Annotated in this window: 52 protein-coding genes and 1 pseudogene (2 of these 53 cut by a window edge); 21 read left to right on the top strand and 32 right to left on the bottom strand. The window is 66.3% G+C overall.

The window, feature by feature from the left end; all coding sequences use genetic code 11:
• Both ACSFBL_RS22605 and ACSFBL_RS22600 read right to left on the bottom strand, forming a co-directional pair.
• Positions 1 to 751 carry the 5' portion of an ABC transporter permease subunit gene (locus tag ACSFBL_RS22605; protein WP_435518061.1) on the bottom strand. It extends 242 nt beyond the left edge of the window, so the window shows 751 of its 993 coding nt (coding positions 1–751); the start codon lies at positions 749 to 751; the stop codon falls past the left edge of the window.
• Positions 752 to 814: 63 nt separating this feature from the next.
• Positions 815 to 1,846, bottom strand: a complete 1,032-nt coding sequence (locus ACSFBL_RS22600) for an amino acid ABC transporter substrate-binding protein (protein ID WP_435518060.1) — start codon at positions 1,844 to 1,846, stop codon at positions 815 to 817.
• A gap of 235 nt (positions 1,847 to 2,081) precedes the next feature.
• On the opposite strand from ACSFBL_RS22600, the gene ACSFBL_RS22595 reads away from it, so the two are divergent.
• The 3 genes from ACSFBL_RS22595 to ACSFBL_RS22585 are packed head-to-tail and all read left to right on the top strand — an operon-like array spanning position 2,082 to position 4,382.
• Complete coding sequence (locus ACSFBL_RS22595; protein WP_435518059.1) at positions 2,082 to 3,074, top strand: tripartite tricarboxylate transporter substrate-binding protein; 993 nt, start codon at positions 2,082 to 2,084, stop codon at positions 3,072 to 3,074.
• 13 nt (positions 3,075 to 3,087) lie between these two features.
• A complete protein-coding gene (locus ACSFBL_RS22590) occupies positions 3,088 to 3,636 on the top strand; it encodes a 4-hydroxylaminobenzoate lyase (protein ID WP_435518058.1) in 549 nt (182 codons plus the stop codon).
• Positions 3,637 to 3,647: 11 nt separating this feature from the next.
• Positions 3,648 to 4,382 carry a nitroreductase gene (locus ACSFBL_RS22585; RefSeq protein ID WP_435518057.1) on the top strand — a complete coding sequence of 245 codons (735 nt, stop codon included), beginning with the start codon at positions 3,648 to 3,650 and terminating at the stop codon, positions 4,380 to 4,382.
• Here the strand turns inward: ACSFBL_RS22585 and ACSFBL_RS22580 are convergent.
• Positions 4,375 to 5,421 carry an XdhC family protein gene (locus ACSFBL_RS22580; RefSeq protein ID WP_435518056.1) on the bottom strand — a complete coding sequence of 349 codons (1,047 nt, stop codon included), beginning with the start codon at positions 5,419 to 5,421 and terminating at the stop codon, positions 4,375 to 4,377. The two genes, ACSFBL_RS22585 and ACSFBL_RS22580, sit on opposite strands and share 8 nt — an antisense overlap.
• A 96-nt stretch (positions 5,422 to 5,517) precedes the next feature.
• Positions 5,518 to 6,783, bottom strand: a complete 1,266-nt coding sequence (locus ACSFBL_RS22575) for a DUF2325 domain-containing protein (protein ID WP_435518055.1) — start codon at positions 6,781 to 6,783, stop codon at positions 5,518 to 5,520.
• Positions 6,784 to 7,131: 348 nt separating this feature from the next.
• Between ACSFBL_RS22575 and ACSFBL_RS22570 the strand changes: the two genes are divergently transcribed.
• Together ACSFBL_RS22570 and ACSFBL_RS22565 are read left to right on the top strand one after the other, a co-directional pair.
• Positions 7,132 to 7,329, top strand: coding sequence for a hypothetical protein (locus ACSFBL_RS22570; protein WP_435518054.1), 198 nt, complete (start codon positions 7,132 to 7,134; stop codon positions 7,327 to 7,329).
• A 10-nt stretch (positions 7,330 to 7,339) separates the two neighbouring features.
• Complete coding sequence (locus tag ACSFBL_RS22565) at positions 7,340 to 8,317, top strand: molybdopterin-dependent oxidoreductase (RefSeq protein WP_435518053.1); 978 nt, start codon at positions 7,340 to 7,342, stop codon at positions 8,315 to 8,317.
• A gap of 3 nt (positions 8,318 to 8,320) precedes the next feature.
• Here ACSFBL_RS22565 and ACSFBL_RS22560 read toward each other — a convergent pair whose 3' ends face one another.
• Both ACSFBL_RS22560 and ACSFBL_RS22555 read right to left on the bottom strand, forming a co-directional pair.
• Positions 8,321 to 8,992, bottom strand: coding sequence for an RraA family protein (locus ACSFBL_RS22560; protein ID WP_435518052.1), 672 nt, complete (start codon positions 8,990 to 8,992; stop codon positions 8,321 to 8,323).
• A 36-nt stretch (positions 8,993 to 9,028) separates the two neighbouring features.
• Positions 9,029 to 10,237, bottom strand: coding sequence for an aspartate transaminase (locus tag ACSFBL_RS22555; protein ID WP_435518051.1), 1,209 nt, complete (start codon positions 10,235 to 10,237; stop codon positions 9,029 to 9,031).
• A gap of 165 nt (positions 10,238 to 10,402) precedes the next feature.
• Between ACSFBL_RS22555 and nac the strand changes: the two genes are divergently transcribed.
• The 12 genes from nac to ACSFBL_RS22495 all read left to right on the top strand — a co-directional run bounded on the left by nac (position 10,403) and on the right by ACSFBL_RS22495 (position 20,407).
• On the top strand, positions 10,403 to 11,341 hold the full coding sequence (gene nac / locus ACSFBL_RS22550) for a nitrogen assimilation transcriptional regulator NAC (protein ID WP_435518050.1): 939 nt from the start codon (positions 10,403 to 10,405) through the stop codon (positions 11,339 to 11,341).
• A gap of 133 nt (positions 11,342 to 11,474) precedes the next feature.
• Positions 11,475 to 11,933, top strand: a complete 459-nt coding sequence (locus ACSFBL_RS22545) for an acetyl-CoA carboxylase biotin carboxyl carrier protein (protein WP_435518049.1) — start codon at positions 11,475 to 11,477, stop codon at positions 11,931 to 11,933.
• Between the two features lie 5 nt (positions 11,934 to 11,938).
• On the top strand, positions 11,939 to 13,291 hold the full coding sequence (accC, locus tag ACSFBL_RS22540; RefSeq protein WP_435518048.1) for an acetyl-CoA carboxylase biotin carboxylase subunit: 1,353 nt from the start codon (positions 11,939 to 11,941) through the stop codon (positions 13,289 to 13,291).
• A gap of 61 nt (positions 13,292 to 13,352) precedes the next feature.
• A complete protein-coding gene (gene pxpB / locus ACSFBL_RS22535) occupies positions 13,353 to 14,072 on the top strand; it encodes a 5-oxoprolinase subunit PxpB (protein WP_435518047.1) in 720 nt (239 codons plus the stop codon).
• Positions 14,069 to 15,055 carry a 5-oxoprolinase subunit C family protein gene (locus tag ACSFBL_RS22530; RefSeq protein ID WP_435518046.1) on the top strand — a complete coding sequence of 329 codons (987 nt, stop codon included), beginning with the start codon at positions 14,069 to 14,071 and terminating at the stop codon, positions 15,053 to 15,055. The genes pxpB and ACSFBL_RS22530 overlap by 4 nt, the downstream gene beginning before the upstream one ends.
• Position 15,056: 1 nt before the next feature.
• The gene (locus ACSFBL_RS22525; protein ID WP_435518045.1) at positions 15,057 to 15,479 is read left to right on the top strand and encodes an acetyl-CoA carboxylase biotin carboxyl carrier protein; all 423 of its coding nucleotides are present in this window, start codon (positions 15,057 to 15,059) and stop codon (positions 15,477 to 15,479) included.
• 30 nt (positions 15,480 to 15,509) lie between these two features.
• Positions 15,510 to 16,301: a LamB/YcsF family protein gene (locus ACSFBL_RS22520; RefSeq protein ID WP_435518044.1), complete on the top strand. Its 792-nt coding sequence runs from the start codon at positions 15,510 to 15,512 to the stop codon at positions 16,299 to 16,301.
• A gap of 123 nt (positions 16,302 to 16,424) precedes the next feature.
• Complete coding sequence (locus tag ACSFBL_RS22515) at positions 16,425 to 17,177, top strand: SDR family oxidoreductase (RefSeq protein ID WP_435518127.1); 753 nt, start codon at positions 16,425 to 16,427, stop codon at positions 17,175 to 17,177.
• A 45-nt stretch (positions 17,178 to 17,222) separates the two neighbouring features.
• Positions 17,223 to 17,924 carry an amino acid ABC transporter permease gene (locus tag ACSFBL_RS22510; protein WP_435518043.1) on the top strand — a complete coding sequence of 234 codons (702 nt, stop codon included), beginning with the start codon at positions 17,223 to 17,225 and terminating at the stop codon, positions 17,922 to 17,924.
• Between the two features lie 3 nt (positions 17,925 to 17,927).
• The gene (locus tag ACSFBL_RS22505) at positions 17,928 to 18,686 is read left to right on the top strand and encodes an amino acid ABC transporter permease (RefSeq protein ID WP_435518042.1); all 759 of its coding nucleotides are present in this window, start codon (positions 17,928 to 17,930) and stop codon (positions 18,684 to 18,686) included.
• A gap of 95 nt (positions 18,687 to 18,781) precedes the next feature.
• On the top strand, positions 18,782 to 19,516 hold the full coding sequence (locus tag ACSFBL_RS22500) for an amino acid ABC transporter ATP-binding protein (RefSeq protein WP_435518041.1): 735 nt from the start codon (positions 18,782 to 18,784) through the stop codon (positions 19,514 to 19,516).
• Positions 19,517 to 19,564: 48 nt separating this feature from the next.
• Entirely contained in the window at positions 19,565 to 20,407 is an 843-nt protein-coding gene (locus tag ACSFBL_RS22495; RefSeq protein WP_435518040.1) for an ABC transporter substrate-binding protein, read from the top strand.
• A 3-nt stretch (positions 20,408 to 20,410) separates the two neighbouring features.
• On the opposite strand, the gene ACSFBL_RS22490 is transcribed toward ACSFBL_RS22495, so the two are convergent.
• The 9 genes and pseudogenes from ACSFBL_RS22490 to ACSFBL_RS22450 all read right to left on the bottom strand — a co-directional run bounded on the left by ACSFBL_RS22490 (position 20,411) and on the right by ACSFBL_RS22450 (position 30,285).
• Positions 20,411 to 21,184 carry an amino acid ABC transporter ATP-binding protein gene (locus tag ACSFBL_RS22490; protein ID WP_435518039.1) on the bottom strand — a complete coding sequence of 258 codons (774 nt, stop codon included), beginning with the start codon at positions 21,182 to 21,184 and terminating at the stop codon, positions 20,411 to 20,413.
• Positions 21,181 to 21,840 carry an amino acid ABC transporter permease gene (locus ACSFBL_RS22485; RefSeq protein ID WP_435518038.1) on the bottom strand — a complete coding sequence of 220 codons (660 nt, stop codon included), beginning with the start codon at positions 21,838 to 21,840 and terminating at the stop codon, positions 21,181 to 21,183. The genes ACSFBL_RS22490 and ACSFBL_RS22485 overlap by 4 nt, the downstream gene beginning before the upstream one ends.
• Complete coding sequence (locus ACSFBL_RS22480; RefSeq protein WP_435518037.1) at positions 21,837 to 22,502, bottom strand: amino acid ABC transporter permease; 666 nt, start codon at positions 22,500 to 22,502, stop codon at positions 21,837 to 21,839. Before ACSFBL_RS22480 ends, ACSFBL_RS22485 begins: the two co-directional genes overlap by 4 nt.
• Positions 22,503 to 22,518: 16 nt before the next feature.
• Positions 22,519 to 23,340, bottom strand: coding sequence for a substrate-binding periplasmic protein (locus tag ACSFBL_RS22475; protein WP_435518126.1), 822 nt, complete (start codon positions 23,338 to 23,340; stop codon positions 22,519 to 22,521).
• Positions 23,341 to 23,471: 131 nt separating this feature from the next.
• Positions 23,472 to 24,506, bottom strand: coding sequence for a Zn-dependent oxidoreductase (locus tag ACSFBL_RS22470; protein ID WP_435518036.1), 1,035 nt, complete (start codon positions 24,504 to 24,506; stop codon positions 23,472 to 23,474).
• A 51-nt stretch (positions 24,507 to 24,557) separates the two neighbouring features.
• Entirely contained in the window at positions 24,558 to 25,766 is a 1,209-nt protein-coding gene (manD, locus tag ACSFBL_RS22465; protein ID WP_435518035.1) for a D-mannonate dehydratase ManD, read from the bottom strand.
• A gap of 66 nt (positions 25,767 to 25,832) precedes the next feature.
• Positions 25,833 to 27,692 carry a TRAP transporter large permease gene (locus ACSFBL_RS22460; protein ID WP_435518034.1) on the bottom strand — a complete coding sequence of 620 codons (1,860 nt, stop codon included), beginning with the start codon at positions 27,690 to 27,692 and terminating at the stop codon, positions 25,833 to 25,835.
• Positions 27,693 to 27,726: 34 nt separating this feature from the next.
• Positions 27,727 to 28,744: pseudogene (locus ACSFBL_RS22455) on the bottom strand (TRAP transporter substrate-binding protein).
• Between the two features lie 59 nt (positions 28,745 to 28,803).
• The gene (locus ACSFBL_RS22450) at positions 28,804 to 30,285 is read right to left on the bottom strand and encodes a mannitol dehydrogenase family protein (RefSeq protein ID WP_435518033.1); all 1,482 of its coding nucleotides are present in this window, start codon (positions 30,283 to 30,285) and stop codon (positions 28,804 to 28,806) included.
• A 159-nt stretch (positions 30,286 to 30,444) separates the two neighbouring features.
• Here ACSFBL_RS22450 and ACSFBL_RS22445 point away from each other — a divergent pair, with 159 nt between their 5' ends.
• Positions 30,445 to 31,197, top strand: a complete 753-nt coding sequence (locus tag ACSFBL_RS22445) for a GntR family transcriptional regulator (RefSeq protein WP_435518032.1) — start codon at positions 30,445 to 30,447, stop codon at positions 31,195 to 31,197.
• A gap of 6 nt (positions 31,198 to 31,203) precedes the next feature.
• Here ACSFBL_RS22445 and ACSFBL_RS22440 read toward each other — a convergent pair whose 3' ends face one another.
• The 5 genes from ACSFBL_RS22440 to ACSFBL_RS22420 are packed head-to-tail and all read right to left on the bottom strand — an operon-like array spanning position 31,204 to position 37,129.
• A complete protein-coding gene (locus ACSFBL_RS22440) occupies positions 31,204 to 32,019 on the bottom strand; it encodes an amidohydrolase family protein (RefSeq protein ID WP_435518031.1) in 816 nt (271 codons plus the stop codon).
• 13 nt (positions 32,020 to 32,032) lie between these two features.
• Positions 32,033 to 33,058 carry an NAD(P)-dependent oxidoreductase gene (locus tag ACSFBL_RS22435; protein WP_435518030.1) on the bottom strand — a complete coding sequence of 342 codons (1,026 nt, stop codon included), beginning with the start codon at positions 33,056 to 33,058 and terminating at the stop codon, positions 32,033 to 32,035.
• Complete coding sequence (locus ACSFBL_RS22430) at positions 33,055 to 34,155, bottom strand: LacI family DNA-binding transcriptional regulator (protein WP_435518029.1); 1,101 nt, start codon at positions 34,153 to 34,155, stop codon at positions 33,055 to 33,057. The genes ACSFBL_RS22435 and ACSFBL_RS22430 overlap by 4 nt, the downstream gene beginning before the upstream one ends.
• 19 nt (positions 34,156 to 34,174) lie before the next feature.
• Positions 34,175 to 36,073, bottom strand: coding sequence for a TRAP transporter large permease (locus tag ACSFBL_RS22425; RefSeq protein WP_435518028.1), 1,899 nt, complete (start codon positions 36,071 to 36,073; stop codon positions 34,175 to 34,177).
• A 27-nt stretch (positions 36,074 to 36,100) separates the two neighbouring features.
• On the bottom strand, positions 36,101 to 37,129 hold the full coding sequence (locus ACSFBL_RS22420) for a TRAP transporter substrate-binding protein (RefSeq protein ID WP_435518027.1): 1,029 nt from the start codon (positions 37,127 to 37,129) through the stop codon (positions 36,101 to 36,103).
• 378 nt (positions 37,130 to 37,507) lie between these two features.
• Here ACSFBL_RS22420 and ACSFBL_RS22415 point away from each other — a divergent pair, with 378 nt between their 5' ends.
• Complete coding sequence (locus tag ACSFBL_RS22415; RefSeq protein ID WP_435518026.1) at positions 37,508 to 39,097, top strand: Ig-like domain-containing protein; 1,590 nt, start codon at positions 37,508 to 37,510, stop codon at positions 39,095 to 39,097.
• On the opposite strand, the gene ACSFBL_RS22410 is transcribed toward ACSFBL_RS22415, so the two are convergent.
• A complete protein-coding gene (locus tag ACSFBL_RS22410; RefSeq protein WP_435518025.1) occupies positions 39,040 to 39,735 on the bottom strand; it encodes a hypothetical protein in 696 nt (231 codons plus the stop codon). The genes ACSFBL_RS22415 and ACSFBL_RS22410 overlap by 58 nt on opposite strands.
• 49 nt (positions 39,736 to 39,784) lie before the next feature.
• Between ACSFBL_RS22410 and ACSFBL_RS22405 the strand changes: the two genes are divergently transcribed.
• Positions 39,785 to 41,485 carry a polysaccharide biosynthesis protein gene (locus ACSFBL_RS22405; RefSeq protein ID WP_435518024.1) on the top strand — a complete coding sequence of 567 codons (1,701 nt, stop codon included), beginning with the start codon at positions 39,785 to 39,787 and terminating at the stop codon, positions 41,483 to 41,485.
• A gap of 61 nt (positions 41,486 to 41,546) precedes the next feature.
• Here the strand turns inward: ACSFBL_RS22405 and ACSFBL_RS22400 are convergent, their stop codons facing one another.
• The 11 genes from ACSFBL_RS22400 to argA form a co-directional block, all read right to left on the bottom strand.
• Positions 41,547 to 43,328, bottom strand: a complete 1,782-nt coding sequence (locus ACSFBL_RS22400; protein WP_435518023.1) for a tannase/feruloyl esterase family alpha/beta hydrolase — start codon at positions 43,326 to 43,328, stop codon at positions 41,547 to 41,549.
• 163 nt (positions 43,329 to 43,491) lie between these two features.
• Complete coding sequence (locus ACSFBL_RS22395; RefSeq protein WP_435518022.1) at positions 43,492 to 43,737, bottom strand: hypothetical protein; 246 nt, start codon at positions 43,735 to 43,737, stop codon at positions 43,492 to 43,494.
• 178 nt (positions 43,738 to 43,915) lie between these two features.
• On the bottom strand, positions 43,916 to 44,488 hold the full coding sequence (locus ACSFBL_RS22390; RefSeq protein WP_435518021.1) for a hypothetical protein: 573 nt from the start codon (positions 44,486 to 44,488) through the stop codon (positions 43,916 to 43,918).
• Positions 44,489 to 44,500: 12 nt separating this feature from the next.
• Positions 44,501 to 46,522, bottom strand: coding sequence for an ABC-F family ATP-binding cassette domain-containing protein (locus tag ACSFBL_RS22385; RefSeq protein WP_435518020.1), 2,022 nt, complete (start codon positions 46,520 to 46,522; stop codon positions 44,501 to 44,503).
• 73 nt (positions 46,523 to 46,595) lie between these two features.
• Positions 46,596 to 47,528 (bottom strand): 50S ribosomal protein L3 N(5)-glutamine methyltransferase, encoded by a 933-nt coding sequence (gene prmB, locus ACSFBL_RS22380; protein WP_435518019.1) that lies wholly within the window; start codon positions 47,526 to 47,528, stop codon positions 46,596 to 46,598.
• On the bottom strand, positions 47,525 to 48,703 hold the full coding sequence (gene dapE, locus ACSFBL_RS22375) for a succinyl-diaminopimelate desuccinylase (protein WP_435518018.1): 1,179 nt from the start codon (positions 48,701 to 48,703) through the stop codon (positions 47,525 to 47,527). The genes prmB and dapE overlap by 4 nt, the downstream gene beginning before the upstream one ends.
• A 16-nt stretch (positions 48,704 to 48,719) precedes the next feature.
• Complete coding sequence (locus tag ACSFBL_RS22370; protein ID WP_435518017.1) at positions 48,720 to 49,868, bottom strand: PilT/PilU family type 4a pilus ATPase; 1,149 nt, start codon at positions 49,866 to 49,868, stop codon at positions 48,720 to 48,722.
• 73 nt (positions 49,869 to 49,941) lie between these two features.
• Entirely contained in the window at positions 49,942 to 50,766 is an 825-nt protein-coding gene (dapD, locus tag ACSFBL_RS22365; protein ID WP_435518016.1) for a 2,3,4,5-tetrahydropyridine-2,6-dicarboxylate N-succinyltransferase, read from the bottom strand.
• A complete protein-coding gene (gene dapC / locus ACSFBL_RS22360; RefSeq protein ID WP_435518015.1) occupies positions 50,763 to 51,974 on the bottom strand; it encodes a succinyldiaminopimelate transaminase in 1,212 nt (403 codons plus the stop codon). The genes dapD and dapC overlap by 4 nt, the downstream gene beginning before the upstream one ends.
• A gap of 9 nt (positions 51,975 to 51,983) precedes the next feature.
• The gene (locus ACSFBL_RS22355) at positions 51,984 to 52,379 is read right to left on the bottom strand and encodes a hypothetical protein (protein WP_435518014.1); all 396 of its coding nucleotides are present in this window, start codon (positions 52,377 to 52,379) and stop codon (positions 51,984 to 51,986) included.
• Positions 52,380 to 52,412: 33 nt separating this feature from the next.
• Positions 52,413 to 53,759, bottom strand: coding sequence for an amino-acid N-acetyltransferase (gene argA, locus ACSFBL_RS22350; RefSeq protein ID WP_435518013.1), 1,347 nt, complete (start codon positions 53,757 to 53,759; stop codon positions 52,413 to 52,415).
• A gap of 135 nt (positions 53,760 to 53,894) precedes the next feature.
• Here argA and hrpA point away from each other — a divergent pair, with 135 nt between their 5' ends.
• A protein-coding gene (hrpA, locus tag ACSFBL_RS22345; RefSeq protein WP_435518125.1) for an ATP-dependent RNA helicase HrpA crosses the window boundary here: on the top strand, positions 53,895 to 55,692 show its beginning. The gene runs 2,075 nt beyond the window's last position; the window shows 1,798 of its 3,873 coding nt (coding positions 1–1,798); it begins with the start codon at positions 53,895 to 53,897; the stop codon falls past the right edge of the window.

Below are 55,692 nucleotides of genomic sequence, written 5' to 3'. Positions count from 1 at the left end.
GCAGGGCTTGCGGCAGGACGACCAGCAGGGCTGCGCGCACGCCGCTCAGGCCCACGGTCGCCGCGGCCTCCGACTGGCCGCGCGGCACCGACAGGATGCCCGCGCGAAAGATCTCGGCGAGGAAGGTGCTGTTGTAGATCGACAGGCCGAGCGTCAGCGCGATGAGTTCGGGCAGCAGCGCGAAACCGCCGCTGACGTTGAAGCCTTCGACGACCGGCATGTCCCACCCGAGGCCACCCGTTGCGGCCGCCGTCAGGTGCGGCAGGAAGAGCCCGCGGTTGTTCAGCAGTGCAGGGCCGAGGTGCAGGCTGTCGCCCACGTCCGGCAGCAGGGCGATCGCGGAGAAGTACCAGAAGAAGATCTGGAGCAGCATCGGGATGTTGCGGAACACCTCCACGTACACGGTCGATGCGCCGCGGATCAGCGGATGCGTGCTGAGCCGGCCGAACGCAATGAGGAGTGCGATGAGCGTGCTGAAGACGATCGCCAGCGCCACGACCAGCAGCGTGTTGAGCGTGGCGACGACGATGGCGTCGCCATAGGTCGATGCCGGGCCGAACGGGACCAGCGCCTGGGCGATCTCGAAACCCGCTTCGGTCCGCAGGAAGCCGTAGCCGATCGACACACCGAGCGTGTGCGCATTGGCCAGGAAGTTGGAGATGCCGCGCCACGCCAGCCAGCCGATCACGGCCAGGAGCAGGGCCTGGACGACGTAGCCCGGCAGCCGTTCCAGGAAAACGGCGCGGGACATCTTCGAGCGGCGAGGGGGCGACATGCGCGTACCGGGCGCGCGGGGCGCCCACGACCCCTTCGATCAGCGGACCGGAATCGCCATCATCAGGCCGCCATTGGCCACGAGCGCATTGCGGCCGCGGTCCAGGCGCAGGGCGGTCTTCGGGCCGACATTGCGGTCCCAGACATCGCCGTAGTTGCCCACGGCCTTGACGGCCTTGTAGGCCCAGTCGGCGTTGAGGCCCAGCTTGACGCCGAAGTCACCCGTCGTACCCAGCAGTCGCTGCACGTCGGGGCTTTGCGACTTCAGCTGCTCGTCGACGTTGGCCTGCGTGATGCCGAGTTCCTCGGCCGCGACGAGTGCGTTCATCGTGAAGCGCACGACAGCCTCCCAGCGCGGCTGTCCCTGCGCCACGATCGGGCCGATGGGTTCGTTGGAAACCGTCTCGGCCAGCACCTTGAATTCATCGCGGTTCGGCAGCTTGGCCAGGCGCGCGGCCAGCCCCGAGCGGTCGTTGATGGCCGCGTCGCAGCGCTTGCCGACGAAGGCATCCCAGGCCTGCTCCTGCGAGGCGAAGGTCACGATCTTGTACTTGAGATTGTGCGCACGAAAGTAGTCCGCCACGATGAGCTCCGACGTGCTGCCCTGCGCGGTGCAGATGGTGGCGTTATTCAGGTCGGCGATCTTGCCGGCCTTCGACTTGGTCGTGACGGCGAAGCCCTGGCCGTCGAAGAACATCACCTTGGGGAACTTGAGGCCGCTCACGTCGCGGCTCTGCGTCCACGTGAATCGGTGGGTCAGCACGTCGACCGCGCCCGTGGGCAAACCGGCAAAGGCGGTCTTGAGGTCCATCGGCACCAGCTGGATCTTGGTCTCGTCGCCGAGCGTCGCGGCGGCGATGGCCTTGCACAGGTCGACATCGAAGCCTTCGCGCTTGCCAGCGTTGTCCTCGGCCGAGAAGCCGGGTGCGGCCAGCGTGACGCCGCACTTCAGCACCCCATGCGCCTTGACGTCATCGAGCACGTCGGCCCTGGCGGCGCCGGTGAATGCCGCGACGGCGGCGAGTGCGAGCAAGGTTTGGCGTGCGGTCGACAGGGTCCGTGGGGTGCGCATGTTGTCTCTGGCTTCTGGTTGGTTGGAATCGCGGTGCAGCGTATCACCGGCGGTGCGCGACGGAGACCCACAGAAACCCTGTCCGGCCTGCCGCGCCTGTCGGTTCGTCACGTGGCTTCCTGACTTGAATCGCGTGCATTTTGTTCTTGCAAAGATGTCAGTTCCATTCAACTCGATGCATGCCCATCATTCGATGCACCCCCACGCCACTGGCGTCAACGAAGCAAAGGCAAGCATGGACTCCTCACGACTCTCCCGCCGCACGTTCACGCGTCTGGCGATGACGATCCCGTTCGCGAGCGCGCTGCCGCCCGCGCTGGCGCAGGGCGGCGGGGCCACCGGCAAGCTGCTGGTCGGCTACCCGGCCGGCGGCACGCTCGACACGACCGCGCGCCAGCTGACCGAAGCCTGGCGCAAGCAAGGGCGCACCTACATCGTCGACAACCGCGTCGGCGCCGCCGGCCGCGTTGCGAGCAGCCAGCTCAAGCGCGAGCGTCCCGACGCGAGCACGCTGCTGTGCACGCAGACCTCGGCGATGACCATCTATCCGCACGTCTACGCGCGCCTGATGTACGACCCGGTGAACGATTTCGTTCCCGTCTCGCCGGTCGTGACGGCGACCTGCGCGCTTGCAGTGAGCAGCGCGGTGCCCGCTTCGGTCAAGAATCTGGACGACTACGTGGCGTGGGTGCGCCGCTCGCCCGGCGGCGCCACCTATGCATCGCCGGCGGCCGGCTCGCTGGCGCACTTCCTCGGCTATCAGCTGTCGGAAGCGGCGGGCCTAAAGCTGCAGCACATCGGCTATCGCGGTTCCGCGCCGGCGATGCAGGATCTCGTCGGCGCGCAGATCCCGGCCTACCTGGGTTTCGTGGCGGACTTCCTTCCGTACATGCAGCAGGGAAGGATCCGGATCCTCGGCGTCACGAGCGAGAAGCGGTCCCGCTTCATGCCCGGCGTGCCCACCTTCGCCGAGCAGGGCTTCGGCAAGATCCGGGGCGTCGAGACCTACGGCGTCTTCGCGCCGCCCGGAACGCCCGAAGCGACCGTGCAGGCGCTCCACGAATCCATCGTGGCCGCAAGCAAGGACCCGGCGTTGATCGCGGCCTTCGAGCAGGTCGGCCTCGAGACGGGGACCCTGGCGCCACGCGAGTACGCAGCATTGATTCAACGCGAGCGGGAATCGTGGGGGCCGGTGGTTCGGGCCTCCGGCTTCCGCTCGGAAGAATGACGAGGAGACGAACATGATCGAAGACGAATTGAACGCAGACCGCGCAGCGCTGTTCGAGCGGAGCATCTCCTTCCTCGAAGAGGTGCAGGACATGACGGCGGGCACTGAGACCGAACGCTGGCTGAACCAGAAATACGGGCCCGACAGCGAGCTTTACCAGACGCTCGCGCGGCTGGTGCGGCAAGGCGTGCAGGACGGTTGGGCCGCGAACGTCGCGCTCGACGGCCCCATCTATCGCCGCAGCCGCATTGCGGACCCTTCGGAGCGCACGCGATACTTCAGCATCACGGCGGTCTACATGGACAGTACCGGCAACACCCAGGGCAACCCCGGCGACACCTACCGGGGGCAATACCACGCGCATCCCTATGGGGAGCTCAACATGGTCGTGCCGCTGAATCCCGGTGCCGCGCTCAACGGACCCAACGGCTGGTGCGAAGCCGGATGGACCGCGCCGGCGCCCGGAAGCCATCACTATCCGGAGGCGAAGGGAGGCGCGGTCATTGCGCTGTTCTTCCTTCCGGCGGGTCGCATTGCCTATCACCCTGCGCCGCAGGATTGAGGAGAGCCAGCGTGAAGCAGCAGCAGTCCGCACAGCGCCAGTCCGACACAAGTCGTCGCGTGGACGAGGTCCTGCGGTCGCGCAGGTCGGTGCGGGCCTACCGTCCGGACCGGCTGCCGCGCGACGCCGTGCTGGACATCCTGCAAGTGGCAACGACCGCGCCGAGCAACTCCAACACACAGCCCTGGAATGTCCACGTGCTGGCGGGCGCGCCGCTGAGGGCATTGAGCGTCGATCTCGCCGCGGCGTTCCGACGGGGCGACTTTCCCCGGCCCTCGCATTTCCCCGATCCGCTGCCTGCTGCTTGCTGCACCCATCAGGCCGACTTCGCCGCCCGCTACTACGGTGCGCTGGGCATCGACCGGGAAGACGCCTCGGCCCGCGCGGCGCAGACGGAGCGCAACTACAGTTTCTTCGGCGCGCCCGTGGGGCTGATCTTCAGCATCGACGCGCGCCTCAATCGCCATAGCTGGCTGGACCTCGGCCTGTACATCCAGAACGTGATGATCGTGGCGAAGTCGAGAGGCATCGACACTTGCCCGCAGGTCTCCTTTGCCCCGTTCCATGCAGTCATCGCGCAGCATCTGCGCATGGGTCCGGATGAGCTCACCGTCTGCGGCATGGCGATGGGCTACGGCGACGAGGAAGCGAACGTGAACCGGATGGAAATGCCGCGGCAACCGGTCGAGGCATTCGTGCGGCATGCGGGATTCGACACGACGGACGAATCCATCGAGATCAGGTAGAAGGTCTGGCGCCGCGCAGTACTGCGATCATCTCCGCCACGATCGACGCGGCGATCTCGGCCGGGCCGATGGCGCCGATGGCCAGTCCCGCAGGCCCATGGATCCTTTGCGCAAGCAGCGGCGACACGCCAGCGTCAGCGAGGCGCGCCAGGCGCGCGGCGTGCGATTTCCTGCTGCCGAGCGCACCCACGTAGAAGGCGTTGCTCGCCAGGGCCTCGATGAGGGCCGGGTCGTCGATCTCGGGTGCATGCGCCAGCATGACCACGGCGCTTCGCGCGTCGAGGCGCGCTTCACGCAAGGCGACTCCGACGTCACCAATGCGCAAGGCGGCGCCGGTGAAATCGAATGCGTTCGCTGCCTGCTCCCGCGGGTCGACGATCGTCACGTCGAAACCGAGCAACCTCGCTGCGGCGAGCAGCGCGCGTGCGGTTCGCACGGCGCCCACCACATAGAGCCGGAGCGGAGCGTTGAACACCTGGAACAACACGTCGTCGCCGTCGATCTGGCTGACGGCCGTATCGTCCGCCGCCGCACGCCGCTTTGCCTCGGGCGCCCACGCGTCGGCGTCCGGACCGTCAACCGGGACCAGGGCCCGACGGCCGTCCGACAGCCGGGTGCACAGCACCACGCTTCGCCGGCCCTCCAGCGCATCGATCGCCTCGCGCAGGACGTCGACCTGGCCGCCGGCACCGCCTCGCAGGGATTCGAAGCGAATCTGCATGGCGCCGCCGCAGGCCATGCCTGCGGTCGAGGCCGTGGCGTCGTCGATCTCGATGCCGATCGTCTTGTCTGTGCCGGTTGCGAGTGCGTCGACGGCAGCCGAGGCGATCCGCGCGTCGACGCCAGGACCGAACAGCGTGCCGACGGACGTGCCATCCCGGCGGACAGCCATCTGGGCGCCCGCGCGCCGGGGCGCGGTCGACCAGGCCTTCACGAGGGTGGCAAGGACCACCTCGTCGCCGGCGTCTTTCCATTGGAGGGCCTGGGACAGAATCGAAGCCGCCGAGGCGACGGCCTGTTCACTGGACGCGAGCGTCATGTTCACTCCTGTTCGATCGGGGAACGACAAGCGTGTCATTCCTTGCCACATTGTGGCAAGTTCGCGATCAACGCAGGGTGGGCGGCAACGGGCGGTTCAACGATGCCTGCACATCGCGTGCGGCGTGGGCTGGGCCTCTTCGGCCGGGCCACTGAAAGCCGCCACGAAGGTCGCGACGCCGGCGCTGCGAAGCGGCACGAACCGGACGTTCTGCCGCGCGCAGAGACGCTTCAGGTTGCAGACGGAATCGTGATCGACGCAGTCGACGGGGAAGACCACCAGGTCGGCCCAGGAGATGGCCGAGGCCAGCAGGCCCTTGCGATCCTCCATACCGCCATCGTGCCGCTGGAACTCGCCGCCGTGCCGCAGCACGAGTTCCCGGATCGCGGGGGTCGAACTGGGCCGACCGCCGACGTACAGGATGCGCCGGGCACGCAGTTCCCGATCGAGGTTCGTGCCCTGCGCCGTCTCCTCGCCGTCCGTCTCGCGGAGCTGGAGTTCCGCCGCCGAGAGTTCATGGTTCAGCAGGCGGGCCTTTTCCTTCAAGTACGCCAGTTCTTCGCGCAGCGCCGAGGTTTCGGACTCCGCGGCGGCGGCGGCCTGCTCGGCCCGCTCGCGTCGCGCAGTCTGGAGCGCGACCTGTGCCGCCGCTTCCGCTGCGTCCTCCTGACGCGCTTGCCGCGACACGGCGTCGGAACTACAACCGTCGACCGAGGCGGCCCTCGCTTCGGCGGCGAGCAACTGGGCGCGGAGCTGCGCCATGGCGTCCTCGCGCCCCTCGACCAGTTCGCGTGACCGGATTTGCTGCCGTTCCAGGCGTTCGCGCAGATCCGCGTTCTCGCGCTCCAGTGCGACGAGGCGACGGATGTCGGCCCGGTTGGCTGCGCCGACCAGGTGCGACAGCATGTGCACGTCCCCGAAGACCTTCTGGCGCAGCGTGGCAGTGACATCACGGTGGGTGAGGACGGCCCAGTAGGCGCCGGGGACCTCACCCCGTTGCAGCGCTTCTTCCCACAGCGCGGCGAGGACCGCCGCATCATGCGCCCGGCCGAAGGACCGCACCGCGGCCTCATGCCTGTGGTCGAGCGCCTTGTGCAGGGCCTTGGCCACGAGTCCGTTGTGCGACACCAAATGCACGGCATCGTGGTGGATGTCGAGGTCCGAAGCGCCTGCCACTTCGACGAAGCGCGCCATGAGCTTGCGCAGCTCGGCCGTGCTCAGGCAGGTGCCGATGACCGAGCAGTGCAGATGGGAGTCGAGCTGCGCGAGCCGAGTGCGACCGCCCTGCGGCGGCGCTTCCTCGCACAGGTCGGTCGACTCGCCCGACAAGGGCACGGCGAGCTTGAACGGGGGATTGAGCATGGTCCGACGCAATATACGTCACGTCATAACGAGAACACAAGACGGTCCAAATCCGACCTTCGAAGTAAAGCAGGCTTGGTGGCGTTGAGGCCGCTGTTTAGTTGAATTGGCTTGCTGGCGCGGTTTATCCCGTCTGAGAAGATGCTGCATTGAAAGGTGCGCAGAGCAATCTTCATATATTCCAAGATACAGCGATGCGGCAAGATCAAGACTACGAAAAAAAGTCCCGGGTGGAAACGACATGCGAAATCCTGAACACGACACCATGACAGGACCGGAGCGCAAGCTCGGAATGCGGTTGACGCGACTATCCTCGGCGCTGCGCACCAACTGGGGTACGGGGCGATCGTGCTCAGCGGCGACCGCTGCTTCGATCCCATCCTTGCCAGCCAGCTGGGCCTGGCGAGCGGTGAGGTTCTGGCCGGCTTCATCAGCATCGGGACGATCAAGGAGGCGCCGCCGCCTGCGAAGGAAAGGCTTTCGCAAGTCGTCCTGTCATGCTGGTTCGACCCTGCCGATGCTGGCGTTCGGCCCACTGGCGGGTAGAGTCCGGGGCATGCACGCGTTTTCCCGTCGTCTCCTTGTCCTGCTTGCCTTCGCTGCATGGGGCCTCGCGGGGTGCGGCAGCATGGCGCCGACCACGTCGGCTTCACTACAAGTCGGCGGCGCGCTGGATCGGCCGGCAAAGTACGCCGTGTCGGAGCTCTCTTCCCGGCCGGCCACGACACAGGTCGTGCACTTCTCCAGCGGCAGCGGTGCGCAATCGCATACGTACGTGGGCACGAGCCTGTGGCAACTGCTCGATGGCTCCGGCATTCGCACCGATGGCGCGAAGATGAGCGATGCGCTGAACCGCTACGTCCTTGCCACCGGCGCGGACGGGTACAGGGCGGTGTTCTCGCTGGGCGAGATCAACCCGGCGTTCGGCAACCAGCAAAGCCTCGTGGCGTATGCGGAGGTGGTCGATGGCCGCACGGTGCCCTTGGGCGTCTCGGACGGGCCGCTGCGCGTCACGGCGCCCGGAGATACCAAGGGCGGCCGCTACGTCTCGCGTCTCGCGGGCATCGAGCTCCGCGCCTCGGAGTCTCAGGTTCGCGGAACCGGTGGCGGGGTTTCGACCGCCGTCGCCGTGTCCGGCGCTGTCGACAAGCCGATGACCTTCGACCTCGCCGCCTTGAAGGCCATGCCAAGCATCAGTCGGACGGTCAACGGCAGCACCTACACGGGCGTCAGCCTGTGGACGCTGCTGCACGGCACGACGGGTATCAAGGTCGACCCGACCGTCAAGAACGCCTCGATGGCGATGTACGTCGTCGCCACCGGAAGCGATGGCTACAAAGCCGTGATCGCGCTGGGCGAGATCGATCCGGACTTCGGCAACAAGATGGCGCTGGTGGCCTACAGCGTCAACGGCGCACCGCTGGATCGCAACGGGATGGCTCGCCTGATCGTCCCTGGAGACGTCAAGATGGGCAGGTCGGTCTCCAACCTGGCTGCCATCGAAGTCCTCGCTTCGCCGCGCGCCGCGCCCTGAAGCTCAGTTCGGGCAGCGCGCTTCGAGCGCGTCGATGAACGATCGATCCCAGCGTCCTTCCTTCATGGCGCGGATCGTCTCGGCCTCGGTCGCCAGGTGCGCACGGGCCTTCTCGATGAGCAGTTCGGCCTCGTCGGGCGCGAACGCCATCAGGCCGTCCTGATCGCCGACCACGATGTCGCCGGGGTTGACCACCATGCCGCCCACGGAGATCGGCACATTGATCTCGCCCGGACCGTCCTTGTACGGGCCGCGATGGGTGACGCCGCGCGCATAGACCGGGAATTCGCGCGCCCGGATCTCGGCCACGTCGCGGATCGCGCCGTCCACCACCACGCCCAGGACGCCGATGTGCGCGGCATAGAACGACAGGATGCCGCCGACCACCGCGTTGTTGAGGATGCCTCCGGCGTCGATCACCAGGATGTCGCCGGGACGGCAGAACTCCAGGGCGCGAAGGTACGTGAGGTTGTCGCCGCCGCGTGAGCGCGCCGTGACCGCTGTGCCTGCCATGGTCTGCGCGACGGGCCGGTGGTACGGGCCCAGACCCGTGGTGCCGATGTTCCGGTGCATGTTGTCGCTCAGTGCCGCGACGGGGATCTCGCGCAGCGCGGACAGGATCTTCGGATCGACCTGTGTGGCCGAAGGGTTCTTGCGGATGGCTTTGTAGGGCATGGTGCTTTCTCGATGTGTGTCGGTGGATCGGCGCGCTCAGCGCAGCTCGGCGACCGCGCGGGCGATGCGCGAGCCGCCTTCTTCCAGGGTCTCGATAGAAGTCGCGATGGACAGGCGGAAGTAGGGCGAGAGGCCGTAGGCCGTGCCGGCGACCGTGGCCACGCCCGCGCTTTCGAGCAGGTACATGACGACGTCACCGTCTTCTGCCAGCACCTTGCCGGCGGGTGTGGTCTTGCCGATCAGCCCGGCGCAGTTGATATAGAGGTAGAAGGCACCTGGCGGCGTGGCGCAGCTCAGGCCCGGAATCGCGTTGATGAGCGCGAGCGTGCGGTCGCGCCGCTGCTTGTAGACCGCCACGCTCTCGGTGACGAAGCCCTGGTCGCCATTGAGCGCCGCGGCGGCCGCGGCCTGGCTGATCGAGCAGCAGTTGCCGGTGGACTGCGACAGCAGCGTGTCCATCGCGGTGATCAGGTCCTTCGGCCCTGCCGCGTAGCCGATGCGCCAGCCGGTCATCGCGTAGGTCTTCGAGACCCCGTTCACCACCAGCGTGCGATCGCGCAGGCCCGGCTCGACCGCGAGGATGTGGGGCGTCGACTCGCCGTCGAAGCGGATGTGCTCGTAGATGTCGTCGGTCATCACCATGACCTGCGGATGCCGCAGCAGCACATCGGCGAGCGCGCGGTATTCGGCGGCGGTGTAGCTCGCGCCCGTGGGATTGCTCGGCGAATTGATCAGCAGCCAGCGCGTGCGCGGCGTGATGGCCGCCTCCAGCTGGGCCGGCGTGAGCTTGAAGCAGTTGGCTTCCGGGCAGGCGACGGTGACCGGCGCACCCTCGCAGGCCAGCACCATGTCGGGATACGACACCCAGTAGGGCGCGGGGATGATGACCTCGTCGCCCGGCTCCAGCGTGATCGCGAGGGCGTTGTAAATCGCACTCTTCGCGCCGCTGGTGGCGATGATCTCGTTCATCTCGTAGCGCAGGCCGTTCTCGCGCTCGAGTTTCGCGGCGATCGCCTGCCGGAGTTCGACGGTGCCGGCCATCAGGGTGTAGCGGGTCGCACCCTTGTCCATGGCTTCGGCAGCGGCGCGGCGAATGTGCTGCGGGGTGTCGAAGTCGGGTTCGCCCACCACCAGGTTCACGATGGACTTGCCCTGGCGCCGCAGTTCGTTGGCCCGGTCGGCTGCGGAGGTGCTGGGCGATGGCTTGATGCGCCGGACGCGGGCGGCGATGCGGGAGGTGTTCACGGATCTTCCTTGGGATGGGGGATGCACTGGGGCGTAACGGTACGCAGATCGCCCCGACTCGGCCAAGACAAGATCGCTCTGGTTCGATAGGCTCAGCTTATGGTGCGGCCCGATAGGCACTCCGGTGGGCCGGTGCTAGGCTTGGCTTTTGCTTGGGGACAAGGCGTGAACCTCCGACGCCTCAAATACTTCGTGAAGATCGTGGACATCGGCAGCCTGACGCAGGCCGCCGAGGTTCTTTTCATTGCCCAGCCCGCCTTGAGCCAGCAACTCGCGACTCTCGAAGGGGAGGTGCGGCAGCAGTTGCTAGTGCGCACCAAGCGCGGCGTCACGCCGACGGAGGCAGGCAAGGTGCTCTATCGGCATGCGCAGATCATCCTGCGGCAGTGCGAGCAGGCCCGCGTCGACATGGAAGCGGCGGGCGAGGGCCTGTCGGGGCAGGTCTCGGTGGGGCTCGCCCCCGGGACGGCCGCCTCGGCCCTGTCGCTGCCCTTGCTACGGACCGTGCGCGCGCGGCACCCCGGCATCCTGCTCTACCTCAACGAGAACTACGGGACCACGCTCAGCGAACTGATCATGAACGGCCGCATGGACCTGGCCGTGCTCTACGGCGACAAGGCGATCCACGGGCTCACCTTCCTGCCGCTGCTCAAGGAGCCGCTGTATCTCGTCGGTCCGGCCAGCACACCGGCGCCCGCCGCGCCCGTTCGCCTGGCCGACCTGCGCGACATGGAACTGATGCTGCCGCGCCCCTACAACGTCGTGCGCAAGCTGGTCGATGCCGCCTTCGTGCGCGCGGGCATGGTGCCGCACGTGGTGGCCGAGATCGAATCGGCCTTTACGCTGACCGCGGCCATCGCGGACGGACTGGGCGCGAGCATCCTCCCGGCTTCGATGGCGCGGGAAGTTGTGGCGGCCTGCGGTGCATGGCAGTTCCAGATCGTCGAGCCGGTGATCGAGGCGCCGCTGGCCCTCTGCCAGTCGGACCACCTGCCGCTTTCCGAGCCGGCACAGGCGGTGAAGGACATCCTGCTGGAACTCGTGGTCGACCTTGCCAGCACGGTCGCGTCGACGCCGGAGCCGGAGCTGACTGCCTTGTCATAAGCGGGCCTTATCCCGGCACAGCCAATCCGTCTTTGGCTTTGGGCCCCTGGTCCGTTACCTTTCATGCCAGCCGTCACGCGTTCGCGGAATGCGTCGGCCAACAAGGACGTACTGTCTCCAAGACAGGCCCGGCATGAATCAGGAACAGATCAAGACGCTCATCGACGCGCTGGCAGGCTCGGACCTTTCCGAGCTGGAGTACAGCGAAAACGGCAGCACGCTGCGGCTCGTGAAGCAGTCGGCGCTGGCCGGCATGGCGCGCCGGCCGGTGCGGGCCGCGGTGCGCGAAGCGGCGGAGACATTGGATGACGCCGTGGCCGTGCTTGAAGCGACACCCGAAGTCGCTTCATCCACCGAATGCCTCGCGCCACTGTACGGCGTGGTTCATCTGCAATCCACACCCGGCGATCCACCGTTTGTGCGAGCGGGTCAATCGATCAAGGCGGGCCAGGCGCTGTGCGTGATCGAGGCCATGAAGGTGTTCAACGAAGTGCGCGCCGATCACGACGGCACGGTGACCGAGGTGCTGGTCGCCTCGGGCGATGAGGTCGAAGCGGGCCAGCCGCTGTTCCGCTTCGCCCGGGAAGGATGAGCCGCATGTTCGACACCGTCCTGATTGCCAACCGGGGAGAGATCGCCCTGCGCATCCAGCGCGCCTGCCGCGGTCTCGGTCTGAGGACCGTGGTCGTGCACTCCGAGGCCGATCGCGATGCGGTCTATGTCGCGCAGGCCGACCAGGCCTTGTGCATCGGCCCCGCGGCGCCGGGGCAAAGCTACCTGAACCAGTCCGCGATCCTGTTCGCTGCCGAAGTGAGCGGCGCGCAAGCCATTCACCCGGGGTACGGCTTCCTCTCCGAGAACGCCGGTTTTGCACAGCGTGTCGAGGAGGCCGGACTGACCTTCATCGGCCCGAGCGCGGCCTGCATCCGCACCATGGGCGACAAGGTCGCCGCCAAGCGCGCGATGCGCAAGGCCGGCGTGCCCTGCGTGCCCGGGCCGGACGATGGACTGCCCGAGGACCCTGCGACGATCCAGGCGCTGGCCCGTGAAGTCGGCTACCCGGTGATCGTCAAGGCCGCAGGCGGCGGCGGCGGGCGCGGCATGCGCGTGGTGCAGGACGAGGCGTCGCTGCTCGATGCGATGGCCCTGACCCGCGAGGAGGCGCGGCGCGCCTTCGGCAATCCCGAGGTCTACATCGAGAAGTTCCTGCTGCATCCGCGCCATGTCGAGATCCAGGTGCTCGCCGACAGCCACGGCCATGCGGTGTGGCTCGGCAGCCGCGACTGTTCGCTGCAGCGCCGGCACCAGAAGGTGATCGAGGAGGCGCCGGCGCCGGGCATCGACGAGGCGTTGATCGCGGAGGTCGGCGAGCGCTGCGCCGCCGCGTGCCGGCAGATCGGCTACTGCGGCGTCGGCACCTTCGAGTTCCTCTACGAGCGGGGCGCCTTCTATTTCATCGAGATGAACACCCGGCTGCAGGTCGAGCATCCGGTGACCGAGATGACCACCGGTATCGACATCGTGCAGCACCAGATCCGCGTGGCGCGCGGCGAACAACTCGCGTTGACGCAGGCCGACATCCGCTGCCAGGGCCATGCGATCGAATGCCGCATCAATGCGGAAGACCCCGGGACCTTCGCGCCTTCGCCTGGACGCATCACCGGCTGGCAGGTGCCGGGGGGCTTCGGCGTGCGCGTGGATTCCCACGCCAATGCCGGCTATCGCGTGCCGCCGTACTACGACTCGATGATCGCCAAGCTCATCGTGCAGGGCGATACGCGCGACGACGCACTCGATCGCATGCGCCTGGCGCTCGCCGAGATGCGGGTCGAAGGCATCTCGACCAATGTGCCGCTGCACCGGGAGATCCTGCGCGACGCAGGCTTTGCCGCCGGCGGCGTCGACATCCATCACCTCGAACGCTGGTTACAGCAAAGGAGCGCGGCATGAGTCCCCGCCCGGCCGCTCCGAAAGGGCCTCGCACCGCAGTGCAACGCACGGAGGTTAGCCAATGAGTCCGCAGGCGACGATCCCCAAGACACGCGCGGCCAGAAAGGCACCCGTGGAAGCAACGCCGGCGACGATCAGCCTGCTGGGCACCACCGCGCTGCTGTTCGAGGCACCCGGCGACATGGCGCTCGCTTCGCAGCAGCGCATCTGGGCACTGGCGCACGAGGCGCAGGCATGGCCGGAAGTGCGCGAGGCCGTGCCGGGCATGAACAACCTGATGCTGACCTTCGAGCGTGCGCCGCGCACCGTGGACGCGCTCGCAGCGCTCGAGGCACGCCTCCTGGCCGCCTGGGAATCCGCGGTTGCGCTGCCGCTGCAGGGGCGCGTGATCGAACTTCCGGTGATCTATGGCGGGGAGGGCGGTCCGCACATGGCGGACGTGGTGGCGCACACGGGGCTCAGCGTGGAAGAGATCGTCGAACTCCACAGCGCACCGACGTATCCCGTGTATGCACTTGGAAGCCACCCGGGCTATTGCTACCTGGGCGGCATGGACCCGCGCATCGCCACGCCGCGCCGCAAGGTGCCGGTGCTGAGCATCCCCGGCGGCGCGGTGTCGATCGGCGGCGCGCAGACCGGCGTGTCGGCGTCGGCGGGGCCGAGCGGCTGGAACACGATCGGCAGCACGTCGATGTCCTTCTTCGACCCCACGCAAGACCCGCCCGCCGCACTGCAGCCGGGCGACATGATCCGGTTCCGGGTCGAAGGGATTCTCCGATGATCGAAGTCCTCTCTTCTGCTGCACTCGCCACCGTGCAGGACCTGGGGCGCAAGGGCGGCCTGCGCTGGGGCGTCGGCACGTCGGGTGCCATGGACAACCTGGCGCTCGCGGCCGGCAACCTGATGCTGGGCAACGACGCGAATGCGGCGGCCATCGAGGTGCCCGTGTTCCCCTTCAGGGTGCGCTTCGACGAGGACTGCGCGTTCGCCCTCACCGGTGCGGATTGCGCGGCCCGCCTGGACGATCAATCGCTCATGCCTTGGTGGGTGCATCAGGCCCGTGCCGGCCAACTGCTCACCTTGGGCGTGCCGCAGGGCGGTACGCAGCGCGGCAGCCGCGCCGTGCTGTGCGTGGCCGGAGGGGTAGACGTGCCGGAAGTGCTGGGCTCGCGCAGCACGCAGTTGCGCGGCGCCTTCGGCGGTCACGAGGGCCGTGCGCTCCGAAAGGGCGACACCTTGCGCGCCACGGGCGCCGGCCAGCCGTGCCGGACGGGTTTCGGCCTCGTTCCGCCATCGCTGACGCTGCCGCTGGACATCGACGGCGTGACGGCCGTCCGCGTGTTGCCAGCCGCTGAATACATGGGCTTCGAGGCATCGTCGCGCAAGGCCTTCTGGTCGAGCGAATGGAAGATCACGGCGCAGAGCGACCGCTATGGCTACCGGCTGGCGGGCGAGGCCCTGCAACCTGTCGCGCCCATGGAGATCCGATCGCACGGCATCGTGCCCGGCGTGATCCAGGTACCGCACAGCGGGCAACCCATCATCCAGATGCGCGATGCGCAGCCCTCGGGGGGCTATCCCAAGTTAGGCACAGTCATCGAGGCCGACCTGTGGCGACTCGGCCAGGCGCCCATCGGCGGGCGCATCCGGTTCATCGAAACCACCTGGGCCGAGGCGGTGGCCGCGCTCGACGAAACCGAGGCGTGGCTCGACAAGGTCCGGCGCGTGGTCGACCTCCATCGCAGCGCACCACGGAAACAGTGACATGCCCACGGTCGAACAACTCAAGCAACTGGCCGCGTGGCTCGCCGGGACCGACATCGGCCTTCTCGAACTGCGCACCCCGACCGGCGTGGTGCGCCTGGGCCGCGACGGGGGCGCAGCGGGCGGGCTAGTGCAACTGAAAGGTGCCGATGCGCAGGACGATGATGCAGCGCCTGATCGTGCACTGTCCGTCGCCACGGCAACAAGCGTCGGCGTGTTCCTGCACGCGCACCCGCAGTCCGATGCGCCCGCGGTTCGCATTGGCGAGCGCGTGTCGGCGGGCCAGGAACTGGGCTTCCTGCGGATCGGCCTGCTGCTCTTGCCCGTCAATGCGCCGGTCGCCGGCCGCGTGAGCGCCGTGCCCACGGACAGCGGCCGCGCTGTCGGCTACGGCGCCGCGCTGGTCGAGCTACACGCCGATTGACGCCGCATCGAATCAGAGAGAGGAACACACATGGACATCGACCTGAATGCCGATCTCGGCGAGGGCTTCGGCCCCTGGCGCATGGGCGAGGACGAGGCGCTGCTGGACATCGTCTCCTCCGCGAACGTTGCCTGCGGCTTCCACGCCGGCGACCCGGTCATCATGAATCGCACGGTCCGAATGGCGGGTGCCCGTGGCGTCGATGTGGGTGCGCACGTGGGCTTTCCGGACCTGCAGGGCTTCGGTCGACGTCAGATGCAGATCGACGTCGCCGAGTTGGCCACCTTCGTGACCTACCAGCTCGGCGCGCTCGCGGGCATGGCGCGATCGGCGGGCCACCGCATGACGCACATGAGCTTCCATGGCGCGCTCGGCAACATGGCGGCCGCCGACGCCGCGCTGGCGGGGCCCCTGGTGCGCGCCGTGGCCGATTTCGATCCGGAACTCATCGTCAGCTCGTCCGCGAGCCGGGCCATCGAGGCGGCGGCGGAACGCTGCGGCCTGCGCGTGGCGACCACCTTCCTGGCCGATCGTGCCTGCGACGACGAGGGCCTGCTGGTGCCCCGCAGGATGCCTGATTCGGTGATCCACGATCGCGATGCCGTGCTCGCACGCGTTCGGCAACTGCTCGACGACGGCACGGTCACGAGCTACGGCGGCAAGCGCATTCCGATGAAGGTGCGCTCGATCCTGCTGCACGGCGACACGCCGGGCGCGGTGTCGCTGGCGCGCGCGGTGCGCGAAGTGGTCGAAGCCGGCGGCCGTGTCGTTCCGATCTCGCAGCAGTTGGCGGGCACGCCGATGGTGCGTCATGCGGGTTGACCCGGACTTCGATGCACGCACACGGGGCGACATAAGGACGGCTTATCTCTCCACAGCCAATCCGTCTTGGCGCTGCTTCCCGGTGCTGGATACAGTGAATTTCCTTGAATGAAAGACGCAAAGATGCCGTTCTCCGATTACAAGACCGCTCTCGTCACTGGCGCCTCGTCGGGCATCGGGGCCGCCGTGGTCGAGCGCCTGTGCAAGGAAGGTCTGCAGGTCCACGCACTCGCGCGCAGCGCCGGCAAGCTCGACGAACTGGCGGCCCGCACCGGCTGCATTCCGCACGCCATCGACGTGGCCGACGTGGACGGCATCACACGGCTCGCGAAGGAAGTGCCCTTCGATGTGCTCGTGAACAACGCCGGCGTCGACCGGCCCGGCTCGATCCTCAAGGCCGACGCCGAGGGCATCGACCTGCTGGTGGACGTGAACCTGCGCGCAGTGCTTCACCTGTGCCGCCTGGTGGTGCCGGGCATGGCGGAGCGCGATCGCGGCCACGTGATCAACATCAGCTCGATCGCGGCGGCCTACAACTTCAACGGCAACAGCACCTACCACGCGACCAAGGCGGCGGTGAGCATGCTGTCGCGCCAGCTTCGCATCGACCTCTTCGGCCGCCGCGTGCGCGTCACCGAGATCTGCCCGGGACGCGTTGCCACGGACATCTTCGCCCACGTGCACGGCGACTCCGAGGAAACCTACAAGCGCTTCGTCGAAGGCTTCGAGTTGCCGAAGGCCGAGGACATCGCGAATGCGATCGCCTTCGCCATCGCCGCGCCGATCGCGGTGAACGTCGGCCACATGGAAATCACGCCGACGCTGCAGGTTCCAGGCGGCTTGTCCACCACGCGGCCGCAAGAGCCGCTGGCCTGAACGCCGGGCTAGCTCCAGCGCAACTTACACAACAAGGGCACGGGCATGAAAGACTTCGACCTGATGGCCGTCCTGCTGAAGCCGGAGTTCGGCGCCATGCTGCTGCACGGCGTTGAAATGACGCTGAAGATCGCGGCCGGCTCATGGCTGCTGGCCATGGCGATCGCGATCGTGCTGCTGGTGGTCCGGCTGACGTCCAACCGCATCGCGGAGCGCGCCGTCGCCGCGTACGTTTCCTATCACCGCAACGTGCCGACCCTGGTGCAACTGATGCTGTGGTACTTCGGCATCGTCAGCCTGCTGCCCGATGGCTTCCAGGCCTGGTTGTCCGACCACAACGGCGAGGCGATCATCTCGGTCGTCGCCCTGGGCCTTTGCCAGGCAGCGTACTTCAGCGAGGACATGCGCTCGGGTCTCCGCTCCATTCCCGGCGGGCAGGCCGAGGCTGCGCGGGCACTCGGCCATGGCCACATCGGCTCGATGCGCTACGTCATGCTGCCGCAGGCGATCCGCAACGCGATCCCGGCGCTGGTCAATCACAGCGTGTCGCTCTTCAAGAACAGCAGCCTGGCCATGGCCATCGGCGTGGCGGAACTGACCCACGCGGTGAAGGAAGTCGAAAGCCAGAGCTTCCGCGCCTTCGAGGCCTACAGCGTGGCGACGGTGCTGTACCTGGTGCTGTCGCTGGGCATCATGATCATCGGCGCCGGCGTTGCCAGGCGCTACCGCATCGCAGGGGCGAGGTAAGCCATGTACAGCGTCTTTGAGATCCTGCGCGACAACTGGCTGCTGCTGCTCATCGGCCAGTATCCCAACGGGCCGCTGGGCGGCATCGCCGCAACCCTGATCCTGTCGGTGCTGGGAATCACGCTCGCCTTTCCGCTGTCCGTGCTGCTGGCGCTCGCCCGGCTGTCGCCCTGGCGGCTGCTGAGCTGGCCCGCGGCCGTGCTGGTCTACGTGGTGCGCGGCGTGCCGCTGCTGATGGTGATCCTCTGGGTCTACTTCCTCGTGCCGATCCTGATCGGGCGCGAAGTCTCGGGCTTCACGACCATGTTGTGCACGCTGGTGCTCTACGAGGGCGCCTACCTGTCTGAAGTGGTCCGCGCCGGCATCCAGGCATTGCCGAAGGGGCAGGGCGAGGCCGCACGGGCCCTGGGCCACAGCCACCTGGGGACCATGTGGTACGTGATCCTGCCCCAGGCGCTCTACAACATGCTGCCGAGCATGCTGAGCCAGTTCATCTCCACCATCAAGGAAACGACGCTCGGCTACGTGATCAACGTGCAGGAACTCACCTTCGCGGCGAACCAGATCAACAACCAGTTGCTGACCAAGCCCTTCCAGGTGTTCTTCATCCTCGCGATGACCTTCTACGTGGTGTGCTTCAGCCTGACCCAGCTGGCGCAATGGCTGGAACGCCGCATCGCCCACAAGCGCCTCGGTGCCGCGGCGATCAAGGTTGCCGAAGGCGACATCTCGCTGCCGCCCCCTGTGGTGGCCAATCCCTGAGGCCGCACAGACGGCCATCGACCCTACAAGGAGACAGACCCATGAAACCCGCCCCAGGCCCAGGCAGTCCGCAAGGCGCCGCAGAGGACACCCCCATGATTCTGTTTTCCAACATCAACAAGTGGTACGGCGACTACCAGGCCCTCACGGACGTCAACGCCGAGGTGAAGAAGGGCGAGGTCGTCGTGGTCTGCGGACCTTCGGGCTCGGGCAAGTCGACCCTCATCCGCACGGTCAACCGGCTGGAGGAGGTCAAGTCGGGCCAGCTGCTTTTCGACGGCCACGACATCCATGCGCCGATGAGCAGCGTCGCGTTGAATCGCCTGCGCAGCCGCATCGGCTTCGTGTTCCAGAGCTTCAACCTGTTCCCGCACCTTTCGGTGCTGGAGAACATCATGCTGTCGCCGATGCGCGTGCTCGGCGTGAAGCGGGCCGCGGCGCGAGACAAGGCGACGGAGCTGCTCGAACGCGTGGGGCTTGCGAACAAGGCGGGTGCCTATCCCGCGCAACTCTCGGGCGGCCAGCAGCAGCGGGTCGCCATCGCGCGGGCGCTCGCGATGGAGCCGCCGGCCATGCTCTTCGACGAGCCCACGAGCGCGCTCGACCCCGAGATGGTGGGCGAGGTGCTGTCGGTCATGCGCAGTCTTGCCAACGAGGGGATGACCATGATGTGCGTCACGCACGAGATGAACTTCGCCCGCGAGGTGGCGGATCGCGTCTGGTTCATGGACGCCGGCCAGATCCTCGAGAAGGCCGAGCCGGAAGCCTTCTTCAGCAGCCCGCAGCATCCGCGCGCCAAGCGCTTCCTGTCGGACCTGCGGGCCCACTGACCACGACGCGCACCCCTCTTTCGTTCAACCATCCACCTGGAGTTCACCATGTCGAAGAAAACCGCTTTGCGCATCGCCGTCCTCGGCTGTTGCCTTTCATCGTTGAGCCTGATGGCCCAAGCGGACCAATGGGACGAGATCGGCCAGCGCAAGGAGCTGAAGTGCGGCACCTTCGCCGACGTGCCGCCATTTGCGGCGCCGGACCCCAAGACGCGCGAGATGGTGGGCTTCGACGTCGACCTCTGCAACGCCCTCGCGAAGCAGCTCGGCCTGACCGCCAAGGTCACGCCGCTGTCGGTCGAGGCGCGCGTGCCGGAGGTCAAGCTCGGTCGCGTCGACGTGACGGTGGCCAACCTGGCCTACACCAAGAGCCGCGGCGAGCAGATCCAGTTCAGCGACCCGTACTACATCGCCAAGGAAATGCTCGCGGTGAAGGCCTCCGACCCCGGCACCAGCAAGGCCGACTTCAAGGGCAAGCGCCTGAGCTCGACCAAGGGCTCGACGTCGGAGCTGTCGATCAAGATGAACGGCTCCGAGCCGGTGACCTTCCAGGACACGGGTTCCGCCTTCATGGCCGTGCAGCAGAACAAGTCCGTCGGCATGGTGGCCAACACCATGACCATCACCAAGCTCGTCAACCAGTCGAAGAGCGGCGGCGTCGAGCTCAAGATGATCAAGGAGCCGATGGTGTTCCAGCCGATCGGCATCGGCATGAAGAAGGACGAGCCGGTGCTGCTGGCCAAGGTCAACGCCGCGCTCTATGCGCTCGACAAGTCCGGCGAGATCGACAAGCTCTGGGCCAAGTGGCTGGGGCCGAACACCGAGTACAAGCTGACCCGGGACGAGAAGGTCACCCCGCTCGCCGAGCTGAAGTTCGAACTGCTCCCGTAAGGCTCAGCCGTTCCAGCCGAGGTGCCCCAGGAAATCGCGCGTCCGCTCGGCCGTGGGCGCGTTGAAGACCTGCTCGGGCGGCCCCTGCTCGACGACCTTGCCGTGGTCGAACACGACGACCCAGTTGGCGACGCGCTGCGCGAAGGCCATCTCGTGCGTGACGACGACCATCGTCATGCCTTCGTCGGCCAGCCGCTTCATGACGTTGAGGACTTCGCCGATGGTCTCGGGGTCGAGCGCGGAGGTCGGCTCGTCGAAGAGCATGACCTCGGGCTCCATCGCCAGCGCGCGTGCAATCGCGACCCGCTGCTGCTGGCCGCCTGACAGGCCGCTCGGGAAGTTGTTGGCCTTGCTGGCCAGGCCGACCTTGTCGAGCAAGGCCATGGCGCGTGCGCGAGCTTCCTTCTCGGGCATGCCCAGCACGGTGATCGGACCGATCGCCACGTTGTCGAGCGCACTCTTGTGCGGAAACAACTCGAAGTTCTGGAACACCATGCCCATGCGCCGGCGCACCTTGCGCGCCTCGCTTTCCTGCGCGGGCAGGGGCTCGCCGTCGAACAGCACGCGCCCGCCATCCACCACTTCGAGCGCGTTGGTACAGCGCAGCAGGGTCGACTTGCCGGAGCCCGACGGGCCGATCAGGCAGAGCACCTCGCCCTTGTTGACCTGCACCGACACGCCGTCGATCGCGACGAAGCTGCCATAGCACTTGCGCACGTTGTCGTAGACCACGACGGGCGGCAGGTGCGAGCCCTTGCGCAGTGTGGCAGCGTTCATTCCTTGACCTCGAACTTCTTCTGAATCCAGTCGACCAGCTTGGCCTGCGGGTAGCCCATGAGCCAGTAGATGGCCGCCATGGCGGTCAGCATCTCCAGCACGCGAAAACTCTGGGAGCGGATCTGCAGCGCGACGTGCGCGAGTTCGCCCACGGCGATCACCGACACCAGCGAGGTGTCCTTGAAGAGCGACACCCAGGTGCTCGCCAGCACCGGCAGCACGCGCCGCCAGGCCTGCGGGATCACGATCTTGCGCATTGCCTGCCAGCGGCTCATGCCGATGGCGATGGCGGCTTCGGTCTGCCCTTTGCGGATGGAGTTGATGCCGGCGCGAAAGGTCTCGGCGTTGTAGGCCGAGACGTTCAGGCACAGGGCCACCAGCCCGGTCGTGAAGGCGGAGAACTCGATGTGGAGCAGGACCGGCATCACGTAGAAGGCCCAGTACACCACGAGGATTAACGGCAGGTTTCGGAAGAACTCGACGAACCAGTGGCTCAGCGCTGACAGCGGTTTCGAATGCGACAGCCGCATCAGCGCCAGCAGGATGCCGGCCGGCACCGCCACCAGCATCGTCAGCACGGTCAGGACCACCGTGAGCAGTGCACCGTGCAGCAGGTCGGCACGGTGCGTCCAGACGATGCTCCAGTCGAGGTTCATGAGCGGCCCAGGTGCGCGACGCGCCGGTACAGCACGTCGATCAGCCGCGTGCACGGGAACAGGATGATGAAGTAGATGATTGCCGTGACCGTGAACACCTCGATCGGCCGGTAGCTTTGGCCGGCGATGGTCTCGGCGCGCTTCATGAGTTCGGGCACGGCAATCACGGTGGCGATGGCGGTGTCCTTGATCGTGATCGACAGGATCGAGCCGAACGCCGGCAGCATGCGCACCAGGGCCTGCGGCAACACCACCTTGCGCACGATCTGCGCACGCGACATGCCCAACGCCAGCGCCGCACGCACCTGGCCCGGGCGGATCGATTCGATGCCGGCGCGGACGATTTCCGCCACGTAGGCGGCGATGTGCAGCGACAGCGCGATGAGCGCAGCCCAGATCGGATGGAAGCTCACGCCAGTGAGGATCGGCACCGCGAAATAGAACCACACCAGGATCACCAGCACCGGGATGGCGCGCTGGGTGTCGATGTAGAACACGATGGGGATGCGCAGCCATGCCGGGCCGTAGACGCGGCCGAGGCCGAGCGCGGTGCCCAGCACCAGCGCGCTGGCGGCGCTCAGCACCGACAGCAGCAGCGTGATGCCGAGTCCGCCCAGCAGGTACTGCCAGCTGTCGATGAGCGGCGAGAAGTCGAATTCCATCGCGAGACGGATCGACCTACATCGTGGAGATGATGCGCGCCTCGTCGGCGTCGAGCTTGGCCTTCATGCCGTCGCTGACGCTCTTGAGCCAGTTCAGGAACTCGGGCTGGTTCTTGTCGATGGCCAGGCCGATCGGTGTCGCCATCTCGGTGCTGTCCTGGCAGTTGTTGCCCTCCGGCAGCGCCTTGAGGCCCTTGACCTTGCGATTCAGCGCCTGCCATGGCACGCGGTTGATCGGCGTCACGTCGGCGCGCTTGGCCATGATCTCCTCGACCGGCGCCGCGGTGCCGGCGGTCGACACACCGCGCAGCTTGGCGTTGGGGAAGCGCTTCTTGACCCAGTTCTCCTCGCCGCCGCCGGTGAAATACGCGACGGTGATGGAAGGATTGTTGAACTCGTCGATCGACTTGGCGTTCGCGACCTTCGGGTTGTCGGCGCGACCGAACACGCAGAGCGCGGTCTTCGAATAGGTGACGAAGTCGACCGCCTTCAGCCGCTCGGGCGTGACGGAGAGCGGCGAGATCGTGATGTCGGCCTGGTTCGAGGCCAGCACCGGCACCTTGGTCTCGTGCGACACCGGAACCGGCTGGAGCTTCACGCCCAGTTGCCTGGCGGACTCAACGGCAAGCAGCCACGCCGGCCCGGCCCATGCATCGCCCGAGCCGGTGGTGTTCTCGACCAGCCATGGCGGATTCGACAGGACCGCGACACGCAGCACGCCCGACTTCTTGATGGCATCGATGCGCGGACTGGCACCCGGCGCGGGCACGGACTGTGCCGATGCATGCAGGCTGGCGCCCAGCAGGACCGCGCCGGCGACCAGAGCCGACAGGCGCATGCGCGAGAGCGGAAGCGAGGGGAACGTCATGTCTTGTCTCCTTTTGTTGTCGACGCCGTGTGCGCCTCGAAAATTCTAGGGGGCCGCGTCGGGCACCCGTATCGGTATCAACGCGAGCTATGCCGTCGTACTCAGGCGTCGACACCGAAGTCGAGCAGCACCTTGCAGCTGTAGCGGGGGTTGCGCTCCGCGATGTCGAAGGCGCCGGCCACGTCCCGGAAGTCGACCTTGTGGCTGATGATGCGGCCGGGGTCGACCAGCCCGCGTGTGATCCAGTCGATCACCGTCGGGAACATCGCGCAGTTCAGGCGCGAGGCGTACAGCGTCAGCTCCTTTTTCGTCAGCTCCTGCTGCGGGATGGCCGAAGGCGTGGACGAGAAGCCGAGCACGCCGATGCGGCCGGCCGGCGCGGCGATGCGGACCGCCTCTTCGAGGATCGATGGATGGCACACCGCGTCGTAGATCAGGGTCGGCCCGCCTTCGACGCCGCGCTTGGCCAGCGCTTCGGCCAATGGCTCGCGCGAGGTGTTGATGATTTCGTCCTCTGCCGCGCCGCATTGCAGCGCCAGGGCCAATCGCTCGTCGAAGTGATCGGTGATGAAGGCGCGAATGCCGTAGACGCGCTTGAGCACCTGCATCAGGTTGAGCCCGACCGGTCCGGCGCCGTAGATGAGCGCGACATCGCTGGGGAACACGCCGGTACGGCTGGTGACGTTCGCCGCCACCGCAAAGGGCTCGATCACCGACGCGCTGGCGTCGGCCAGGCCCTTCGGCACGACATAGGCGTTCTTTTCCGGCGCGCAGGCGTACTGGCTGAAGCCGCCGTCGCGATGCACGCCGATCACCTGAAGGCGGCTGCACACGTTCTGCCGTCCGATCAGGCACGCATGGCATTGGCCGCAACTGATGACCGGATCCACCACCACCGTCTCGCCGATGCGCGAAGCGCTGACGCCGGCGCCGACCGATTCGATGCGGCCGACGAACTCGTGGCCGATGACGCGCGGGTAGGCGACGAACGGGTTCTGCCCGTGGAAGATGTGCAGGTCGGAGCCGCAGATGCCCGCGAAGCGCACGCGCACGCGCACCTCGCCGGCCTCGGGCTCGGGCATGGGTCGTTCGACGACGGCCATGCTGTTGGGTTGATCGACGACGACGCTGAGCATGATGGAGTCCTTGTGTTTTCTTGCGCTGTTTTGGAAGGCTCGGGCCGCCGGTCACCAGTTCCACATCGAGCCGTCGCGCAGCCGCGCGACCGGCAGGTAGGCCCGCTCGTACGGGTACTTCGCCGCGAGCTCTTCATCGATGTCGACGCCGAGGCCCGGCACTTCGTCCATGACCAGGTAGCCGTCCTCGTAGCGGTAGTTGTGCGGGAACACCTCGTCGGTGAGCGGCGTGTGCGGCATCTGTTCCTGGATGCCGAAGTTGGGCACCCACAGGCCGAAGTTCACGGCCGCGGCCATGCACACCGGCGACAGGTCGGTCGCGCCATGGAAGCCGGTCCGCACCTGGTACATGGCCGCGAAGTCGGCGATTCGGCGCACGTGCGTGATGCCGCCGGCATGCGTGATGGTCGAACGGATGTAGTCGATCAGCTGCTCGCTGATGAGGTCCTTGCAGTCCCAGATCGAATTGAAGACCTCGCCGATCGCCAGCGGCGTGGTCGTGTGCTGCCGGATCAGGCGAAAGGCTTCCTGGTTCTCGGCCGGCGTCGCGTCCTCGATCCAGAACAGGCTGTAGGGCTCGAGCTCCTTGCCGAGGCGGCCAGCTTCGATCGGCGTCAGTCGATGGTGGGCGTCGTGCAGCAGGTGCGTATCGAAGCCGATCGCCTCGCGCACCTTGCGGAACAGCTCTGGCGTATGGCGCAGGTAGAGCGACGTGTCCCAGGGTTCTTCGGGCGGCAGGCCCTTTTCGGCCGGCTCGTAGAAGCCCTTGGTCTTTCCGACTCCATAGGTCTTCTCTAGCCCGGGCACGCCGGACTGGACGCGGATGGCCTTGAAGCCTTCCTCCATGTGCTTCTGCACCGCCTCGACGGCCTCGGCGTGGTCGCGGCCGTTTGCGTGGCCGTAGACCATGAGGCCGTCGCGGCTCTTGCCGCCCAGCAGCTGGTACACCGGCATGCCGGCAAGCTTGCCCTTGATGTCCCAGAGCGCCATGTCGATGGCCGCGATGGCGGTCATCGTCACCGGGCCGCGCCGCCAGTAGGCGCCACGGTAGAGGTACTGCCAGATGTCCTCGATGTTGCGCGGATCGCGGCCGATGAGGCAGGGGAACACGTGTTCGTCGAGGTAGGCCTTGACCGCGAGTTCGCGGCCATTGAGCGTGGCGTCGCCCAACCCGACCACGCCTTCGTCGGTGACGATCTTGACGGTGACGAAGTTGCGGCCCGGGCAGGTGACGATGGTCTGGATGCGTTCGATCTTCAATTCAGTCTCCAGGAGGTGAGAGGGATGTCGGCGGGTTGCCGCTCGTCGAGCGGCTGATGCGGCGGGCTAAAGGAAGCCGATCGAGAACCAGGGCACGAAGACCAGCAGCAGCAAGGCGACGAAGAGCGCCGCCATGTGCGGCCATACGCGCGGCATCGCGACGTCGGGCGACACGCGTCCGATGGCGCAGGCCGCGTAGAAGCCGACACCGAAAGGTGGTGCGAAGAGTCCGAGGCCCATCGCGAAGATCACGACCATCGCGTAGTGCACTTCGTTGACGCCGACCAGCTTGGCGATGGGGAAGAGGAGCGGGCCGAACAGCACGATGGCGGGAATGCCTTCGAGCAGGCTGCCGAGCACGACGAAGGCCAGCGCCGAGACCAGCAGGAAGCCCATCTTGCCGCCGGGCACGGCAGTCATGAACTTCACGAGGTCCTGCGCGAAACCGGACTGCGTCAGCGCCCATGCCATCGCCGTGGCGCATCCGACAATCAGCAGGATCGCGCCCGACAGCGAGGCGGTGTCGAGCAGCATCGGATAGATGCGGCGCCAGTCGAACTGCCGGTAGATGAAGAGGCCCGCCAGCAGCGTGTAGAAGATGCCGATGGTCGACACTTCGGTGGCGGTGGCGACGCCTTCGACCACCGCCGTGCGGATGATCACCGGCAATGCGAGCGCCGGCAGCGCCACCAGCAGGAGCTTCCCGATCTGCGCACCCGTTGCCTTGGTGACGCCGGACATGTCCTCGCGACGCGTCTGCCACCAGACCACGATCGCCATCAGCACCAGGCCGACGACCGCGGGCATCAGGCCACCGACGAACAGCGAGGTGATCGACACGCCCGTGACCGAGCCGACCGTGATCAGCACGATGCTCGGCGGAATGGTCTCCGACATGGCGCCCGAAGCCGACAGCAGGCCGATGAGGTCGCCGTCCTTGCTGCCGCGCTTCTTCATCTCGGGGAACAGCGCCGGGGCAACTGCCGCCATGTCGGCCGCCTTGGCGCCCGAGATGCCCGACACGATGTACATCGCGCCCAGCAGCACGTATTGCAATCCGCCGCGCACATGGCCGATCAGGCTGACCAGGAAGTTGATCATCGCGCGCGCCAGGCCCGTCATCTCGATGAGCGAGCCGAGGAACACGAACAGCGGCACCGCCAGCAGGATCAGGTGCGACATGCCTTCCTGCATCCGGTTGGGCATGAGCGACATCGGCGTCGGCGTCGAGAAGGTGAGATAGCACATCGTCGCGAGCCCGAAGGCGAACGCGATCGGGACGCCGATCACGATGCAGCCGACCAGCATCAGCAGGAAGAAGATGATCAGGTTGATGTTGCCGAGCGTCGCGAGTGCCGGCGACAGCAGCCACAGCGCGCCCCCCAGGAGGGCCACCGTCCCGCCGCAGACGGCGATCTGCTTCCAGTTCGCATGCTCGACCAGCCGCGCGACCGCCGTGACGAGCATCAGGAACGCACCCGCGCACACCGCGCCCGCACGCCATCCTTCGCTCAGGCCCAGCACGGGCGTCGAAACGTCCATCTCCTCATGCCAGTGTTCCCACGCCGGTCCGGCGAGCATCAGCAGGAAGCCGACCACCAGGCACATGCCGAAGGCGTCGAGCCACGCGCGCTTGGCGGCGGGCAGGTCCTTGATGAAGGTGGTCAGGTGCATGTGGGCGGCGCGGCGCAGCGCAATGCAGGAGCCGAGCATCGCCAGCCACAGGAAGAGGATGCTGGCGAGTTCGTCGGTCCAGGTTAGCGGCTCGTGCAGCGCATAGCGCGCGAACGCGCCGCCGCCGAGGATCAGGATCTCGGCGACGACGATCGCGGCTGCCGGCACTTCGGTCACCCAAGCCAGCAGCCGGTCGAACCAGTTCGATGTGGCGGGCGGGACGATGTCGAGGGGGTCGACGGTGGACTGCATGGCGCGCTCCAGTCGTTCTTGATGTTCGCCGTCGTCAGACGAGCTTGCCCGAGTACTTCTCGAGCTTGGCCCAGGCCTCGTCGCCGTACTTGTTCTTCCACTCCGTGTAGAAGCCGGCGGTCTTGAGCATGTCGCGGAAGGGTGCCGGGTCCGGCTTGTTGAAAGTCACGCCGAGCTTGGTCAGCTGGGCCTGCGCGTCGGCGTTGAGCTTGGCGATGTCCTCGCGCTGCTTCAGGGCGGCCGCGTTGAGGTTCTTCGACAGCGATTCCTGCACTTCCTTGGGCAAGGCTTGCAGCTTCTTCGCGTTGCCGAAGATGAAGTGGCCATCCCACGTGTGGGCCGTCAGCGCGCAATACTTCTGCACTTCGTAGAGCTTGGCGCTCTGGATCAGGGCGAGCGGGTTTTCCTGGCCGTCGACGACCTTGGTCTGCAGCGACGAATAGAGCTCGCCGAAGGGGATCGCGGTCGGCGATGCGCCCAGCGCCTTGAACATCGAGATCCAGATCGGAATGCCCGGCACGCGGATCTTGAAGCCCTTCAGGTCCGCCGGCGTGGCGATGGGCTTGGTGGCCGAGGTGATGTTGCGATAGCCGTTGTCGAGGCATTTCTCGTAGGCATACAGGTTGACCTTGGCGAGAGCGGCACGAACGTAGGCGCCGAGGTCGCCGTCCATCGCGGCCCAGACGACGTCATAGTCCTTGAAGGCGAAGGCCACGCCGTTGATGCCCGCGGTCGGCACCAGCGTCTGCAGGTTCGTTCCGGCGGTGGACATGATGTCGATGGCCCCTGCGCGCACCTGCGAGATCATGTCCGGCTCGCTGCCGAGCTGGCTGGTCGGATAGACCTGCAGGTCGACCTTGCCGCCCGTGTCCTTGCGGATCGCCTCGGCCGCTTCCTTGATGCGCAGGCTGCCCGGGTGGTCCGCCGGAAAGGGCGGTGCCGTACTTGAGCTTGATCTCGCTCTGTGCGAAGGCGAAGCGGGGCAGGGCGGCGGCCATGCCGGCAGCGGCGAGGGTGGTGCCGAATTGGCGGCGGGTGGGCGCGAAGGTCATTGAAGTCTCCGTTGATTTGTCGGGTGATCGGTCGGGTGCGAATGAAAGCGGCGGTGAGGTCAGGCAGCGAGCAGTGCAGCCATGCCGCCGTGCCGGAGCGTTCCGAGATGCCGGGCCAGGCGGGCCGCCAGCGCGGGCGGCCAAGGCGCATGGCCGAAGACCGGCTCGTGCGCGAAGGCGGCATGGATCGCATCGCTGTCGCTGGCCGCCGAGCGCAGGCGTCTCGCCAGTGCTTCGGCGCCGGGGTCGCTGATGGTCAGTGGCGCACCGCTGTCGCCACAGCCGCGCGCCAGGTAGTGGAGCCAGGCCGCCAGGGCGCGCTCCAGCATCGGCCGTTCGACGCCGTCGACGCCGCTTTCGCGCAGCGCGGGCAGCCAGCGCACCGGCACCTTCTGCGTGCCGTCCATGGCGATCTGCTGCGTGCGGTGCGCGAGGGAGGGGTTCTCGAAGCGGCGGAGGAGCTCATGGCAGTAGGCCAGCACGTCGTAGCCCGCGGGTGCGACGACGGTGGCGCGAAGGTCTTCCAGCATCAGGCGCCGCGCGAAGCCGCCGACCAGCGGGTCGGCCATGGCGTCGGACACGCTCTCCAGCCCGCAAAGCTGGCCGGCATAGGCGATGGCCGAGTGCGTACCGTTCAGCAAGCGCAGCTTCATCGCCTGGTAGGGGCGCACGTCGTCGGTCAGCAGGGCGCCGGCATCCTCCCAGGCGGGGCGGGGACCGGCGAAGCGGTCTTCGATCACCCATTGGGTGAAGGGCTCGCAGACGATCGCGGCCTCGTCGCGGACGCCGAGCCGGGCCGAGGCCCAGGCGAGCGAATCCGGCGTTGCGGCGGGCACGATGCGATCGACCATGCTGTTGGGGCAGCCCACCTGTGTCTGGATGCGACGGGCCAGCGGCTTGTCGAACTGCTCCGCGTACTGCACCAGCAACTTGCGCAGCGTGTCGCCGTTGCCGGCCATGTTGTCGCAGCACACCAGCGTCAGCGGCGCATCGTCCGGGCGGCGACGGATGCCGGCGGCCAGCACGCCCAAGGTGGTGCCGGGGGTGTCCGGATTCGCGATGTCGCGTCGCACGGCGGGGTCGTCCAGGTCGAGGTCGGCGCTGCCCGGATGCTGGCTGTAGCCCTTCTCGGTGACGGTGGTGCTGACGATGCTCGTCGCTGGATCGGCGATGGCGGCGATCACCGCATCCAGCTGTCTCGGCGCGAACAAGGCCGCCCGTACGACGCCGACCACGCGGGTGCGGGCCTCATCACCATGGCGCTCGGTCACCGAATACAGGTGGTCCTGCGCTGCCAGGGTGTCGGCGACACCGGGGTCACGCAGGCTGACGCCGACGATGCCCCAGCGCTTGTCGCCCTGGGCGACCACCGACTCGGTGTAGAGGGCCTGGTGAGCCCGGTGAAAGGCGCCCAAGCCCAGGTGGACGATGCCCGTCGCCAATCGAGATCGGTCGTAGGCCGGCAAGGTCGCCCGCGCCGCGAGGCCCGGCAGCGTGTGCTGCGACAACCGCTCTTCGATCGAATTGGATGCCGAGGGCATGGGATCTTGTCTCCTTGATTCACCACAGTACCATGGTAGTTCTGGGGCGTGAGTCGAGTCTATGGAGACATTCCCTGGCAAAAAGAGCGGGGAAACCCTGACGGGCTAAGAATATTTAGTGCTCTACCATGGCACTGACCCTCTACCAACCTATCTGACATGCCTCGCGCCCTCGATCCGCAGAAAACTGACACGGCACGTACCGAGGGCCCCCTCGTCGCCGCGCTCAACGGTTTCACAATCGACCCTGAGCGCTCCTATACCTCCCAGGTGCACGACCAGCTGCGCGACGCCATCGTGCGTGGCGCCCTGCCGCCGCGCACGGCGCTGTCCGAGGCCACGATCTCGAAGCTGATCGACGTGAGCCGCACGCCCGTACGGGAGGCGCTCGCGCAGCTGGCCGAAGAACAGATGGTGGTGATCTATCGCCAGGTGGGCACCTTCGTGGCGCCCGTTCGCATGTCGCTGCTCGAAGAAAGCCGGTTCGTGCGCAGCACGCTCGAATGCGCCAACCATGTGCAACTGGCACAGAGCATCACACCGGAGCAGCTCAAGGAGTTCGGGCAGATCGTGGCGCGCCAGCGCAGCGCAGTCGAAAGCGGCGAGATCGACCGCTTCTCGGAGCTGGACGAGCTGATGCACCGCCGGCTCTTCGAGTTCGCGGGCCGCGAACATATCTGGACCATGCTCGAACCGATCAAGCGCCAGTTCGATCGCGTGCGCTGGCTGCTGCTCGGGCACGTCGCCGGGCACGCCGAGCGCGCGTTGCAGGAACACGAGCAGATGCTCGCCCAGATGGCGTCGCGCGACGTGGCGGGTCTGGGTGCCAGCGTGGCCTCCCACATCAACCACATCACCGAACATCTCGCCGCCTTGCGCAAGCAGGCGCCGGAAGCTTACTTCGTCGACTGATCGCTCTCAGAACCCGTACAACGCGGCAGGGTTGTCGACGAGGATCTTGCGCCGCGTTGCCTCGTCCTCCACGCCATCGAGCATCCATGCAAGAAGGTGCGTGTCGGACGGTGCGGGCTTGACGTTGGGGTGCGGCCAGTTGCTGGCCCAAAGGCATCGATCCGGAAAGTCCCGCGCCAGGGTGCGCGCGAGCAGCGCCACGTCCTCGTAGCCGGGTGGCCCGCTGCGCGAACTCTCGTAGGGTGCGGATAGCTTGATCCAGCAGTTGCCCTTGTCGAGCAGCCGGCGCAGCGCGAGAAAGCCGTCGTCCTCGGGCAAAGTCGGCCCCAGGAACTTGCCGATGTGGTCGATGACGAGCCGGCAGGGCAGGCGGCCCAGCATGGCCTCGTGCCGCGGCAGTTCGCGTCCGTCGAGTTGCAGGTTGATGTTCCAGCCCAGCGGCGCGATCCTCGAAGCCATCGACGCCAGGCTCGACCAGGGCAGCAATCCCCCCGCCAGCATCATGTAGCGGATGCCGCGCACGCCGGCACGATGCAGGCGCGACAACTCTTCGTCGGACGTCTCTTCGGGCACCACGGCGATCGCCCGCGCGCCGGATCCCAGTTGTTCCACTGCCGACAGCGTGCACCGATTGTCGAAGCCATAGCCCGTGGGCTGGACGATGACCACGCGCGTGAGCCCAAGCGCGCGCTGCACTTCGCGGTAGGCGACAACCGGCGCGTCGGGCGGCGTGAAAGTGGCCGTGGGCGCCAGTGGATAGGCGCTGTCATAGACATGCACGTGGCAATCGCACGCGCCATCGAAGGACTGTGATGTGCTCATGCGGGATGGATGCTCACTTGGAAGTTGCCGAACTCGCGGCGAGGTCGCGTCGGCGCCAGGCCGCCAGTCGCGTCGCGTTCGCCGCATTGATCGCGCCGGCCGGAACTTCGCCCTTCTGCAGCCTTGCCAGCTGAGACACCGTCTCCATGGCCTGGTGTTCCGTGGCCGGCGCCGTCAGACCGCCGATGTGCGGTGTCGCAAGCACGCGCGGGTGGGCAGCCAACGAGGGTGTCGGCATCTGGTCGGGCGCGCGGCCCACGTCGAGGGCGCACCCGGCGATGTGCCCGGATTCCAGCGCGTGGAGCAGTGCGCCTTCATCGACCAGCTCCCCGCGCGAGGCGTTGATGAAGAAAGCGTCCGCTCGCATGGCAGCGAAAGCGGTCGCGTCCATCAGGTTTTCGGTCTGCGCATTGGCCGGCGCCAGGCACACGACAAAGTCGGATGCGGCCAACAGGGTTTGCATGGGCACCTGCTGCAGGCCGTCCTGGCGGTTGATGAGTTCGGGTGTTGCCACCTGCACGTTCATGCCGAGGGCCGTGGCCAACTTGCAGAGGTATTGCGCAATCTGACCGTAGCCGATCACGCCCAGCGTCGAGCCGCGCAGTTCGCGGCCCATGAAGGGTGTTGGCGGTTCGCCGCGGTGGTAGGCATCGGCATAGCGGCTGATGCCGCGCCCCAGGTCGATCATGGCCGCGACGATCCATTCGGCCACCGCCGGCACGTAGCCCGCGCTGGCCTGCGTCACGAGTACGCCGTGTGCGCTGGCAGCGGCGACGTCGATCGTGCGGATGTCCACCGCACAGCGCAGGAAGGCGGCCAGGTCCGGCAAATCGCGGAAAACTGCCTCGGGTGCCGGGGTCTGCCGATAGGCAATGATGGCGTCGCAGCCTTCCGCCGCTGCAATGAGTTCCCTCGTTGGCAGCTCCCGGGCATGGGGGTTGAAGCGTGCCTCGGCGATGGCCGTCAACGCTTTCACGGCCCGGGCGCCGAAATACTGGTCCAGCTTGTCGGCCGGGTGGCTGACGAAGACGATGGTCATGTCGTCGATTTCTCCGCCTTGGCCCTGCTCGCGGAAGTGCGCCGTGTGGCGGAACCTGGAGGTGCAGGGGCGACCGACTCGCGCTCTGCGAGTTGTGTCGGCGCGAAAACGAGCGTGCGCTCGTCGTCGCTGTCATCGGGGCTCCCTCGCATCACGCGTTGCACCATCGCGCGCGCCATCTGGCGCACCGGCAACTCGACCGTGGTCAGCATCGGATTGGACAGCGTCGACAGGAAGTGCCCGTCGATGCCGACGAGCGACACATCGGCCGGCACCGCCAGGCCCGCTTCGCGCAGGCCCGCCATGAGCCCGAGCGCCATGAGGTCGTTGAGCGCGACGATGCCCGTCGGCCTGCGCGTCGAGCCCGCGATCTTCAGCGCAGTGGCGCGGCCGACCTCTGCGATCACGGCGTCACCGTATTCGTTCAGGGGCCCGCCGTCGATCACCTGCGCCTGACGCTGGAGGCCCGCCGCGCTGGCCGCGGCGTGGAAGCCGTCGATCTTGGCGCTGCGGCTCATCGTCATGCCGGCAACGGTCACGAACGCAAGTTGCCGATGTCCCTTGTCGATGAGGTGCTGCGTGGCCATTCGTGCCGCCTCGAAGTTGTCGGGCATGACGTGGTCGACGGCGGACCGCTTGCCGGGCGTGGCGCCACGGTCGTAGCTCACGACCGCCATGCCGCTCTTGACGGCCAGTTCGAAGTGCCGCTCGTCGGCCAGTGAGGAGATCACGATGACGCGCCGCACGCCCTGCGACATCAGGTCGTCGAAGAAGGCGCTTTCCTTCTCGCGGTCGCGGTAGGTGCTGCCGATCAGCAGGCGGTAGCCGTATTGCTCCTGCGCCACGTTCTCGATCTCGCGTGCAATGAAGCCGTACATGGGATTGGTCATCGACGGTACGAGCAGGCCGATGAGCGGGGTCTGGCCCGTCTTGAGCTGCTGCGCCAGCTTGTTGGGCCGAAACCCGAGCGTCTCGATGGCGACTTCGACGCGCGCGAGCGTTTCGGCGCGCATCCGGTCGGCGCGCCCGTTGAGCACGTTCGATACGGTGCTCACCGAAACGCCAGCGTGTCTGGCAACGTCCTGGATGGTGGTCATCCGCTATTTCCTGTATCGATCAGAGGCCGAGCCGACTGGGTAGCCACAGCGAGAACGAAGGCACGAGCACCAGCACGACCAGCGTCGCCAGCAGCACGGCGAGGTACTTCATCATAGGGCGCGCGACATCCTTCACCTGCGTCCCGGTGAAAGCACATGTGGCGAAGAGACCGAGGCCGATCGGCGGCGCAAACAGGCCCAGGCCCATGGCGATCACCATCACCGTCCCGAAGTGCAGCGGGCTGATGCCGAGCTGCTGCGCGATCGGCGTGAGCAGAGGCCCGAAGATGATCAGCGCCGGCGCGCCTTCGAGCACGGCACCGAAGACGATCATCATCAGGACCGACAGCAGGATGAACATCACGCTGCCGTACTGGTGCGCAAACGCGATCATCGAGCTGGAGACGAGTTGAGGGATCTGCTCGATGGTCAGCGCGAACGAAAGGCTGGACGCCGCCGCGACGATGAACAGGATGCTGCCCGCCATCGATGCCGACTTGACGAACAGCCGTGCAAGCGCTTTCACGCTCAGTTCGCGAAACGCGAGGCTGCCCACGACGAGCGCATAGATCACGGCGAAGGCCGACACCTCCGTGGACGTTGCGACGCCGGACGTCACGCCCTTGCCGATCATGCCCACCATGACCACCGCCACCAGTGCGCCGCCGAGCAGCTTCAGGAGCGGCGTGCGCGACGCGAAGGCTTCGTCAGGATTGATCTTGCGGCCGAAGGCGACGGCCAGCACGGCCAGCGCCAGCGCCATGACCGCTGCCGGCACCAGTCCCGCCATGAAGAGGCCGGCAATCGAGATGTTCGCGACGAAGCCCATGATGATCATGTTGATGCACGGCGGAATCGTCTCGGCCATGATCGCGGTCGACGCCAGCAGGCCGGCCGCCTCGTTGGGATCTTGTCGCGTGCGCCGCACCGCGGGCATCACGATGCCGCCTACTGCGGCGATGTCGGCCAGCTTGGACCCCGACACGCCCGAGAAGAACGCAGTCGCCGTGATGGTGATGAGGCCCAGGCCGCCACGCACGCGGCCGAAGATCCGCAGCAGCAGCTCGATCAGGCGCGAGGACATGCCGTTGGATTCCATCAGCAGGCCCGCCAGCACGAAGAAGGGGATGGCGAGCAGCACGAAGTGATCGCTGCCCGCCATCACCTGTTGCGCATACACCAGCATGGGCAGCGACGGATCGGCCAGGAAATAGAGCAGTGACGAAAAGGCGAGTACGAAGCCGATGGGCACGCCCAGCGCCAGGCTGCCGACGAACCCGGCTGCGAGCAGCACGCCATGAGGGATGGCGTGCGAAGGCATCAGCGCGTTCCAGCCGAACACCGCCGCCAATATCACGATGCTTGCGGCCAAGGTGCCGAAGACGACGCGTGCCGGGCCGTTGACCGCATTGGCCACGCCGAACAAGGTCATGAACAGGCTGCCGGCCACCACGGGATAGACATACAGCCATTGCGGCAGGCCGAGCGACGTGGTCTGGCTGTACGAGTCGATGAGCAGCAGGATCGATGTCAGGAGAAGGCTGACGGATACGCCGGCGATGATCCAGTGCGCGGTCTGTATCAACGCTGGCTGCCAGCGCGCGGGCAGCATCTGGCGGAACAGGTCGACTCCGACGTGCTGGCTGCGCGCGAGCACCGTCGCGGCGCCGAAGAACACCAGCACGATCATCAGCGCTCGCGCGACTTCCTCGGCCCAGTCGACCGGGTCGTGCAGCACATAGCGATAGATCACCGACAGGAACACCACCAACACGTCCACCGCCAACACCACGCCGGACAGATACTCGATGTAGCGCGTCAACAGGGCCAGAAAGCGGCCGGGATGCGTGTCATGACGAAAGCCCCAGGCCGGCAGCGCGGCGGAATGGGGCAGGGCGGCTGCAAGGTCTGCGGACATCGAAGGATCCCCGATTCGGCTTCCCTCTCAGGCCTTGTTGTTGGCAATGGCCGCGAACAGCGGTGCCGTGCTCGGGTATTGCTTGGCGAAGTCCGCCCAAAGCTTCGTCTCCATCTCCTTGCGCACAGTGGCGCGCTCTGCGGGCGCCATCGGGAAGAAGGTCATGCCCTTCGTCTTCAGTTCCTCGATGGCCGACACGGCCTTTTCATTGGCAATCACCCGCTGCTGCACCGATGCCTCGGCGACTGCCTTCATGAATCCGGTACGAACGTCGGCGGGAATCTTGTCGAGGCCACGCTTGCCGATCACGACGACCATCGGGCTGAACAGGTGCTCGGTCTGCCAGCAGGACTTCGTGACCTCGTACAGCTTGCTCGCCAGCACCGTGCCGGCGTCATGCTCGAACCCGTCCACCACGCCCGTCTGCGCGGCCATGTAGAGCTCGCCGAAGGGAATGGGCGTGGGGATGGCGCCCATGATCTTGAAGGTCTCGATGAAGGCCGGCGTGGGCAGCACGCGCAGCTTCACGCCCTTGATTTCCACCAACGATCTGACCTGTGCCTTGGTGTAGACGTTGCGCGGGCCGAAGTGGGAGGCCCAGGTCAGGATGGTGCAACCGGCGCGCTGTTGCAGCATGCCGTTGAGCGTCGTGCCGACGGTTCCTTCCAGGACCTTGGCGGCATGCGCATAGCTCTCGAACACATAGCCCAGGTCCAGCATGCCGATCTCGGGCAGTGCCGTGGCCCAGATCGACGAGCCCGTCACCATCATGTCGATGGAACCGACCTTGACCTGCTGGACCACATCGCTTTCCTTGCCCAGTTGGTTGTTCGGGAAATAGTCGAGCTTGATGGCATCGCCCGTCGCAGCCTTCAGATTGGCCTGAAAGCGCTGGTACCAGACGTAGTGGGCGGCGTTGTCGTCCGCCGTCATCGAGGAAGACATGCGCAGCGAGATGGGCACCTGTGCACGCACGATGGCAGGAAAGCCTGTCAATGCGGGGAGGGTGACGGCTGTGGCGGCCTGCACGAAGCGCCGCCGAGATATCTGGGACATGGCGTGTCTCCTTGTCTTTGGGCTGGACTCGGCTCGAATTTCGGACGTGTATCGGTTTACTGAATCGATTTACTATATCGACACACAAGCCCCGGTGAGCAAGGGTTTCACCCGAGGAAGACCGCTTCGGACGCGTCCGCTCCGAGCATTCGTTCCCGGTTGAATAGCGAGGTCGGCAGCGCACGTCGTGCTTGGCCCCGACCGCTAAATCCTCCGCCCGAGAGTGGATTTTTGCCGGCCAGACCGGCCTCCGCGTGTACTACTTTAAGACGATTCTTATAGGCCTGGGCCCGTTCAATCACGAGACTCCCCCGGCGCAGCAGCCTTGGCGTGAGTGTGAAGGCTGGATGGACTTCGGACAGTCGAACGCGGCCATCGATGCGAAATCTTGTACTCAATTACAAACAGTTTTTCAGGGAATCAATGTCCAAAAAAGCAAGCATCATCGTGAGCGATGGCGTGAAGAATGTTGCTCGAGTTGTCGACGCGAACTCGGCCGTGAAGATCAAGGCCAAGTCTGGCGTCAAGTACTTGCTCAAGGGCGAGCACGATGATGAAGGTCCGGAGAATGTCACCGTCAGACGCGTTGGCGATGACTTGCATGTGAGTCTCGAGGGCGAGTCCAGTCCAGCGGTGGTACTGGAGAGCTATTACGCGCTGCCTGATGCGCCTGGTCTCTACGGTGTGGCGGAAGATGGTCAGTTGTACGCGTACGTGCGCACCGATGGCGGAGGCGCGATCTTCTCACTGGCTGATGGTGCGATGGAGCCGGTGGCATTGGGCGGAGATTCCTTCGGTTCTGGCGCCCCGTATCTCGCGCTGAGCGAAAGCAATGATGGGTTCGGCGTCTTCTGGCCGCTGATGTTGATGGGTGGTCTGGCGGGGTTGGGCTTCGCGGCGGTCAACTCGAATCGTGGTTCTTCCTCCTTTGTGCCGACTGAAGAGAAGCGCCCGGTGCTGCCGCCTCAAAAGCCGGGTTCGGATGCCCTGAGCGCTGTCATGGACGATGTGGGCTCGATTACGGGGCCGATTGCCAGCGGCGGCGTTACTGACGACGCCAATCCCGAATTCATCGGCATTGGTACGCCGGGCAACACGATCACGATCTACGACAACGGCAAGCCGATCGGCTCGGTTCTTGTTCCCGACGACGGTAATTGGAATTTCACTCCACTTAACGATGGGGGATTGGCCGATGGCAGCATCGTCAAGCTCTATGACGGCACCACCCTGCTGGGCAGCGTGCAGGCGGATGCGAGCGGCAACTGGAGCTTCACGCCCGGTGCTGATCTCAAGGACGGGGCACACAACATCACGGCGACGGCGACCGACGCGACTGGCGATCACGCCTTCACCACGGTGGTGACCGACCCGGCGGGCAACGCCAGCGCACCGAGCGAGCCGTTGAATGTGACGGTGGACACCCAGGATGTGGTCGTGTCGATCGGTTCGCTGGTGGACGACCAGGGTGCCGCCACGGGGAACATCGCCCCCAACGGCATGACGGACGACGCACGCCCTGAAATCCAGGGCACGGGCAAGGCCGGCAGCACCATCACGGTGTACGACGGTGCGACGGCCTTGGGCACCACGGAAGTGAAGCCCGACGGCAGCTGGAGCTTCACCCCGGACGCGGACCTGAGCGAGGGCGAGCACAGCATCACCGCCACGGCCACCGACAAGGCAGGCCAGGTGAGCGACGCGACCGCGCCGTTCAACTTCAGCGTGGACACGCAGAAGCCCGAGGCGCCGAGCATCGGCGCCGCCACGGACGACGTGGGTGCGCTGCAGGGAGCGCTGGCCGATGGCGACACGACGGACGACCCGACGCCCACGTTCGCGGGGATCCGACGCACCCGACGCTGGTCTCCGTGCAAACGACATCGGACACCGTTCATGAGTCTTCGCTGTCAGGCGGTACGGGCAAGAATTGGCTGGCGAATGATGGCAGCACCATTCACGACCTGACGGCGAGCGGTAATTTCACGCTGGATTCGAGCGTGACAGCAATCAAGATCTTCCTCGGGGGCGTTGAGACAGGCCTGACTCTGCAGGACCTGGCGAACAACCCGACGATCCAGATCGGCGGCGATACGCTGAAGATAACGAGCTTGGGCAACGGCCAGTATCAGTACCTCTACACCCTGGGTAGTTTCAAGGACGACTATGCTTCGGGCGCTGGTGCGGGCGAAATTCTGAGCAACGATTTTCAGATCTCTGCGTACGATGCCAGTGGTTATCACAACACTGCCGTCGGCGACATTCAAGTGGTCAATGACACCATCCATGTCGCCTACATGCCACTTACAGTCGATCTCAACAACGGGACTTCGTCCGGTAACAATCAACCGTACAGGATCACGACTGGCAATGCGCCTGCACAGACGTACCGTCTCTACCTCAATGATGCGCTTGTGCAAGAGGTTGCGCTGGGCAGCAATCAAACTTGGACGAGTGACAGAGTCTTCAACAATCCGGCGTCGTCGGAAGTGTTCAAGCTCGTCGTTTTTCAGGACGGCGTCGAGGTCGTGGTAGACACCCATACCGGCACGGAGTTGTTGGCTGGTGGAGAGATCTATCTCCACAATGTACTGGTCCAGTACCACACACCGGGCGTGACGGCCACATCAGGAGTGCTGATGGCGGAACCGTTGCATGACGACGTTGTCGTCGACTTGGCCCACGGCATACGCGGTGGTGTTCACGCTGATCGGCGTCGAGGGCGTGTCGCGCATGCTCGGCATCGTCCAGCCGCTGCTGCTCATGGTGGCAGTCGGGGCGTCGCGCATGTTCGTCGGGCATTGGCTCGGCGGCAGCTACCGCAAGTTGATGTCTGCGAAGGCGTTGCCGAAGGTTCTGATCTATGGCGCGGGTTCGGCCGGCCAGCAACTGTCGGAAGCAGTTTCGCGCAACGAGGACATGCAGGTGGCGGGATTTCTCGACGACGATGCACGGCTGCATGGCGGGCAGGTCTGCGGGTTGCCGGTCATCAGCCCGGACGGCCTCGAGGCCCGGCTCCGTTCGCTCGAGATCGGAACCATTTTCCTGGCGTTGCCATCGACATCCCGCAAGCGGCGAAATGAAATCCTGGACTCCCTCCTGCGCTTGCGCGTCGCGGTCCGCACGCTGCCCAGCCTGACTGATCTGGCGCACGGGCGCGTCCAGAGCGGTGATGTGCGTGAACTCGACATCGAAGACCTGTTGGGGCGCGACGCCGTGCCCCCCAACAACATCCTTCTGAGCAAGAACGTGCTCGGCAAGGTGGTGCTGGTCACCGGAGCGGGTGGGTCGATCGGCAGCGAACTGTGCCGGCAGATCGTGCGTGCGCGGCCCGAGACCCTGCTGCTGGTCGAGCGAAACGAGTTCGCGCTGTACTCCATCCACGGCGAACTGTCGAATCTGTTGGCGAACCATGGCGGGCCCGCGATGCGCGTCGTGCCTCTGCTGGCCTCGGTACGCGATGAACGACGCATCCGCGAGATCATGGAGGTCTGGCGGCCATCGACGGTCTACCACGCGGCTGCCTACAAGCATGTGCCGCTGGTCGAGCACAACGCGGCCGAAGGCGTGAAGAACAACGTGATCGGCACCTGGGTCACTGCACGGGTGGCGGCGGAGCAGGGCGTGAGCGACTTCGTGCTGGTCAGCACCGACAAGGCCGTGCGGCCCACCAACATCATGGGTGCGAGCAAGCGTCTCGCGGAGATGGTGCTCCAGGCGCTGGCCCAGGAGGTGGCGAAGAAGCCGGGGGCGACGCGTTTCTGCATGGTGCGCTTCGGCAATGTGCTCGGCTCATCGGGGTCGGTGGTGCCCTTGTTCCGCCAGCAGATCAAGCGCGGAGGGCCGATCACCCTGACCCACGCGGAGATCACGCGTTACTTCATGACCATTCCGGAAGCTGCGCAACTGGTGCTTCAGGCCGGCGCCATGAGCAGCGGTGGCGATGTATTCGTGCTGGACATGGGCGAGCCGGTGAAGATCCGCGACCTGGCGCGACGCATGGTCGAGCTTTCCGGCATGACAGTGCGTGATGCCGCCAACCCCGAAGGCGACATTGCCATCGAGGTCACCGGCCTGCGGCCCGCGGAAAAACTCTACGAGGAACTGCTCATCGGCGACAACCCCCTGCCGACAAGGCATCCCCGCATCATGAAGGCGCACGAGGACTGCCTGCGCTGGTCCGAGCTGAGCCTGTTGCTGAAGGCCTTGACCTCCGCGGTGGAGGCAAACGACCTGCATTCGATCCGCGCCTTGCTGCAACAGTCGGTTCGGGGCTACAACCCGGCCCGCGAACTGGTCGACTGGGTCCACGTGGAGCGTGCGATCGAGCGCCCGCCGGAGCCCATGGCCGCGTGAGATCGAGGGCGGCGTGGAAAGTCGTGATGCACGACCTCCCGCCGCGCTGCCCGATGCCCCGCTACTTGCAGCTGAAGCTCGCCGCGTCTTCCGGATTGCTGCCGGTGTAGGTGGCCACCTTGGGGTAGGCACAGAGCGGACGCGTCCGGTTGGCCGACCAGGTGGCCGGGATTTCGGTATTGACCACATTCGCGCCGGGACCGCGGGCCGTTGCCTTCACCGAATCCGGTGCCTGGCCTTGTTCGACCCATGCGACGAGGGGCGTGAGCATGTCGAACTGGTCGGTTGCGGGGCCGCCGGCGCAATGGTTCATGCCGGGCACGGGGAAGTAGCGCGCAAAGCTGGATGCGTCGCCGCCGTTGTTGGCGCGCAGTCCGTCATACCAGTTGGCGGTGTCGTCCGAGGAGAACACCGGGTCGCTGGTGCCGTGGTAGACCATCAGTTTGCTGCCCCGGTCACGGAGCGTGTTCAGTTGCGTCGGGTTTGGCGGTGTCATGAAAGTCATGGACGACATGGCGTAGGCGCCGCTGGCTGCGTAGATGCTCGGCGCGTCCGCGTCCATGCTGAAGGTCAGCGCGAAATCGATGCCGGAAGGCCGGTTCGGGCCCAGGGGCGGCGAGCTGAACACGAAGCCTACCGCGCCCGTGTCGAGGGCTTGCGAGTTGGCGAACTTCCATTGGCGCCAGTTGACGCCATTGATGCCCGCATCGAAGGGGAACGTGCTGTAGATCGTGGTGCCAGCGCTGTCGCGCGCGCCTGCGAAGATCTTCGACAGCACGGTCTTCTGCTGGTCGGTCAGGCAGGTGCCGTCGCGCGCACCCGAGCAGGAGGGAACGTCTGCGGCCAGGCTGAATGCCGTCCTGCACCGGGGCACGTCGGAGACGATGCCATCCGCCAGGCCGTCGAGCGCGTCGCAGCGCGTTGCCACGGCCTTGGCGACGGTGTTGAGTTCGGCCTGGGTGAACGCTGTCTGCAGATCAGGCTTGTTCTGGGCGGTCAGGGCGGTCGTGACGGTGGCGTATTGCTGCACGCCGTAGAGCTGCGCCACCGCCGCCTTGGGCAGGTTGAAGCCCGGGTCGCCGGCGAGGATGCCGTCGTACAGGTCGGCATAGCGGGAGGCGGCCACCATCGCGTGCCGGCCGCCGTTGGAGCAGCCGCCCAGGTACGAGCGATCCGGGCCGCGACCGTAGGCCTTGCTGATCAGGTTCTTGGCCATCGGGGTGAGTTGCGCGACGGCGTTGTAGCCGTAGTCCAACCGCGCCTGGGGGTCCATGCCGAAGCTCGGCGTCGGCGCCGGGTGCCCGGCGTCCGAACTGATCACGGCAAATCCCATGTGGAGAGCGGTCGAGAGCGGACCGCCCCCACCGACGCCACCTGTGGCCGTCACGACGCTGCCGTCGAGGCCGCCGTTGGCCTGGTAGAAGAAGCGGCCGTTCCAGTCGACTGGCAGGCGCATTTCGAAGCCGATCGCGTAGGTCTGCCCGTCGACCGGGCTGGTGCGCTCGTTCATCTTGCCCTTGACGAGGCAGTGCGCCGGCACTTGCGCGCTGACGCCGGCGACGGTCAGGGCGCCTGCCGCCACGGAACTTACGGACGTGTAGACAGTGCCTGCCAATGCGGCCTTGGATGCGAGATCGTCGCAGGACAGCAGCTTGCCGGGCTGCGCCTGCGTCGTCGTTGCCGGGGGCGTGGTAACGGGCGGCGGTGTCGTGGTACCACCTGTTCCAGCGGTGGGTGGGAGCACAAAGCCTCCGCCACCCCCGCCGCCGCAGGCCGCGAGAACCGCCGCTGCACCGATCAGCAGCACCGTCGGCCGAAGAGCCGGCAACTTGATTTGCACCATGGTTGTCTCCTGATGAATCGACCTGTGAATCGGCCAATCCGGTTATTGAAGATAACCAATATAGTTTTGAATCGAAATCAAAACGGTTAGTGCAAACCCGAGCGAAGGACGCGCAGGCGCCGGACGGACAGGCACAAAAAAGGCCGCTGATGCGGCCTTCTTGCTATGCGCTGCGGGCTCGACCCGCGTCTTCGTCTTCGTCGAGGATGGGTTGCCGGGATTCCGTAATGGCGGACACGACACCTACGGCGCTTGCGCGGATCAATTCCTGTCGTAACGCCGCTTCCAGCAACCGCCGCGCCGTGTCCGGCCGGTCGTGGTCGTACTCTTCATCCAACTCGCAGTGCAGGTAGTAGTCGACCCTCGCCATGAGGCGCTCCACCGATGCTGCAAGGTCTGTCTCGTTCATCTATCCGCTCCTCCGGTTGCGATCCTGCGGAATGGACCTTAGCGTGTTCCGTACCTTTGCCCCTAGGGACTCACCCCAAGCCTTTCGGTCTGTGTGAGGTGCCGCATTATCCTCCGTCCGTTGAATCGACACGCGCTGTGCGTCGTGGTATGCCAACAGTCATCATGGATATCGCGCGTCATCGCAGCCTGAAGCGCTGCCAGACGCCGCCGATCCTGGAGCGCCTCGGCGTCGTCGATTCGACGAGGGGCTCGCCCGCCGATGCCGGCGGCAACAGGTGACGAAGGCGATGGGCCACCTGCACGCATTCCTTGATATGCAACTCGCCGAGCGCATGCATGGCGGCGTAGCTCAGCGTGGCGGAGACCGCCTGCCCGACGATCGGAACGTACTTGGTGGCCTGCTTTGCCGTCATCCGGACGCCGGCATGGCTGGCCAGCTTGATCAGCAGTTCGCGCGTCACCAGCCTGCCGACGAGCAGCGCGCCCACGGTTGCGGCGGCCTTTCTGATGCGCTCTCGCTCGGCCGGCGCAAGTCGATCGACTTGCGTAACGGAGAGTCCGAACTGGGCGCTGATCTGCGGAATCACCCTTGCCAGCAAGGCCGCGTCGGCGGCCCAGTCGATGCCGGGGATCGGCACCGCGCCGACTGCGGCGGCCATCAGCGCCTTGCGCCCGAGCAGCCGCCGGCTGCGCCGAATGGCCGCGATGAGTTCCGGGTCGCCTTGGGCGAGTTCGAGGGCTGAGGGCATGCCGCCCCATTATCAAGCGGCGAGCGATTCGAGCTTGTCGGACAGGGCCAGCCAGCGCTCCTCGAGTTGGCCGACTTCATCGTTCAGTGCCTTCAGGCGCTTGCCGGCTTCCGCGATGTCCGTGGCCGCGAGCGGCTGCGCCAGCCGTTCTTCCAGTGACGCCTTTTCGGCCGCAGCGGCGGCAAGGCGCTGGTCGATCTGCGCGAGTTCCCGCTTGAGCGGCTTGGCCTGCTCGCTGCGCTGCTGGCGATCCTGCGCGTCCTGCTTGCGTTGGTTCTTGCCTGATTGCGTCGCCTCGGGTGCCCGGGGCGACGGTGCGGTGGCGACCTGAATCGGCGCGGCTGCCACTTCGGCCGCCGCCGCATCGCGCGTGGCGATCTTGGCCTCCTCGCGCAGGCGCTTCGCCTCGTCGAGCAGGTACTTCTGGTAGTCGTCCAGGTCGCCGTCGAAATCGCCGACCACCCCTCGGCCGACCAGCCAGAATTCGTCGCAAACCGAGCGCAGCAGCGCACGGTCGTGGCTTACCAGCATCAGCGTGCCCTCGAATTCGTTGAGCGCCACCGCGAGCGCCTCGCGGGTCGCCAGGTCCAGGTGGTTCGTGGGCTCGTCGAGCAGCAGCAGGTTCGGCCGCTGCCAGACCATCATGGCCAGCACCAGGCGCGCCTTCTCGCCACCGCTCATCGTGCCGACGGGCTGCTTCACCATGTCGCCGCTGAAGTTGAAGCTGCCGAGGAAGCCGCGCAGATCCTGCTCCCCCGTGCGCTCCTTGACCGCGGAGCCCAGTTCGCGCGCCATGCGCACCATGTGCTCCAGCGGGTTGTCCTGGGGTCGCAGCACGTCCAGTTCCTGCTGCGCGAAGTAGCCGATGTTGAGGCCCTTGCCCTCGGTGACCGTCCCGGCCAGCGCGCCCATCTCGCGCGCGATCGTCTTGACCAGCGTCGACTTGCCTTGCCCGTTGGCGCCCAGGATACCGATGCGTTGGCCGGCCAGCACCGAGCGGTTGACGCCGCGCAGGATGGTCTTGGGCGGCTCGTCTTCCATCCGGTAGCCGAAGCTCGCATCGCTGATCGACAGCATCGGATTCGGGATGTTGCCCGGCTCCTTGAACTCGAAGCTGAAGTCCGCTTCGGCGAGCAGGGGCGCGACCTTTTCCATGCGCTCCAGCGCCTTCACGCGGCTCTGTGCCTGCTTGGCCTTGCTGGCCTTCGCCTTGAAGCGGTCGATGAACTTCTGCAGGTGGGCGATCTTGTCCTGCTGCTTGGCAAAGGCGGACTGTTGCAACTCCATCTGCTGGGCGCGCAGGGTTTCGAAGGCGCTGTAGTTGCCGCCGTAGCGCGTGAGCTTGGCGCGCTCGATGTGCAGCGTCACGTCGGTCACGGCGTCCAGGAATTCGCGGTCATGGCTGATCACGATCATCGTGCCGGCGTATTTCTGCAGCCAGGATTCGAGCCAGACGAGGGCGTCCAGGTCCAGGTGGTTGGTGGGTTCGTCGAGCAGCAGCAGGTCGCTCGGGCACATCAGCGCGCGCGCGAGCTGCAACCGCATCCGCCAGCCGCCCGAAAAGCTGTTGACGGGCTGGTCGAGTTCGTGCGCCTTGAAGCCGAGACCGAGGATCAGCGACTGGGCGCGCGGCACGGCGTCATGCTCGCCCGCGTCGGCCAGGTCGGTGTAGGCGTGGGCGAGCGCCATGCCGATGTCGTGATCGTCAGGGTCGGCCGCATGACCGGCTTCGGAGAGGGCCAGCGCCTCGCGCAGTTCGACGAGGCGCGTATCGCCGCCGACCACGAACTCGGTCGCCGGCTCGTCGGTTTCCGGCATGTTCTGAGCGACCTGCGCCATGCGCCATTGCTTCGGCAGCGAGAAGTCGCCGCCGTCCTCGTGCAAGCTGCCGTTGAAGAGGGCGAACAGCGTGGACTTGCCCGCGCCGTTGCGTCCCACGAGCCCGACTTTCTCGCCGGGGTTGATGGTGATGCTGGCGCCGTCGAGCAGCACTTTGGCGCTGCGGCGCAGGATGACGTTCTTGAGAGTGATCATTTCAGTTTCCAACCACGCAATCGCGACGGATCCGTGGGGTAGGGGCAAGCGCCAGGAACACCGCGGAACCGGCTCAGCCGGTCCGCCGGTGTTGCCCTCCGTCGGGGGAAGGCGAAGCGGCACGAGGTGCGCGCAGGCTGGGGGCGAGCATGGCCTCTCGGGTGATGAGCAGGACCTGGTCGTCCCCTGCGCTGGTGGCGAGCCACACCACTTCGAGCTGGGGAAAAGCGACCTCGAAATTGTCGCGCTCGTTGCCGATTTCAAGCACCAGCACTGCCGATTCGCTCATGCAGGCGGGCGCGTCGGCCAGAAGTCGTCGGATGAAATCCATGCCGTCGGCGCCGCCGGCGAGCGCCAGTTCGGGCTCCGCGCGGTACTCGGCGGGAAGTGCCGTCATGCTCTGCGCATTGACGTAGGGCGGATTGCAGAGGATGAGGTCGTACGGGCCGCGGACATGCGCGAGGCCATCGGATTCGAGCAGCGTGACCCGGTCGTCGAGTTGATGGCGCGTGACGTTGATGGCCGCGACTTCGAGCGCCGTCGTCGACAGGTCGGCCGCATCGACGGCGACGTCCGGATAGGTCATCGCCGCCAGCACCGCGAGACTTCCGTTGCCCGTGCACAGGTCGAGCACGCGCTGCGTATGTTCGCCCAGCCAGGGATCGATGCTGCCATCGGCCAGCAGCTCCGCGATGAAGCTGCGCGGCACGATCGCGCGCTCGTCGACATAGAAGGGCACGCCCTGAAGCCAGGCTTCCCTCGTCAGGTATGCGGCGGGCTTGCGCGTCTCGATACGCTGGGCGAAGAGTTGGCCGATCCGCGAGGCCTCCGCCGGCGACACGGGGCGATCCGCCACCGCGTCGAGCTCATCCAGCGGCAGCCCCAGGCGCCATAGCACGAGCCATACGGCTTCGTCGAAGGCGTTGTCCGTGCCATGACCGAATGCAACGCCCGCGTCGGCCAGCTGCTTCGTGCCGGCCTCGATCAGTTCGATGACGGTGCTCATGCCTCGAGCAGTGCTTCAAGCCTGTCCAGTGTGCGGCGATAGATGTTCTTCAGCGGCTCGATCTCGGCGACCGTGATGTGCTCGTCGATCTTGTGGATGCTCGCGTTGACGGGGCCCAGTTCGACCACCTGCTTGCAGATCTTGGCGATGAATCGCGCGTCGCTGGTGCCGCCGCTGGTGGAGAGCTCCGTCTCGATGCCGGTCTCGTCGCGGATCGACTGCTGCACCGCTTCGACCAGTTCGCCCGGCTTCGTGAGGAAGGGCAGGCCGCCGACGGTCCATGCGAGCGTGTAGTCGATGCCGTGGCTGTCGAGCACGGCGTGCACACGCTGCTGGAGCGATTCGGGCGTCGATTCGGTCGAGAAGCGGAAGTTGAAGTCGACGACCGCGGCGCCCGGGATCACGTTGCTGGCACCGGTCCCCGCATGGATGTTGCTGACCTGCCAACTGGTGGGCTGGAAATGGTCGTTGCCGGCATCCCATGCGCCCGCCGCATTGATGGCGACGAGTTCGGCCAGCGCGGGCGCGAGCGAATGCACCGGATTCTTCGCGAGGTGCGGATAGGCGATGTGGCCCTGCACGCCCTTGACGGTCAGCTTGCCGCTCATGGTGCCGCGCCGGCCGTTCTTGATCATGTCCCCGCAGCGTTCGACTGCCGTCGGTTCGCCGACGATGCAGTAGTCGATCCGCTCGCCCCGCGCGGCCAGCGTGTTGCACACCACGACGGTGCCGTCGACCCCCGGGCCTTCCTCGTCGCTCGTAAGCAGCAAGGCAAGCGTGAGCAGCGGATCCGGCCTGGCGGCGAGGAATTCCTCGATCGCGACTACGAAGGCCGCCAGCGAGGTCTTCATGTCGCACGCACCGCGGCCGTAGAGCTTGCCGTCGCGGTGGGTCGGCGTGAAGGGGTGGCTGGTCCACTGTTCGACAGGCCCCGTCGGCACGACGTCGGTGTGGCCTGCGAACGCGATCGTCCGGTTCGCACCGCCCGGGGCGCTGCCAGGGCGCACGGCCCACAGATTCGTCACCCGGAAGTCGGCCGGGCCGCTTTCGATGGTCTCGAGCCGGAATCCGAGATTCGCCAGCCGCTCGCCGAGGATCTCCTGGCACCCCGCGTCGTCGGGGGTGACCGAGGGGCGGGAGATCAGTTGTTCGGCAAGCTGGAGCGTTCGGGACATCGAGAGGGCAGGTGGGTCACAGACGCACGTCGAGCGTGATGTCCGTGAAGGTGGGTTCCTCGACCTGGTCGAGGAGGGAGCGTTCTTCGCTTCGGGTCGGCGGTGCCTTGCGGTTCTGCAGGCGCCACATCAGGTTGGTCGGCGAGTCGGCCTGCGCCAAGCCTTCCTCGCGGGTGACCAGATTTTCGGTGATCAGGCGGGCGATGTCTTCCTCGAAGGTCTGAGACCCTTCGGCCATGGACTGTTCCATCGCCTCCTTGACGGCGGAGAAGTCGCCCTTGCCGATGAGTTCCGCAACCAGCGCCGTGTTCAGCAGCACTTCGAGCGCCGGGACGCGCGCACCGTTGGGCGTGCGCAGCAGGCGCTGCGCGACGATGGCCCGCAAGGCACCACCGAGGTCGCCCAGCAGCGTGGCACGGACTTCAACGGGGTAGAAGCTCAGGATGCGGTTTAGCGCCCGGTAGCTGTTGTTGGCGTGCAGCGTGGCCACGCAGAGATGGCCCGATTGCGCATAGGCGATCGCGGCCGTCATCGTTTCGCGATCGCGGATCTCGCCGATCTGGATCACGTCAGGCGCCTGGCGCAGCGCATTCTTGAGCGCGATCTGGAGTGATTGCGTGTCGCTGCCCACGTCGCGCTGGTTCACCATCGACTTCTTGTTGGTGAAGGTGAATTCGATGGGTTCCTCGACCGTGAGGATGTGGCCTGTCGAGTTCTCGTTGCGGTAGTCGAGCATCGAGGCCAGCGTCGTGCTCTTGCCGGCGCCGGTGGAGCCCACCATGAGGATGAGCCCCCGCTTCTCCATCACGAGCGTCTTGAGGATCTCGGGAAGGTTCAGGTCTTCGAAGGACGGAATGGTCGATGCGATGTGCCGGACGACGACCGCATAGCTGCCGCGCTGGCGCATCGCGCTGATACGGAAGTTGCCGGCGCCATCGAGGCCGATGGCCATGTTGAGTTCGCCGGTGCGCTCCAGCTCCTGGATGCGGCTTTCATGGACCACCTCGGCCAGCAGGCTGAGCGGCGCCTCGGGCGGCAGCACCTGGCCGTTGACCGGCATGCAGTTGCCGTTGATTCGAATCAATGCCGGGCAGTTCGCCGATAGATAGATGTCTGAGGCCTTGCGTTCGGCCATCAGGCGAAGAATTCTTTCCATCGTATTCATCGGCGTTCTCCTCAGGTTTATGAAACGTGACTTCCACCGTACCGCCCCCTCAGGCGGACGGTTTCCTTTGCAATCAGTCGCGCAGAAGATCGTTCAGCGAGGTCTTGGCGCGGGTTTGCGCGTCGACACGCTTCACGATGATCGCGGCGTACAGGCTGTACTTGCCATTGTCCTTGGGCAGCGTGCCGCTGATGACGACCGAGCCCGACGGCACGCGGCCGTAGCTGACTTCGCCGGTCGCGCGGTCGTAGATGGGGGTGCTCTGGCCGATGTAGACGCCCATCGACAGCACGGAGTTTTCCTCGATCACCACGCCTTCGACAACTTCGGAGCGCGCGCCGATGAAGCAGTTGTCCTCGATGATGGTCGGGCCGGCCTGCAGCGGTTCGAGCACGCCGCCGATGCCCACGCCGCCCGAGAGGTGCACGTTGGCGCCGATCTGCGCGCAGGAGCCGACGGTGGCCCAGGTGTCGACCATGGTGCCTTCGCCGACGTAGGCGCCGATGTTCACGTAGGAGGGCATCAGGATCGCGCCCTTGGCGATGTAACTGCCGCGGCGTGCGACGGCCGGCGGCACGATGCGCACGCCGGCTTCCTTGAGTTCACCGGCCGACAGGTGCGAGAACTTGGTCGGCACCTTGTCGTAGAAGCCCAGCGAGCCGGCCTGCATCTGCTCGTTGTCCTTGAGGCGGAACGACAGCAGCACGGCCTTCTTGATCCACTGGTGCACGGTCCACTGGCCCACGCTCTCGCGGGTGGCGACGCGCAACTGGCCGTTGTTGAGCTCGGCGATCACGTGGTCGACGGCATCGCGGACTTCCTTCGGGGCGCTGGTGGCGGAGATGTTGGCGCGGTCTTCCCACGCGGCGTCGATGGTTTGCTGGAGTTGTTGGGTCATTGATAAGCTCGGTTCTGGATGAAATTCACGATGCGTTGCGCGGCCTCTGTGCATTCCGCCGTGTCGGCGACCAGCGCCATCCGGATGCGCCCGCGGCCGGGATTGACACCGGCCACATCGCGGGCGAGATAGCTGCCGGGCAGCACTGTCACATTGTATTGAGCGTAGAGCTCGCGGGCGAAGGCCTGGTCGTCGCCTTGCCACGAATCCGGCACGCCGGCCCACAGGTAGAAACTGGCGTCTGGCAGGCGAACGTCGAGCACGGGTTCGAGCAGGGGCGTGACGGCCGCGAATTTGGCGCGGTACTGGGCGCGGTTCTCGACCACGTGGGTCTCGTCGTTCCAGGCCGCGATGCTGGCGGCCGCCACCGTGCCGCTCATGGCGCTGCCGTGGTAGGTGCGATAGAGCAGGAAGGACTTGATGATCTCCGCGTCGCCCGCCACGAAGCCGCTGCGCAGGCCGGGCACGTTGCTGCGCTTGGACAGCGAGGTCAGGGCGATGAGGTTGCGGAAGTCGGCGCGCCCCAGCTTCGCCGCGGCTTCAAGGCCGCCCAGCGGCGGCTCGTCGCGAAAGTAGATCTCGCTGTAGCACTCGTCGGCCGCGATCACGAAGCCGTAGCGGTCCGACAGCGCGAACAACTTCTGCCATTCGTCCAGCGGCATGACCGCGCCGGTCGGGTTGCCCGGTGAGCAGACGAAGACGAGTTGCGTGCGCGCCCAGACCTCGGCGGGCACGCTGTCCCAGTCGACCGCGAAGTTGCGCGCGGCCACGCTGGGCACGTAATAGGGCTCGGCCCCCGAGAGAAAGGCCGCGCCTTCGTAGATTTGATAGAAGGGATTGGGCGACAGCACCACCGGCGCAGGCGACTGGCGCGCATCGATGACGGTCTGTGCCAGCGCGAAAAGCGCCTCGCGCGACCCGTTGACCGGCAGCACCTGCGTGGCCGCGTCCAGTGCGAGCCCGTAGCGGCGCTGAAGCCAGCCGGTGAACGACTCGCGCAACTGGAGTTCGCCGGCCGTGGCAGGGTAGACGGCGAGCGCGCCGAGGCTGTTGGACAGGGCTTCCTTGATGAAGGCCGGCGTCGGGTGCTTGGGTTCGCCGATGCCCAGGCTGATCGGTGTGAATTCGGGGTTCGGCGTGACGCCCGCGAAAAGTTGGCGCAGCCGCGCAAACGGGTAGGGCTGCAGTTTGGCGAGCAGGGGATTCATGGGCCTGGATTATCGCGGGGCGAGGGCGAGGAGACGGTCGTAGGCCTTGCGGTCCGCTTCACGCAGCTTGGCAAGTGCAGAAACGGCCTCCTTCTCGATCTCGGCGCAGGTCTGCTTTTTCGCGGCCTCGATCTTTTCATAGACGTCCTCGAGCTTGCCCAGGGATTCGCGCCCCTTCGCGGCGCTGACCGACTCCGACTTGTCGGCCAGCAGCACTTCCGTGATCCAGCCCAATTGCCGTCCATAGCTGGCAACGTCGAAAGCTCTTTTCTCCAACTCGCCGTTGCCCGCCTTCGGAGGAATCCCTGCAAAGAACCAGTTCGTGTCGGGTTCGATCCGCTGCGCCACGCTGCCGCTGAACGGGAGGTGCCATGTCGGGGACCAGAACCAGAGCCATGGGTACATCGCGTTCTCCTCGGGTTGTTGGACGTGCGCCGCTCAGAGTTTCTTCACCAGCACCTGGCTCTTGCGGTCCCAGTTGTACTTTCGTTTGCGCGCCTCGGGGAGCCAGTCCGGGTTGACCTGCTGGAAGCCGCGCTTCAGGAACCAGTGCATGGTGCGGGTCGTGAGTACGAAGATGCTCTCCAGGCCCTGGGCCTTGGCGCGTTGCTCGACGCGCTTCAGGATGCGCTCGCCGTCCCCCTGCGCCTGCGATTGCGGCGACACGGTCAGCGCCGCCATCTCCGCCGTCTTCGCCTCGGGATAGGGATAGAGCGCCGCGCAGCCGAAGATCACGCCGTCGTGTTCGATCACCGTGTACTGGCCGACGTCGCGCTCGATCTCGGTCCGGCTGCGCTTGACCAGCGTGCCGTCGCGCTCGAAGGGTTCGATGAGCTGCAGGATGCCGCCGATGTCGTCCGCCGTCGCTTCGCGCAGCGATTCGAGCTTCTCGTCGATCACCATGGTGCCGATGCCGTCGTGCACGTACACCTCCAGCAGCAGCGAGCCGTCCACGCTGAAAGGCAGGATGTGGTTGCGCTCGACGCCCGCCTCGCAAGCTTTCACGCAGTGCTGCAGGTAGAACGCCGTGTCCGTCGGCCGCTGGGGGGGCGAGAGGGAGGCCAGCAGCTTCTTTGCCGTATCGAGCGGCAGCTCGGTGTCGATGGGGTTGTCCTCGCTGACCGGCAGGCTGGTGTCGAGCGGAATGCCGGGAATCTCGGTCAGGAAAATCAGCTTGTCGGCCTGGATCGAGATCGCCACGCTGGTCGCGACTTCCTCCATCGTGAGGTTGAAGGCCTCGCCGGTGGGCGAAAAGCCGAAGGGCGACATCAGCACCATCGCACCGAAATCCAGCGCGCGGCGGATGCCCGCCGCATCGACCTTGCGCACCAGGCCCGAATGCTGGAAATCGACGCCATCGACCACGCCGACCGGCCGTGCGGTGATGAAATTGCCCGAGATGACGCGGATGGTGGAGCCGGCCATCGGCGTGTTCGGCAAGCCCTGGCTGAAGGCGGCCTCGATCTCGTAGCGCAGCTGGCCGGCGGCTTCCTGGGCGCAGTCCAGCGCGACTTCGTCGGTGATCCGCATGCCGTGCGAGTACCTGGCCTCGTGCCCCTTGGCGCGCAGTTGCTCGTTGACCTGCGGGCGGAAACCGTGCACCAACACGACCTTGACGCCCATGCTCTGGATCAGGGCGAGGTCCTGCGCGATGTTCTGCAGCTTGCCGGCGGCGATCGCCTCGCCGGCCATCGCGACCACGAAGGTCTTGCCGCGATGCATGTGGATATAGGGCGCCACCGACCGAAACCAGGGGACGAAGGTGAAGTTGAAGACGGTGGACATTGGCGGGGTAGGAAGGCCGCAAGGCCGGGCGCAAGATAATTGGCGATTTTCCCCGAACTGCCCGCCTTGTCTTCGCCTCCACTTCGAATCGAGTTCCCCGAATCCCTGCCGGTGTCGGCCCGGCGCGACGAAATCATGGTTGCCATCGAGGCCAACCAGGTCGTGATCGTCTGTGGCGAGACCGGATCGGGCAAGACCACGCAGTTGCCCAAGATCGCCCTGGCGCTGGGACGCGGCAAGCTGAACGCCCCGCCGGGCAGGGGCCGGCTCATCGGCCACACGCAGCCCCGGCGCATCGCGGCGTCGTCGGTGGCCAAGCGCATCGCGGAGGAACTGAAGACGCCGCTGGGCGACGTGGTGGGCTACAAGGTGCGCTTCCAGGATCGCCTGTCGCGCGACGCGTCGGTCAAGCTGATGACCGACGGCATCCTGCTGGCAGAGACGCAGACCGACCCGCTGCTCAAGGCCTACGACACGCTCATCATCGACGAGGCGCACGAGCGCTCGCTGAACATCGACTTCCTGCTGGGCTACCTGCGCGAGATCCTGCCGCGCCGGCCGGACCTGAAGGTGATCGTGACTTCGGCGACCATCGATGCGGATCGGTTTGCGCAGCACTTCGCCTCGGCGAAGGGGCCTGCACCTACGATCATGGTCTCGGGGCGGACCTTTCCGGTGGAGCAGCGCTACCGGCCCTTCGAGGAATCACGGGACTACGACCTCAACGACGCCATCGCCGATGGCGTGGACGAACTCTGGCGGGATCCCCACAACGCGGGCGACATCCTCGTCTTCCTGCCCGGCGAGCGCGAGATCCGCGAGGCCGCCGACCATCTGCGCAAGCACCTGAGCCACCAGCCTGTGATGCGCAATGCCGAAGTACTGCCGCTGTTCGCGCGCCTGTCGCAGGCCGAGCAGGACCGCATCTTCGACGGCCACACCGGCCGTCGCATCGTGCTTGCGACCAACGTCGCCGAAACCTCGCTCACCGTGCCGGGCATCCGCTACGTGATCGATGCCGGTACCGCCAGGGTCAAGCGCTACAGCTTTCGCAGCAAGGTGGAGCAGTTGCTGGTCGAGCCGATCAGCCAGGCGGCGGCCAACCAGCGCGCCGGGCGTTGCGGGCGGGTGGCCAACGGCATCTGCATCCGCCTCTACGACGAGAAGGACTTCGAAGGCCGGCCCCGCTTCACCGATCCGGAAATCCTGCGGTCCTCGCTCGCGGGCGTGATCCTGCGGATGAAGTCGCTGCATCTGGGCGATGTCGAGCGCTTTCCATTCCTCGAGGCGCCGCAGCGGCGGGCCATCGCCGACGGCTACCAACTGCTCAACGAACTGGGGGCGGTCGATGACGCCAACGAGCTCACGCCGACCGGCGTCGAGCTTTCCAGGCTGCCGCTCGATCCGCGCGTGGGCCGGATGATCCTGGAGGCGCGCACTCGGGGCGCGCTCGAAGAGGTGCTGGTCATTGCCAGCGCGCTGTCCGTGCAGGATGTGCGCGACCGGCCGATGGAGGCGCAGCAGCAGGCGGACCAGGCGCATTCGAAGTTCGACGACGAGAAGAGCGAGTTCAGTGGCTATCTGCGGTTGTGGAAGTGGATTCACGATTCGCGCGGGGGGATGCCCCCGCCCCAACCCTCCCCCAGAGGGGGAGGGAGTAGATCGGGTTCTTTCCCTGCCCCTCTGGGGGAGGGCCGGGGTGGGGGCACGCCCACCCACAAGCTCAGCAACCGCCAGTACGAACAACTGCTGCGCCAGAACTTCATCAACGTCCGGCGCGTGCGCGAATGGCGCGACATCCACTCGCAGCTGCTCACGGTCGTCACCGAGCACAAGTGGCGCATCAACACCCAGCCCGCCGGCTACGAGCCGCTGCATCTCTCGATGCTTTCCGGGCTGCTCGGCAACGTCGGCTGGAAGCTGGAGGACGACG

Origin of the sequence: Variovorax glacialis (assembly GCF_051216375.1) — a bacterium.
In the GTDB taxonomy this organism is placed as follows: domain Bacteria; phylum Pseudomonadota; class Gammaproteobacteria; order Burkholderiales; family Burkholderiaceae_C; genus Variovorax.
The sequence above is the reverse complement of the archived record's forward strand: the minus strand, read 5'-3'. Positions and strand labels throughout refer to the sequence as shown.

What these genes read in the sequence shown, in the direction of transcription:
- ACSFBL_RS22600 (WP_435518060.1), bottom strand. Translation starts at nt 1,846, where the DNA reads ATGCGCACCCCACGGACCCTGTCGACCGCACGCCAAACCTTGCTCGCA.
- ACSFBL_RS22595 (WP_435518059.1), top strand. Translation starts at nt 2,082, where the DNA reads ATGGACTCCTCACGACTCTCCCGCCGCACGTTCACGCGTCTGGCGATG.
- ACSFBL_RS22590 (WP_435518058.1), top strand. Translation starts at nt 3,088, where the DNA reads ATGATCGAAGACGAATTGAACGCAGACCGCGCAGCGCTGTTCGAGCGG.
- ACSFBL_RS22580 (WP_435518056.1), bottom strand. Translation starts at nt 5,421, where the DNA reads ATGACGCTCGCGTCCAGTGAACAGGCCGTCGCCTCGGCGGCTTCGATT.
- ACSFBL_RS22575 (WP_435518055.1), bottom strand. Translation starts at nt 6,783, where the DNA reads ATGCTCAATCCCCCGTTCAAGCTCGCCGTGCCCTTGTCGGGCGAGTCG.
- ACSFBL_RS22565 (WP_435518053.1), top strand. Translation starts at nt 7,340, where the DNA reads ATGCACGCGTTTTCCCGTCGTCTCCTTGTCCTGCTTGCCTTCGCTGCA.
- ACSFBL_RS22560 (WP_435518052.1), bottom strand. Translation starts at nt 8,992, where the DNA reads ATGCCCTACAAAGCCATCCGCAAGAACCCTTCGGCCACACAGGTCGAT.
- ACSFBL_RS22545 (WP_435518049.1), top strand. Translation starts at nt 11,475, where the DNA reads ATGAATCAGGAACAGATCAAGACGCTCATCGACGCGCTGGCAGGCTCG.
- accC (WP_435518048.1), top strand. Translation starts at nt 11,939, where the DNA reads ATGTTCGACACCGTCCTGATTGCCAACCGGGGAGAGATCGCCCTGCGC.
- pxpB (WP_435518047.1), top strand. Translation starts at nt 13,353, where the DNA reads ATGAGTCCGCAGGCGACGATCCCCAAGACACGCGCGGCCAGAAAGGCA.
- ACSFBL_RS22530 (WP_435518046.1), top strand. Translation starts at nt 14,069, where the DNA reads ATGATCGAAGTCCTCTCTTCTGCTGCACTCGCCACCGTGCAGGACCTG.
- ACSFBL_RS22525 (WP_435518045.1), top strand. Translation starts at nt 15,057, where the DNA reads ATGCCCACGGTCGAACAACTCAAGCAACTGGCCGCGTGGCTCGCCGGG.
- ACSFBL_RS22520 (WP_435518044.1), top strand. Translation starts at nt 15,510, where the DNA reads ATGGACATCGACCTGAATGCCGATCTCGGCGAGGGCTTCGGCCCCTGG.
- ACSFBL_RS22515 (WP_435518127.1), top strand. Translation starts at nt 16,425, where the DNA reads ATGCCGTTCTCCGATTACAAGACCGCTCTCGTCACTGGCGCCTCGTCG.
- ACSFBL_RS22510 (WP_435518043.1), top strand. Translation starts at nt 17,223, where the DNA reads ATGAAAGACTTCGACCTGATGGCCGTCCTGCTGAAGCCGGAGTTCGGC.
- ACSFBL_RS22505 (WP_435518042.1), top strand. Translation starts at nt 17,928, where the DNA reads ATGTACAGCGTCTTTGAGATCCTGCGCGACAACTGGCTGCTGCTGCTC.
- ACSFBL_RS22500 (WP_435518041.1), top strand. Translation starts at nt 18,782, where the DNA reads ATGATTCTGTTTTCCAACATCAACAAGTGGTACGGCGACTACCAGGCC.
- ACSFBL_RS22495 (WP_435518040.1), top strand. Translation starts at nt 19,565, where the DNA reads ATGTCGAAGAAAACCGCTTTGCGCATCGCCGTCCTCGGCTGTTGCCTT.
- ACSFBL_RS22490 (WP_435518039.1), bottom strand. Translation starts at nt 21,184, where the DNA reads ATGAACGCTGCCACACTGCGCAAGGGCTCGCACCTGCCGCCCGTCGTG.
- ACSFBL_RS22485 (WP_435518038.1), bottom strand. Translation starts at nt 21,840, where the DNA reads ATGAACCTCGACTGGAGCATCGTCTGGACGCACCGTGCCGACCTGCTG.
- ACSFBL_RS22480 (WP_435518037.1), bottom strand. Translation starts at nt 22,502, where the DNA reads ATGGAATTCGACTTCTCGCCGCTCATCGACAGCTGGCAGTACCTGCTG.
- ACSFBL_RS22475 (WP_435518126.1), bottom strand. Translation starts at nt 23,340, where the DNA reads ATGCGCCTGTCGGCTCTGGTCGCCGGCGCGGTCCTGCTGGGCGCCAGC.
- ACSFBL_RS22470 (WP_435518036.1), bottom strand. Translation starts at nt 24,506, where the DNA reads ATGCTCAGCGTCGTCGTCGATCAACCCAACAGCATGGCCGTCGTCGAA.
- ACSFBL_RS22460 (WP_435518034.1), bottom strand. Translation starts at nt 27,692, where the DNA reads ATGCAGTCCACCGTCGACCCCCTCGACATCGTCCCGCCCGCCACATCG.
- ACSFBL_RS22450 (WP_435518033.1), bottom strand. Translation starts at nt 30,285, where the DNA reads ATGCCCTCGGCATCCAATTCGATCGAAGAGCGGTTGTCGCAGCACACG.
- ACSFBL_RS22445 (WP_435518032.1), top strand. Translation starts at nt 30,445, where the DNA reads ATGCCTCGCGCCCTCGATCCGCAGAAAACTGACACGGCACGTACCGAG.
- ACSFBL_RS22440 (WP_435518031.1), bottom strand. Translation starts at nt 32,019, where the DNA reads ATGAGCACATCACAGTCCTTCGATGGCGCGTGCGATTGCCACGTGCAT.
- ACSFBL_RS22435 (WP_435518030.1), bottom strand. Translation starts at nt 33,058, where the DNA reads ATGACCATCGTCTTCGTCAGCCACCCGGCCGACAAGCTGGACCAGTAT.
- ACSFBL_RS22430 (WP_435518029.1), bottom strand. Translation starts at nt 34,155, where the DNA reads ATGACCACCATCCAGGACGTTGCCAGACACGCTGGCGTTTCGGTGAGC.
- ACSFBL_RS22425 (WP_435518028.1), bottom strand. Translation starts at nt 36,073, where the DNA reads ATGTCCGCAGACCTTGCAGCCGCCCTGCCCCATTCCGCCGCGCTGCCG.
- ACSFBL_RS22420 (WP_435518027.1), bottom strand. Translation starts at nt 37,129, where the DNA reads ATGTCCCAGATATCTCGGCGGCGCTTCGTGCAGGCCGCCACAGCCGTC.
- ACSFBL_RS22415 (WP_435518026.1), top strand. Translation starts at nt 37,508, where the DNA reads ATGCGAAATCTTGTACTCAATTACAAACAGTTTTTCAGGGAATCAATG.
- ACSFBL_RS22405 (WP_435518024.1), top strand. Translation starts at nt 39,785, where the DNA reads ATGACGACGTTGTCGTCGACTTGGCCCACGGCATACGCGGTGGTGTTC.
- ACSFBL_RS22400 (WP_435518023.1), bottom strand. Translation starts at nt 43,328, where the DNA reads ATGGTGCAAATCAAGTTGCCGGCTCTTCGGCCGACGGTGCTGCTGATC.
- ACSFBL_RS22395 (WP_435518022.1), bottom strand. Translation starts at nt 43,737, where the DNA reads ATGAACGAGACAGACCTTGCAGCATCGGTGGAGCGCCTCATGGCGAGG.
- ACSFBL_RS22390 (WP_435518021.1), bottom strand. Translation starts at nt 44,488, where the DNA reads ATGCCCTCAGCCCTCGAACTCGCCCAAGGCGACCCGGAACTCATCGCG.
- ACSFBL_RS22385 (WP_435518020.1), bottom strand. Translation starts at nt 46,522, where the DNA reads ATGATCACTCTCAAGAACGTCATCCTGCGCCGCAGCGCCAAAGTGCTG.
- prmB (WP_435518019.1), bottom strand. Translation starts at nt 47,528, where the DNA reads ATGAGCACCGTCATCGAACTGATCGAGGCCGGCACGAAGCAGCTGGCC.
- dapE (WP_435518018.1), bottom strand. Translation starts at nt 48,703, where the DNA reads ATGTCCCGAACGCTCCAGCTTGCCGAACAACTGATCTCCCGCCCCTCG.
- ACSFBL_RS22370 (WP_435518017.1), bottom strand. Translation starts at nt 49,868, where the DNA reads ATGAATACGATGGAAAGAATTCTTCGCCTGATGGCCGAACGCAAGGCC.
- dapD (WP_435518016.1), bottom strand. Translation starts at nt 50,766, where the DNA reads ATGACCCAACAACTCCAGCAAACCATCGACGCCGCGTGGGAAGACCGC.
- dapC (WP_435518015.1), bottom strand. Translation starts at nt 51,974, where the DNA reads ATGAATCCCCTGCTCGCCAAACTGCAGCCCTACCCGTTTGCGCGGCTG.
- ACSFBL_RS22355 (WP_435518014.1), bottom strand. Translation starts at nt 52,379, where the DNA reads ATGTACCCATGGCTCTGGTTCTGGTCCCCGACATGGCACCTCCCGTTC.
- argA (WP_435518013.1), bottom strand. Translation starts at nt 53,759, where the DNA reads ATGTCCACCGTCTTCAACTTCACCTTCGTCCCCTGGTTTCGGTCGGTG.